General features: G+C 42.5%; 51 protein-coding genes, 3 pseudogenes and 1 other annotated feature. Of the genes and pseudogenes, 9 read left to right on the top strand and 45 right to left on the bottom strand.

The window, feature by feature from the left end:
• The first annotated feature begins 195 nt into the window (after positions 1-195).
• Positions 196-1,605 (top strand): glycoside hydrolase family 1 protein, encoded by a 1,410-nt coding sequence (locus tag I1A59_RS03450; RefSeq protein WP_196091418.1) that lies wholly within the window; start codon positions 196-198, stop codon positions 1,603-1,605.
• Positions 1,606-2,073: 468 nt separating this feature from the next.
• On the opposite strand, the gene I1A59_RS03445 is transcribed toward I1A59_RS03450, so the two are convergent.
• From I1A59_RS03445 to I1A59_RS03430, 4 genes are all read right to left on the bottom strand, one after another.
• Entirely contained in the window at positions 2,074-2,388 is a 315-nt protein-coding gene (locus tag I1A59_RS03445) for a PTS cellobiose transporter subunit IIA (protein ID WP_196091417.1), read from the bottom strand.
• A gap of 11 nt (positions 2,389-2,399) precedes the next feature.
• Positions 2,400-2,717, bottom strand: coding sequence for a PTS cellobiose transporter subunit IIB (locus tag I1A59_RS03440; protein WP_196091416.1), 318 nt, complete (start codon positions 2,715-2,717; stop codon positions 2,400-2,402).
• A 349-nt stretch (positions 2,718-3,066) separates the two neighbouring features.
• On the bottom strand, positions 3,067-3,363 hold the full coding sequence (locus I1A59_RS03435) for a MazG-like protein (RefSeq protein ID WP_196091415.1): 297 nt from the start codon (positions 3,361-3,363) through the stop codon (positions 3,067-3,069).
• Between the two features lie 227 nt (positions 3,364-3,590).
• Entirely contained in the window at positions 3,591-3,935 is a 345-nt protein-coding gene (locus I1A59_RS03430) for a helix-turn-helix domain-containing protein (RefSeq protein ID WP_196091414.1), read from the bottom strand.
• Positions 3,936-4,058: 123 nt separating this feature from the next.
• On the opposite strand from I1A59_RS03430, the gene I1A59_RS03425 reads away from it, so the two are divergent.
• Complete coding sequence (locus tag I1A59_RS03425) at positions 4,059-4,448, top strand: nuclear transport factor 2 family protein (RefSeq protein ID WP_196091413.1); 390 nt, start codon at positions 4,059-4,061, stop codon at positions 4,446-4,448.
• Positions 4,449-4,596: 148 nt separating this feature from the next.
• Here the strand turns inward: I1A59_RS03425 and I1A59_RS03420 are convergent, their stop codons facing one another.
• From I1A59_RS03420 to I1A59_RS03400, 5 genes and pseudogenes are all read right to left on the bottom strand, one after another.
• A complete protein-coding gene (locus I1A59_RS03420) occupies positions 4,597-5,124 on the bottom strand; it encodes a YbaK/EbsC family protein (RefSeq protein ID WP_196091412.1) in 528 nt (175 codons plus the stop codon).
• A gap of 11 nt (positions 5,125-5,135) precedes the next feature.
• Complete coding sequence (locus tag I1A59_RS03415) at positions 5,136-5,396, bottom strand: SemiSWEET family transporter (protein ID WP_196091411.1); 261 nt, start codon at positions 5,394-5,396, stop codon at positions 5,136-5,138.
• 91 nt (positions 5,397-5,487) lie between these two features.
• Positions 5,488-6,221 (bottom strand): annotated as a pseudogene (locus I1A59_RS03410) (B3/4 domain-containing protein).
• 226 nt (positions 6,222-6,447) lie between these two features.
• Entirely contained in the window at positions 6,448-7,359 is a 912-nt protein-coding gene (locus tag I1A59_RS03405) for an alpha/beta hydrolase (RefSeq protein ID WP_196091410.1), read from the bottom strand.
• Entirely contained in the window at positions 7,359-7,922 is a 564-nt protein-coding gene (locus I1A59_RS03400) for a sugar O-acetyltransferase (RefSeq protein ID WP_196091409.1), read from the bottom strand. Before I1A59_RS03400 ends, I1A59_RS03405 begins: the two co-directional genes overlap by 1 nt.
• Before the next feature lie 303 nt (positions 7,923-8,225).
• Here I1A59_RS03400 and rhuM point away from each other — a divergent pair, with 303 nt between their 5' ends.
• Complete coding sequence (rhuM, locus tag I1A59_RS03395) at positions 8,226-8,417, top strand: RhuM family protein (protein ID WP_348769620.1); 192 nt, start codon at positions 8,226-8,228, stop codon at positions 8,415-8,417.
• Between the two features lie 131 nt (positions 8,418-8,548).
• On the opposite strand, the gene I1A59_RS03390 is transcribed toward rhuM, so the two are convergent.
• The 3 genes and pseudogenes from I1A59_RS03390 to I1A59_RS03380 form a co-directional block, all read right to left on the bottom strand.
• Positions 8,549-9,571: an aldo/keto reductase gene (locus I1A59_RS03390; protein WP_196091408.1), complete on the bottom strand. Its 1,023-nt coding sequence runs from the start codon at positions 9,569-9,571 to the stop codon at positions 8,549-8,551.
• Between the two features lie 72 nt (positions 9,572-9,643).
• Positions 9,644-10,279 (bottom strand): NAD(P)H-binding protein, encoded by a 636-nt coding sequence (locus I1A59_RS03385; protein WP_196091407.1) that lies wholly within the window; start codon positions 10,277-10,279, stop codon positions 9,644-9,646.
• A gap of 31 nt (positions 10,280-10,310) precedes the next feature.
• Positions 10,311-10,868, bottom strand: a pseudogene (locus I1A59_RS03380) (TMEM175 family protein).
• 134 nt (positions 10,869-11,002) lie between these two features.
• Here I1A59_RS03380 and I1A59_RS03375 point away from each other — a divergent pair.
• On the top strand, positions 11,003-11,815 hold the full coding sequence (locus I1A59_RS03375) for a LysR family transcriptional regulator (RefSeq protein WP_196091406.1): 813 nt from the start codon (positions 11,003-11,005) through the stop codon (positions 11,813-11,815).
• 55 nt (positions 11,816-11,870) lie between these two features.
• Here I1A59_RS03375 and I1A59_RS03370 read toward each other — a convergent pair whose 3' ends face one another.
• The 8 genes from I1A59_RS03370 to I1A59_RS03335 form a co-directional block, all read right to left on the bottom strand.
• Positions 11,871-12,743, bottom strand: a complete 873-nt coding sequence (locus I1A59_RS03370; RefSeq protein ID WP_196091405.1) for an alpha/beta hydrolase — start codon at positions 12,741-12,743, stop codon at positions 11,871-11,873.
• Between the two features lie 104 nt (positions 12,744-12,847).
• Positions 12,848-13,702: an alpha/beta hydrolase-fold protein gene (locus tag I1A59_RS03365; RefSeq protein ID WP_196091404.1), complete on the bottom strand. Its 855-nt coding sequence runs from the start codon at positions 13,700-13,702 to the stop codon at positions 12,848-12,850.
• An 89-nt stretch (positions 13,703-13,791) separates the two neighbouring features.
• Positions 13,792-14,721 (bottom strand): alpha/beta hydrolase-fold protein, encoded by a 930-nt coding sequence (locus tag I1A59_RS03360; protein WP_196091403.1) that lies wholly within the window; start codon positions 14,719-14,721, stop codon positions 13,792-13,794.
• A 10-nt stretch (positions 14,722-14,731) separates the two neighbouring features.
• On the bottom strand, positions 14,732-16,027 hold the full coding sequence (locus tag I1A59_RS03355; protein WP_196091402.1) for an FAD-binding oxidoreductase: 1,296 nt from the start codon (positions 16,025-16,027) through the stop codon (positions 14,732-14,734).
• Positions 16,027-16,716, bottom strand: coding sequence for a flavodoxin (locus I1A59_RS03350; RefSeq protein WP_196091401.1), 690 nt, complete (start codon positions 16,714-16,716; stop codon positions 16,027-16,029). The genes I1A59_RS03355 and I1A59_RS03350 overlap by 1 nt, the downstream gene beginning before the upstream one ends.
• 13 nt (positions 16,717-16,729) lie before the next feature.
• A complete protein-coding gene (locus I1A59_RS03345; protein WP_196091400.1) occupies positions 16,730-17,482 on the bottom strand; it encodes a flavodoxin in 753 nt (250 codons plus the stop codon).
• 27 nt (positions 17,483-17,509) lie between these two features.
• Positions 17,510-18,148, bottom strand: coding sequence for an NAD(P)H-binding protein (locus I1A59_RS03340; RefSeq protein WP_196091399.1), 639 nt, complete (start codon positions 18,146-18,148; stop codon positions 17,510-17,512).
• 15 nt (positions 18,149-18,163) lie between these two features.
• Positions 18,164-19,045 (bottom strand): alpha/beta hydrolase, encoded by an 882-nt coding sequence (locus I1A59_RS03335; protein WP_196091398.1) that lies wholly within the window; start codon positions 19,043-19,045, stop codon positions 18,164-18,166.
• A 126-nt stretch (positions 19,046-19,171) separates the two neighbouring features.
• On the opposite strand from I1A59_RS03335, the gene I1A59_RS03330 reads away from it, so the two are divergent.
• Complete coding sequence (locus tag I1A59_RS03330) at positions 19,172-20,005, top strand: LysR family transcriptional regulator (protein WP_196091397.1); 834 nt, start codon at positions 19,172-19,174, stop codon at positions 20,003-20,005.
• A 126-nt stretch (positions 20,006-20,131) separates the two neighbouring features.
• Here the strand turns inward: I1A59_RS03330 and I1A59_RS09505 are convergent, their stop codons facing one another.
• The 12 genes from I1A59_RS09505 to I1A59_RS03270 form a co-directional block, all read right to left on the bottom strand.
• A complete protein-coding gene (locus tag I1A59_RS09505) occupies positions 20,132-20,659 on the bottom strand; it encodes an alpha/beta hydrolase (protein WP_247644754.1) in 528 nt (175 codons plus the stop codon).
• A 413-nt stretch (positions 20,660-21,072) separates the two neighbouring features.
• Entirely contained in the window at positions 21,073-21,255 is a 183-nt protein-coding gene (locus tag I1A59_RS03320) for a hypothetical protein (RefSeq protein ID WP_196091396.1), read from the bottom strand.
• 9 nt (positions 21,256-21,264) lie between these two features.
• Positions 21,265-21,897, bottom strand: coding sequence for a flavodoxin (locus tag I1A59_RS03315; RefSeq protein ID WP_196091395.1), 633 nt, complete (start codon positions 21,895-21,897; stop codon positions 21,265-21,267).
• Positions 21,898-21,915: 18 nt separating this feature from the next.
• Positions 21,916-22,329, bottom strand: a complete 414-nt coding sequence (locus I1A59_RS03310; protein ID WP_196091394.1) for an NAD(P)H-dependent oxidoreductase — start codon at positions 22,327-22,329, stop codon at positions 21,916-21,918.
• Between the two features lie 179 nt (positions 22,330-22,508).
• On the bottom strand, positions 22,509-22,922 hold the full coding sequence (locus I1A59_RS03305) for a flavodoxin family protein (RefSeq protein ID WP_196091393.1): 414 nt from the start codon (positions 22,920-22,922) through the stop codon (positions 22,509-22,511).
• A 560-nt stretch (positions 22,923-23,482) separates the two neighbouring features.
• Entirely contained in the window at positions 23,483-24,070 is a 588-nt protein-coding gene (locus I1A59_RS03300) for a recombinase family protein (RefSeq protein WP_196091392.1), read from the bottom strand.
• A 180-nt stretch (positions 24,071-24,250) separates the two neighbouring features.
• Positions 24,251-25,105, bottom strand: coding sequence for an aldo/keto reductase (locus tag I1A59_RS03295; RefSeq protein WP_196091391.1), 855 nt, complete (start codon positions 25,103-25,105; stop codon positions 24,251-24,253).
• 106 nt (positions 25,106-25,211) lie between these two features.
• Positions 25,212-25,964 carry an SDR family oxidoreductase gene (locus I1A59_RS03290; RefSeq protein ID WP_196091390.1) on the bottom strand — a complete coding sequence of 251 codons (753 nt, stop codon included), beginning with the start codon at positions 25,962-25,964 and terminating at the stop codon, positions 25,212-25,214.
• A gap of 168 nt (positions 25,965-26,132) precedes the next feature.
• Positions 26,133-26,570, bottom strand: coding sequence for a cupin domain-containing protein (locus I1A59_RS03285; RefSeq protein WP_196091389.1), 438 nt, complete (start codon positions 26,568-26,570; stop codon positions 26,133-26,135).
• Between the two features lies 1 nt (position 26,571).
• Positions 26,572-26,901: a carboxymuconolactone decarboxylase family protein gene (locus I1A59_RS03280; protein WP_196091388.1), complete on the bottom strand. Its 330-nt coding sequence runs from the start codon at positions 26,899-26,901 to the stop codon at positions 26,572-26,574.
• A 374-nt stretch (positions 26,902-27,275) separates the two neighbouring features.
• The gene (locus I1A59_RS03275; RefSeq protein ID WP_196091387.1) at positions 27,276-28,379 is read right to left on the bottom strand and encodes an alpha/beta fold hydrolase; all 1,104 of its coding nucleotides are present in this window, start codon (positions 28,377-28,379) and stop codon (positions 27,276-27,278) included.
• A 704-nt stretch (positions 28,380-29,083) separates the two neighbouring features.
• Positions 29,084-29,338, bottom strand: coding sequence for a Blp family class II bacteriocin (locus tag I1A59_RS03270; RefSeq protein WP_196091386.1), 255 nt, complete (start codon positions 29,336-29,338; stop codon positions 29,084-29,086).
• 382 nt (positions 29,339-29,720) lie between these two features.
• On the opposite strand from I1A59_RS03270, the gene I1A59_RS03265 reads away from it, so the two are divergent.
• Together I1A59_RS03265 and I1A59_RS03260 are read left to right on the top strand one after the other, a co-directional pair.
• Positions 29,721-30,077: a helix-turn-helix domain-containing protein gene (locus I1A59_RS03265; protein WP_196091385.1), complete on the top strand. Its 357-nt coding sequence runs from the start codon at positions 29,721-29,723 to the stop codon at positions 30,075-30,077.
• 601 nt (positions 30,078-30,678) lie between these two features.
• A complete protein-coding gene (locus tag I1A59_RS03260) occupies positions 30,679-31,527 on the top strand; it encodes a VOC family protein (protein ID WP_196091384.1) in 849 nt (282 codons plus the stop codon).
• A gap of 63 nt (positions 31,528-31,590) precedes the next feature.
• On the opposite strand, the gene I1A59_RS03255 is transcribed toward I1A59_RS03260, so the two are convergent.
• The 8 genes and pseudogenes from I1A59_RS03255 to I1A59_RS03220 form a co-directional block, all read right to left on the bottom strand.
• Entirely contained in the window at positions 31,591-32,451 is an 861-nt protein-coding gene (locus I1A59_RS03255) for an aldo/keto reductase (RefSeq protein WP_196091383.1), read from the bottom strand.
• 119 nt (positions 32,452-32,570) lie between these two features.
• The gene (locus tag I1A59_RS03250; RefSeq protein ID WP_196091382.1) at positions 32,571-33,356 is read right to left on the bottom strand and encodes an ABC transporter permease; all 786 of its coding nucleotides are present in this window, start codon (positions 33,354-33,356) and stop codon (positions 32,571-32,573) included.
• A gap of 1 nt (position 33,357) precedes the next feature.
• A complete protein-coding gene (locus tag I1A59_RS03245; protein ID WP_196091381.1) occupies positions 33,358-34,176 on the bottom strand; it encodes an ABC-2 family transporter protein in 819 nt (272 codons plus the stop codon).
• Entirely contained in the window at positions 34,169-35,170 is a 1,002-nt protein-coding gene (locus I1A59_RS03240) for an ATP-binding cassette domain-containing protein (protein WP_196091380.1), read from the bottom strand. The genes I1A59_RS03245 and I1A59_RS03240 overlap by 8 nt, the downstream gene beginning before the upstream one ends.
• 252 nt (positions 35,171-35,422) lie before the next feature.
• Positions 35,423-36,067: an antibiotic biosynthesis monooxygenase gene (locus tag I1A59_RS03235; protein WP_196091379.1), complete on the bottom strand. Its 645-nt coding sequence runs from the start codon at positions 36,065-36,067 to the stop codon at positions 35,423-35,425.
• A gap of 1 nt (position 36,068) precedes the next feature.
• Positions 36,069-36,977, bottom strand: a complete 909-nt coding sequence (locus I1A59_RS03230) for an amidohydrolase family protein (protein WP_196091378.1) — start codon at positions 36,975-36,977, stop codon at positions 36,069-36,071.
• Between the two features lie 18 nt (positions 36,978-36,995).
• Positions 36,996-37,523, bottom strand: a pseudogene (locus tag I1A59_RS03225) (GTP pyrophosphokinase).
• Positions 37,524-37,585: 62 nt separating this feature from the next.
• Entirely contained in the window at positions 37,586-37,948 is a 363-nt protein-coding gene (locus I1A59_RS03220; RefSeq protein WP_196091377.1) for a helix-turn-helix domain-containing protein, read from the bottom strand.
• 936 nt (positions 37,949-38,884) lie between these two features.
• On the opposite strand from I1A59_RS03220, the gene I1A59_RS03215 reads away from it, so the two are divergent.
• Complete coding sequence (locus I1A59_RS03215; protein WP_348769634.1) at positions 38,885-39,871, top strand: TIGR03571 family LLM class oxidoreductase; 987 nt, start codon at positions 38,885-38,887, stop codon at positions 39,869-39,871.
• Between the two features lie 80 nt (positions 39,872-39,951).
• On the opposite strand, the gene rplL is transcribed toward I1A59_RS03215, so the two are convergent.
• The 5 genes from rplL to I1A59_RS03190 form a co-directional block, all read right to left on the bottom strand.
• Complete coding sequence (gene rplL / locus I1A59_RS03210; RefSeq protein ID WP_196091376.1) at positions 39,952-40,320, bottom strand: 50S ribosomal protein L7/L12; 369 nt, start codon at positions 40,318-40,320, stop codon at positions 39,952-39,954.
• Positions 40,321-40,381: 61 nt separating this feature from the next.
• Positions 40,382-40,882 carry a 50S ribosomal protein L10 gene (rplJ, locus tag I1A59_RS03205; RefSeq protein ID WP_196091375.1) on the bottom strand — a complete coding sequence of 167 codons (501 nt, stop codon included), beginning with the start codon at positions 40,880-40,882 and terminating at the stop codon, positions 40,382-40,384.
• Between the two features lie 30 nt (positions 40,883-40,912).
• Positions 40,913-41,085, bottom strand: a sequence feature (ribosomal protein L10 leader region).
• 109 nt (positions 41,086-41,194) lie between these two features.
• Positions 41,195-42,454, bottom strand: coding sequence for a hydroxymethylglutaryl-CoA reductase, degradative (locus I1A59_RS03200; protein ID WP_196091421.1), 1,260 nt, complete (start codon positions 42,452-42,454; stop codon positions 41,195-41,197).
• 48 nt (positions 42,455-42,502) lie between these two features.
• Positions 42,503-43,657, bottom strand: a complete 1,155-nt coding sequence (locus tag I1A59_RS03195; RefSeq protein WP_196091420.1) for a hydroxymethylglutaryl-CoA synthase — start codon at positions 43,655-43,657, stop codon at positions 42,503-42,505.
• 24 nt (positions 43,658-43,681) lie between these two features.
• Positions 43,682-44,866 carry an acetyl-CoA C-acetyltransferase gene (locus I1A59_RS03190; protein WP_196091419.1) on the bottom strand — a complete coding sequence of 395 codons (1,185 nt, stop codon included), beginning with the start codon at positions 44,864-44,866 and terminating at the stop codon, positions 43,682-43,684.
• A 200-nt stretch (positions 44,867-45,066) separates the two neighbouring features.
• On the opposite strand from I1A59_RS03190, the gene I1A59_RS03185 reads away from it, so the two are divergent.
• Positions 45,067-45,333 (top strand): transposase family protein (locus I1A59_RS03185; RefSeq protein ID WP_196091374.1); only part of this gene is annotated, 267 nt, incomplete at its 3' end.

Genomic DNA, 45,333 nt, shown 5'->3' with positions numbered 1-45,333 from the left:
GGTTGGAGGTAAAATGAAGGGCTGGGTAACAGACTTTGTAATGAAGACTGAGCAACAAGGAGGATAAGAAACAACCATGAGTCCTTTCCATAACTCTATTGTTCTGGGAAACATTGCAATAGTCAAGTATTTATACAATCATTGTTCAAACTGGGTTTTAATAACCCTCTAAACTTATATTACGAGGAGACTCTTATGACAAAGTATACATTTCCCAAAAATTTTTGGTGGGGAGCTGCTACTTCTGGCCCCCAAAGTGAAGGACGTTTCCAAAAGAAACACGCCAATATGTTTGACTACTGGTATGAGATTGAGCCTGAGGTTTTTTATAATCAAGTCGGGCCAGATACAGCTTCCAACTTCTACAATAGTTACGAGGAAGACATCGCTTTAATGAAAAAAATCGGCTTGAATAGCGTCCGCACCTCCATTCAATGGTCCCGATTAATTAATGATTTAGAAACCAATACAGTCAACCCGGACGCCGTTGATTTCTACAATAAGGTTATTGATTGTTTCATTGCGAATGGTATTCGTCCTATCATGAACCTCCACCATTTTGACCTCCCCATCGAACTTTACCACAAATATGGAGGTTGGGAATCACGCCATGTCGTTGATCTCTATGTAGGATTTGCGGAACAAGCATTCAAAGCTTTTGGCGATCGCGTCAAAGATTGGACCACCCATAATGAACCCATGGTCGTTGTCGACGGTGGTTACCTCTATCAATTTCATTATCCTAAATTAGTGGATGGAAAAAGAGCCGTTCAAGTGGCCTACCACCTTAATCTAGCTTCAGCCAAAGCCATCGCTAGATTTCGAGAACTAGGACTCCAAGAAAATGGAGGTCGGATTGGAACGGTTCTTAACTTGACACCAACCTATCCTGCCTCAGATGCAAAAGCAGATTTGGACGCTGCCCATTTTGCAGAACTCTGGAACAATAAATTATTCCTGGAACCAGCTATTAAAGGCCACTTCCCAGAAGAATTGGTCCAACGACTAGAAGCCGATAAGGTCCTCTGGCAAAGCGAACCCGGAGATCAGGCTATTTTTGAACAAAATACTGTTGATTTCCTCGGTGTAAATTTCTACCATCCAAACCGTGTAAAAGCTCCAGAAATCGCTCCAAATTCAGTTGGTGATTGGATGCCCAATCGCTATTACGACAACTACGAAATGCCTGGACGACGGATGAATATTGACAAGGGCTGGGAAATCTACCCACAAGCCATCTATGACATTGCTATTAATATCAGAGACAATTACGGAAATATCCCCTGGTTTGTTTCTGAAAACGGCATGGGAGTCTCCCGCGAAGAACGCTTCCTTGATGAAAATGGTCAAATCCAAGACGACTATCGTATCGACTTCATCAAAGAACACCTAGCCTACCTCCATCAGGGAATTGGTGAAGGATCCAATTGCTTTGGTTACCATCTCTGGACTCCAATAGACTGCTGGTCTTGGATGAACGCCTATCGAAACCGCTACGGCTTTATTTCAAACAACATCCACACCCAAGTAAAAACCATCAAGAAATCTGGACATTGGTTTAAAACGGTCGCCCAGGAGAATGGTTTTGAAGACTCATCCTATTAATACAAAAAAGTCGGACTCCTCTTCCGACTTTTTTGTACTATGTAAAAGAATCTAATACTCAATGAAAATCAAAAATTAATACTTAACTAACTTCTAAATCGGAATACTCGAAAAATTTCAAAAAGATGACTAGGAAAGCCGATGATGGTAGAACTAAAGTTCACCGAAGAGGCTTGACAACGTCAGATTTTGAAATTTAATGAGTATAAACTAGGAAGTGAGCCACAGACAACTCAAAACCTCTGGGAGAGGTTTTGAGTTTACCGATAAAACTTTCGTAGAAAGTTTCAAATAAGTACGGCAAAGTTGACAAAAACTTCGTTTTTTAACTAGGATCTCAGACAGTCTACCAGACTGTCTGACCTGACAACAATTAAATTTGATTTTCAAAGAGTATAAACATAAAAAGAGGCTGAGTAACATACCAGCCTCTAAATTATCGTTCATGAAAATACTTGACTCAGTGCTTTATCCGACTTTTTGATAAAGATAAAGCATTTCTGTCGCAACCTCTTTCAAGGTATAGGTTGTCATAAGATGATCTTGAGCGTGTACCATAATAATCTCAATCTTAATTTCAGTACCGCTAGCATATTTTTGCAGCAAGTCCGTTTGGGCATGGTGAGCTTCCAACAACTCCTCATCTGCAGCATCTAATTTTTCTTGAGCTAGCTTATAATCATGTTCACGCATGGCCGCAAAAGCTTCATGAATAGAAGTTCGCGCAGTCCCACTATGAAGTATAATCTCAAAAGCCGCAACCTGTAGTTCTTCAGGACTCATAGTCAGCCTCCTTACGCAAGATTATCCAAGATGAGTTGTGCCATTTTCTCAATTCCCATTGGAATTGGAACATAGGCTTGTGGTGGAACCTTCACTACAGGACGACCAGCTTCTGCACCGACTGCCGCAAATTGATTGTAGTACATACCAGCCTGTGGACTTACGAGATAGACATCATAGGTTGCATCAGCAATCACTTGCTCCCCTTCATTCGATGAAATAGCTTCCACTGTGATATCTTTTCCTTGTGCTTGAAGATATTCCGTTGTTTTAGAAGCCATTAAAGAGGAAGACATTCCTGCAACGCAGATAATTAACGCTTTAGACATAAGATTCTCCTTTAAATTCGGTTCGATGGGTGCGCTTCCAACATCTTGATATAAGTATAACAGATATAAAATAAAATGTCTAGTCTTTTTATTTTTAAAGTCAGTTTTTAAAGGGATGTAGTTGCGGTAAAAGAAAAAAGCTGATTTCCTCAGCCTTTTCAGCTATCTATGATGTAGGCATTCTGATTTTTAGTATACTCTTTTAGTTTATCTTTTATTACTGTGTTAGCTCGTCTTGCCGTACTTCAGTACTGTCTACGACTCGCTGCCTTGTACTAAAAGTAAACCAAAAGACTATATCAATCCGGATTTTAGTTTATCGCCAGTGTTACGTTATCATTTTCATAACCTATTTTAAACCCAACAAGACTTCTTTTTCAGATAAGAATTCTTCCATTTCCGCTTCAACATCAATATCCAATCGATTTGCAAACTCCAAAAGCCACCACATATTTTCTGCCAATTTGGACTCCAAGCGGTATGGAGTTTCATCATAATAGCGACCTTGTTTGGTCATCACCAAACGCTGCAAATTTCCAACATCATTCGACAAAGCCAAAAAATCTTCCTCAATGGACCAACGAGAGCCATGATTGGCCTCCTCTAATTTGTGATAGGCCTCCCGAACGGCAATGCTTCGTTTCATGAGTTTTTTTCATATCTTACTCCTTTGGTAAATTTTCAAAAGCCTCTTCTACACCTCAAGCTCCATTTGACATAACAAGCACTCTTCCAATGCTCTCCGGATGCCGGACAAGAGCAGTCAATACCTTGGCCACGTTGGGAATGGTGTTTTATTTGAAAATAACACAGTAAAAAAGCGTAAATAAACACTATCTGTGTTATTTTCAAATAAAATCTCATATTCTCTTGTTAGGAATTCTCTTCCTGCGCCAATACTTCTATATAATTGAGTCCCCATGTCTCTACTTGATCTAAAACACCTTGAAAACTGCGGCCAATTTCAGTTAGGCTATACTCCACCCTAGGAGGTACTTCTGGGTAAACTTCACGATGGACCAACTTATCCTTTTCGAGTTGTCTTAAATGGCGGGTCAAAATACTTTGAGTCACACCAGGAATGTTTCGTTGTAACTCGTTAAAACGTTTGGTTCCCGTACTCAATTGATACAGAATGACCAAGGCCCACTTCCCTGTCAAGACCTTTTGGGTAGTCGCAAATGGACAAATTCCATACTCACTCACTTTATTCATCATTTTTTTCTCCTTGATTTACACCAATAGTAGCATATTTGCTACTAAGCGTTGTAAAAAAACGTACTTGTGGTTTTATTAGTCTGATTATACAATAGATTTGTAATCAAATAAAGGAGAAAACTAATGTCTAAAAATCTAGAGATTTTCAATCGTTACAATGAAGGTCTTATTGCAGGTGATTTCCCTGCCGTATTTGATACCATGGCAGACGATATCATCTGGCACCAACCTGGAAATCACTCTGTTTCTGGAACAGTTGTTGGTAAAGAAAAACTTGGAGCTCACTTAGCTACATTTGGTGAAAAAACAAATGGGACCTTCAAAGTTCTTACAAACTGGGTATCAGACAATGGTGATTTGGTGGCAGCCAACGTTACCTTCGTAGGAACACGCCCAGATGGAGAAGAATTGAATATGAATGGCATTGACCTTTTCCGTATGGAAAACGGGAAAATCCAAGAAGTCTGGCTCTTCTCATCCGAACAAGCCGTTGAAGATTCATTTTGGGGATAATAGAAAAAGACTTGCGAAAAAATCGTAAGTCTTTTTGTATTATAGTCTTTTAGTTTACTTTTAGTACAAGGCAGCGAGTCGTAGACAGTACTGAAGTACGGCAAGACGATCTAACACAGTAATAAAAGATAAACTAAAAGAGTATATCTTAATCTTTCGCCAGTCCTTCAATCACTTGAACATTGGGAAGTTGTGTTAATAACTTAGTCGGAACTAACAATTTGGACTGTACTAGTCCGCCGCCTACAATAATGCTATCTTGTTCCAGGATTTGCTGATCGATCAGAATCGACCATGTTTCGGGAAGTCCAATCGGAGTAATGGCACCGAATTCCATACCTGTCTGTTCCAGGATAAAGTCTAAGGGAGCAAAGCCGACTTTGGCAACATCTAAGGGGCGCTTAACGGTCGCATTGGTGTTGGCTTTTTTACCGTAAGGGATAAGAAGGGCGGCATATTTTTTCTCGTCCCCACGTTTGCCTTCAAGGACCAGGCAGTTTGCCTCCTGTTCAAAGGGCACCCCGTATTCACGGTTTAGGCTTTCTCCATCCGCAAAATCCGGATTGATTTCCGCAACTTGAATTTCTTGAGTTGCGTTCAGATTCACAATGCTTTCCCAGACCGATGTAGGGAGAAGTTCTTTGCCCTCAGAAGCCTGTTTAAAATCAAGATTCATTTCATTTTCTCCTAAAATAAAGCTGTCAAAGCGGTAATCAGACCAAAGACAATTCCTGGCGCGTTAGCAGCTGCAAGAGGGATGTCTCGTTCTTTTTTAAACAAGCCGTAGTAAACCCAGAGACTGCAGTTGATGGCCGCAACTAGGGGCTGGATAAAATTCCCTTTTTGGCCGGCTAAATTGTTCATGATTTGAGGGATGTAGGAAATGTACATCATGACAGACATAAAAGTCGCAATCCACCCGAGTGTTTTCATTTGTTTTTCAGACATTTTCCTCTCCTTTTCAAACATTTAGCAACTATTCTAACAAAGTAGTGGGAAAAAGACAAGATGAAGAAAGTTCGATAAAGGAAATGAAAGATTAAGCTTCAATAGGAAGACTTGGTGTTTCGCGATCGAGAATGTGTGAAGTTGCTTGACCACCCAAGTAGGTTTGGGATTGTTCAACGATGAATTGGAGCGCAGCTTCTAAGGCCTCCTCCCGGCTTGGATCCAATAATTCGATGACCAAAAAGGCATTCTTTGTGTCTTCTGTAATCATCGTCCGTTGGCCATCCCGCCAGTTAAGGCAGCGACAAACTGCTCCGGCTTCATCCTTGTAACACAGTTCACCTGGTAACGTTGGATTGTTTTCATCGCTTCCAATCAGATAAAAATCATCGCCACCTTCAGTCAGTGTTAATTGCAAATCACCTTGGAAGGTATCCAAATCCTCTGCACCACAAGGAAGAGCGAAACGAAGGCTTGCTGCATGATAGATATCCACAAGTGGCAAAATGGTTCCCACGGGTTTCTCGCTTTTGGCCCTTTTCAAAAGAGCTTCAATACTGGAGCGAGCTCCTTTTTTGGTCATAAATTTTTGAAAGGCTTGTCGATAAACATGAATCACAGGATTTTCTGCGAAAGGTTCTTCTTCCACAAAGGATATGGCTAGCTTATTGCTTTCCTCCAAAAGGCTTTGAAGCTCTGCTGGAGATTCATCTAGCTTTTGATTTACTCTTTCAAAAGCACAACTCCAATTTTTGCATCTAGAAAAAGATTCCAGAAGTACTCATCAACGATATAGTCTTTTAGTTTACTTTTAGTACAAGGCAGAGAGTCGTAGACAGTACTGAAGTACGGCAAGACGAGCTAACACAGTAATAAAAGATAAACTAAAAGAGTATAAAATGTGCCATGCTTGGCTCCTTTCATTGCCAATAGGTAAAAAAGCAGCACTGTAAAAGTATCTTCTAAGACCTAGCGATACTTTCAAGTTCTGCTCACCCGGTGGCGATTCTTATTTATTTTTCTTCAGTGTACCACGAAATACAGGCTTTGTCTATTTTCCTAAAAAGGCTTGGAGAGCTGGTAGGGCCGTCTGATTAAAACTTGGATCAATCCAATGACCTCCGCCTTCCACAGTTACCAATTGAGAATCTGAAAAATTTTTATTGGCATCTAAGGCATAGGAGTAAGGGACCACTTCATCTTCTGTTCCATGGATAATCATGACCGGTGCTTTTACCTTTTTAATTTCCGCATTGATTTCGATTGACATGGCATCGCTTAGATAGATTGCACCCAGTTGAGCATTCCGATGAGTGACAACCACTGGGATATCTTTTTCGGAGTCTACTCCTAATTGGGCATAGGTCTGTTCTACATCGTCAAAAAGAACAAAGGCCGGGAAAATCAAGGCCAATTTGTTAACCTTATCAGGATTTTCTGCTGCATAAAGGGTTGACACAACTCCACCTTGGCTAGCTCCGAGAAGAGTTACTTTCTTATCGTTGATAAAGTTCTCCTGAGTCAGCTGATGAACCACTGCTTCAAGATCTGCTTTTTCAGTTAAGACAGACATATCCAGCATATCTTGACCTCCGCTCTTGGATTGTTGGCTCCCGCCATAGAAATCAAAGCGATAGACCACATAACCAAGACTTGCTAGGTCCTGAGCGTAGGTTTCATAATTTTCTAAAGTATTGTTAAAGCCATGTGCGATGACTAGAAGCGGTCTTTTTTCTTTTTTATAATTGGCATCCGCAGTGATAACTCCGACCAACTCTACATCATCCCGTTTAACAGTATAGTCCTCGTTGACCAGATTGGTAGTTTCGCTCAATTGAACTGGCTCATTTTCTTGACTTTGTACGACTTGGTTAAGCGAATCACGGCTATTGCGCCGGACAAAAAACCAAGTGCAACTAAGGACTAACAAAATAAGACTAAAAACATAAATAGCTTTGCGCATTATTCCTCCTCTTTAGGTTCAATTACCTTAATAACCTTGGCTGGATTACCAGCCAAGACCACATTGTCTCCGAAGGATTTGGTGATCACGGCACCCGCACCTGCCACAACGTTATCTCCAAGGGTCACGCCTGGTAGAACAGTCACACCTCCGCCAGCCCAGAAATTATCTCCAATGGTAATCGGTGCTCCATACTCCAAACCTGAATTCCGTTCGTCAGGATCCAAGGGATGGAGGGGTGTGAGGAACTGGCAATTTGGTCCAATCATGGCATTCTTCCCAATCCGAATCGGACACACATCGAGCATGGTCAAGTTCCAATTGGAATAGAAATTTTCCCCCAAGTGGATATTGACACCGTAATCACAAACAAACCGTGGTTTAACAGACAGATTTTCTCCTGTAGAACCAAACCATTCTTTTAAAATCGCAGCCCCTTTTTGCCGATCGTCTTCCTCGTTAAAAGCCTTTTGATAGGCCCTAGATGCCACAACCAATTCCCTTAACTCAGGATCAGCCGGATTGTAAAATTGGCCCGCTATCATTTTTTCAAATTCAGACATACGTTTCTCCTTCTGTAAATTACTACTACCATTATAGCAAAATCCACACTTCAAGGTTGCGAATTGAAAGTTGGGGGAGTAATCCAGTATGCAGTTATTCCCTTGATTTCGAGGAGTACCATGAAAGAATTACAGTCTCTTATCTACTCATCAGAAGAAGGAACAGAAAAGGCTCAAGTCATCACACGCGGTGAAAGTATCTGGGCAACTTAAAAAGAATTAGCTTGCTTGTTCGGTGTTAATAAATCTACAATCAATAGGCATCTCTGCAACATATTTATCCATGGTAGGCTAGATAAAAAAGTGGTTGTTGCAAAAATTGCAACAACCACTCAACATGGGGCTACTTCAGCAAAAACACAGACTACCGAATCCAATTTCTTCAATCTAGATGCAATTATCTCCGTAGGCTATCGCGTTAACTCACATAAAGCAACTCATTTTAGGCAGTGGGCAACACGAGCCCTACGTGAATACATGATTATACTCTTTTAGTTTATCTTTTGTTACTGTGTTCGCTCATATTGCCGTAGTTCAGTACTCTCTGCGACTCGCTGCCTTGTACTAAAAGCAAACTAAACGACTATAAAACAATTGACCATACAAATCAAATCAAAACTAAGACATCACTTCAATTTCTGGAGATCTTTTTTGGTACCCTTGGCCAAAGCGCCGACGATTTTATGAGGAAGGTATAAGTCATCCAAATAGTCCATATCCTGTGGAGATAGCTCAAAACCAAAGGCACCTAGATAATCATCCAGATAAGCTTCCTTGGTGACCCCAAGAATCGGACTGTGCATCCCCTTTTGCCATAGCCAAGCCAGTGCAATCTGACTACGACTCTTGCCATATTTTTCTGCCAATTCCGCCACACGCGCCACGATTTTCCGATCCTCAAGCTCAGTGCTATCATACTTGGCGCGTGCACTTTGATCAGCCTGACTGCGCGCGGTATCCGCCGTCCAGTCACGCACAATCCGACCCGCCGCCAAGGGACTGTAGGGCACCAGAGCCACTCCCGACTCCTGACAGAAGGGAATCATTTCCCGCTCTTCCTCCCGATAGAGGAGATTGTAATGATGTTGCATGACGGAAAAAGGAGTCCAGCCCCTCTTGTCTGCCACATATTGGGACTGTTGGAATTGCCAAGTATACATACTTGATGCCCCAAGATAAAGGACTTTCCCTGAACGAACCAGGTCATGGAGAGCCTCCATCGTCTCCTCGATTGGCGTCTGATAATCCCAACGATGAATGTAAAGCAGGTCGATGTAGTCTGTCCCTAATCGCTCTAAGCTCTTCTCCACCTGGTGGAAAATAGCCTTTCGCGAGAGCCCAGTGGTGTTGGGACTCGTGCTTTGGCCATCACCATAGAAAACTTTGGTCGCAATCACCACTTCTTCCCTTTTGGCAAAATCCTTCAAAGCCCGACCAAGAATCTCTTCGCTAGAACCATATCCATAAAAATTAGCGGTATCGAAGAAATGAATTCCCATATCCAAAGCCTTCTTGATTATCGGCCGACTAGCAGCTTCATCCAGCACCCACTTGGAATGAAAGCCACGCGCCGGATCGCCAAAACTCATACATCCCAAGCATAGCTTGGAAACCTCCAGACCTGTATCCCCTAATCGTGTGTACTCCATGACAGACCTCACTTTCTTATTGCTCTTAGTATAACAAAACAGCCGTCACTATTCGACAGGCTGTTTCTTCTTTTAATAAAAACTTGGCTTCTCCCATTTAGTTCCAACTTCCCCAAGTCCAACACTTTCACGGTGAAAGTCCTCTTTACCGCTTACCGCATCCACTACAAACTGGGCTACCAGTTGACGGGTTACTTGGGCTTCAGTGAAGGGCTCCCCTTTACGGGTCACATGAAGCTTCTTCCCTTCAGCATTATAAAGCCAGGTAATTCGTAAAATCAGATAATCCAAATCAGAGGCTTCCACTACATCTGCAGCCTTACGAACATGGGAAGTCCACATGATACCTGTATTGGACCGATACCAATCTTGGAACGGACCTTCAATTTCTTGGTAAATATCCGGAACACTGGAAACAATAAAACGAGAAACGCCTGCTTTTTCAACCAAAGGAAGGAGGTGGCCCACAAGTTGATCATCTCCAACAAAAGCTAAGAAAGCGACATCAGCCCCTGCTAAAGCCAGTGACACCTGGGCAGTATCCGCAAAATCTCCATCTACAAGAGTTACACGTGGAGAAACAAATTCTTGCAACCGAGCTTGCGCATTTCGTGCAAAAAGCACCAATTCAACCTCTGTCTGTTCCAAAAAATAACGAGTTGCCAATTTGGCAATTTGACCAGCAGCACCTAAAATCGTAACTTTCATCACCCATACTCCAATCTATTTCCTTGATTCACTAAATCGACCTCGGGATGATAATCACAACGGCTGTTACCAGAACAGCCCACATCATAGCTTCTGGTAAAATCGTTAGCGTCAACAGTAATCCCACTAATTTGATCACGATATCCAACAACCGCGCTCTAACTACATCGGTAAGGGATTCACCCTGATAGCTATCCTCTTGCAGTTTCCGTAATTCCCTATACATCAAAATATTCATGGCCGTCACCAGTAGGGTAACAATTCCATACAAAGCTTGTCAAACTGGATTATGAAATTCTGCTGAAACCAAGGAAGTTGTATAGGGGAAAAAGGAAGAAAAGAAGAGTAGTAACATCGAAATCCATACCACGGTATTATTAATTTGTTTAACTCCATCCCAAACCCGGTGCATATTGACCCACATGGTTCCTAGCCAGAAAAAGGAGATGGTATAAGCCAGATAGTTCATCCGTAAATCCCACACGGCTGACCAGCTAATATGCTCCGGTCTTTCCAATTCGAGAACCAGTACGGTCATAATAATCGCCAAGACGGCATCCGTAAAAGCTACTAATCGTTCTTTCGCCATCATCTATTCAACATCCTCACTTTTTAAGTAATCTGTATCATTTTATCAAAGGTACACTCCCTATTCAACACCCTCGACGCTATTTACAGAGCCGCCTTCAAATAGTAGAATATCAAGCAAGAAAGGAGAACAACATGGTTCAGATTCAATTACTCGAACAATTTCTTGCTTTTGCGGATTTTGGGACTTTATCCGAAGCTGCCCAGCATCTCCATCTATCACAACCTAGCTTAACTCGAAATATGAAACAGCTAGAAGATGAATTAGGGACTGCCCTATTCCACAGAAGCCGCAACAAACTCACCTTAACAAAAACCGGAGAGTTCACCGTCACACAGGCGAGGAAATTAGTAAAACAACACCAAACTTTTCTCAACAAAGTTCAGGATTATTCTCAGTTATCCGTGCAACACATTGGAGGAATCTCTGGACCAGGCGCCGAGTGGCATTTTTTATCTCACAAACCTAAATTTAATTATCAATTGGTACTCCTTTCAACCCAAGAACTTTTTCCAGTTCTACAAGAGGAGCACTTTGATTTTATCATCACTGAGAAAACTTCTGAGCATCCCGGATTTATCAGTCAAGAATTGTTTAAGGAACAACTTCATCTATCCCTTCCTGCTTCTCACCCGCTCACAGCAAAAGAAGAAATCAGCGAAAAAGACTTGGCTGGTTTAAGTATGCTACTTTGGGCAGATTTAGGGGTTTGGCAGGACTACGTTGAGGGACTAACAAAAACAAAATTCATCCTCCAAAACAACTGGGAATCCTTTGAGGAACTCATTGCCATATCAGATATCCCTCACTTCTCCACGAATCTCACTCAACCACATACTGACAAGGATCGTAATCGAGTCCACCTTCCCATCACGGATCCAAAGGCAACCAAGACCTTTTATATCACGGTTCTTGATAAAAATAGGCACCTACTTCAGCTTGTATAACAATCTACAATCGTTTGAAAACACTGCTTCCTGATGAACGAAGCAGTGTTATTTTTTATAAGTTTTTTTCAAAGAAAGGAAGAATCGCGTCAAAGGCTACATCCACAAACGGGAAGAGGTCGTACATATCAAAATGGCTCGCCTCTGGAACCACAACCCACTCTTTGACAGCACTTTTGGCAGCATCAAAGATTTCACGAGAAGCAGGCTGGCTCCAGGCATTTTCAGCAGTAACCACCAAGTAAGGTTTGGTCATGTCTTCCATAATATTTTTCACGTTGTAGGTCAAAAGCTCCAATTGGCTCCAAGCTACAACTTGATTGCTCCAACCTGGACGATTTCCACGTGAGCTATAGTAATACTGAGCTCCTTCTTCAAAGGCGCGTGGTTGGAAGTTGAGGTGGATCAATTCACCCGTTCCATTTTCAAACGCTTCCTTGGCCGCTTTAACCTCCTCTTCAGGCATAAAGAAGTTGGTCATTGGAGAAGTTGAAATATCTGAAATTGCTGGTACAACAGCAGTGATGGCTTTCAAGCGAGGTTCTTTTACACCTGCAACAGACATGTAAGATCCAGAGCCACACATACCAAGTCCACCGATACGGTTCGAATCAACGTAAGGTAGGCTTTCAAGGAAATCAATAGCTCCTTCGATATCAGACTGTTTCACGTCAGGAAGTTCTTGTTGCCGTGGGAATCCTTGACTTTCACCAAAATAAGCCCCATCAAAAGTCAAAGTTACATAGCCTGCTTCTGTCAATTTTTGTGCATAAACGCTTTGCGCTTGCTCTTTCAAGGAAAGCATCGGTCCAGTTACAACGATAGCTGGATAATCATTATTTAAATCAAATTCAGCTGGAAGATGAAGATTTCCTGCCAAACGTAGGTCTAACTCTTTATTTTTAAATACAACTTTTTGAATTTCCAAGATTCAAACCGTCCTTCTACTTTTTATAAATTCAGTATAACGGAAAGGACCCCCCCTGTAAAATACAGACTTTCTATAGCAGTATGCACTAGATCAATAGCGGCCTATACCTTCCCAAAATACCGCAGGGCATTATAGGTATAATCACAAACCGCCGCATAATCATGCTGGGCACCTACTCGTTCACGGTATACCACGATCTCCTCCTCGCGGAAGACATCCGGTGCCTCTTGTAATAGATTCATGATTTGTCTGCGAAAAGCTTGATAGGCAAAGTCATGTGTTCCTGACGCAGCCCAGATGAAAAAGGGCTGGTTCTTTTCCCGGACCAAGTTAGCGTGCGTTTGAGCTGGAGTATTGACATTCCCACTCATGGGATTGAAAAAGTAAAAATACTCCAAGGCATTTTCAAAAGTCCGCCAAGTATTGACAGAACCCATGGAAAATCCGCTAAATCCGCGATAGCGCCTGCTAGCTTTCAAATCTTCCGAACTAGTAGATTGGGCATAACTACTATACCTTGATTCCACAGCTGGGATCAAATCATGAACCAACTCTTGATTATATCGTTGAGTTAACTGAATCGCTAAGCCAAAATCACGACTATCTTGAGGACTAGTATTGTTGTAAGTTAGATTGACAATAATCGTTGGTTCTACCTCCCCATTCGCTATGGCATGATCCACAATATGTTTAAAAGTTGCTGGACGCCCAGGCCTCCCCATGGTCGTGGTCTCATTGGACCAACCTCCATGGCTTAAATACAAGACAGGATACAGCTTATTGGGGTCATAACCATAAGGTAGATAAACCACCGCTTGCTTTTTCAACAAGATTGGGCTTGTAGTTTGGTAACTAAAAGACTCATACGTCTGATAGTCCAATACTTCCAAGGTTCCTGGCTGTTTGGAAGGCCTAAAGTAATCACTTGGAATCCTTTTTAATTTATGTATATTCAATTTCTCTACCTCAATTTTACTGAAAAGGAAGGCCACCGCCTTCCATTAATGCCGAATGATTGTTCTGAACTAGAGTTGAATCTAGGTTCTCATTTTGCTTGGAACAGATATGGAACTCCGTGTTGAACTTCTGCTTCTAAGGAAGCTTGATCATGTCCGCCATTAGCATTTTCCCAATAAATCAAGTTGCGATTATTAAAGAGACGAGTATTCACCCGCAGCGCCTCTATTTGGGGAATCATACTGTATTTAGTTCCGTCATTCTCCCCAACCATGGCAATAATGGTCACATCCTCTGGGCCATAGTTGTTGGCTTCCAAGCCTGACACTAAGGTCTGGGCAATGGCCTCATCCCCACTGCGTCCAGTCACACGATCAATCCAGGAATCCCCAGCCATGGGCATATAATCATGGAAATAGCGGCTATTTTCCACCAGGACATCCCATGTAGTGATGCCACCCATCGAGTAACCGCCAAAGGCCCGATGATTTCGACTAACTTCCAAATCCGCTGCACTTGTGGAAGCTGCATGGGTGCTGAAACGACCTTCCACTAGTTGTAGTACTTGAGTGACTTCATCCGTCGCAAAGAAGTGATTCAAAGGATAGTCCTGACTATAGTTGGAAACGACAAAAGAGCGATCGGGATAATAGGTTGGAAAAACGACTAACATGGGTTCCATTTCTCCAGCTGCAATCCATTGATCAAAAAGTGGCTGCATGGTTTCTGCGAAACTGACATTGTCCATTCCCGAACCATGCATCAAATAAAAGACATTCATGAGTTGTCCTTCTTGATAGGAGTCAGGTTGATAGACCACCACCTGCTTTTCATAGCTTTGTCCCTCATAGTCTGTTTCATAGGACAGGGTTTCCAGTCGGCTATTGATACTTGCGCTGCTGGTTCGCACCGAATCTGTAGACTGGCTTGGATTGAGCCAGGGTTGTGTCCACCAGAGTCCCAAGCCAAGCAACAGTAAAACCACTGGTCCAACACTCATAAGAATTCGTTTTGTCATTGCACACTCCTTACATGGTTAGGCGCTCATCATGCAAACGTCCACGCGCCACGCCTAATCCCTTCAAGGTCTCCTCAACCATCAACAGTGCAGGGGCTGAACCAACAATAAAGAAAAGCCCTCTTGCAATCTCTTCTGGACTGAGAATGGTTACCAATTCTTCCTCAGTAAAGCGATGGGCCTTGCCATCATAACGCACCTCTGGATTCCATTGACTTAATTCCCTAAAGTCCTGATCAAAGTAGCGCTCCTCCTCCGACTTGGCACTCCAAATAATATGAAGATTCCGCTTCCCAACTAATTCTTCGGATAAACTTTTAAGGGGTGCAATCCCCGACCCAAGCCCGTAAAGAATAATGGGGGCGTCTGTCTGGTCCTCGGCGATAATAGGAGCAAATCGACCAAAGGGCCCTTCCAGCTCCACACGGGTTCCAACTGGCAGTTGCGGTACCGCCTTTGTAAAATCCCCTAACCCTTGAATAATAAAGGTTACCGTGGATCCATCCTTTGAAGGGGCTGAGGCAACCGAAAAGGGGTGCATATCTTGGCTAATAGCGGCATCTGGAAAGCGTAGGAAGTAAAAATCACCTGCCTGATACACGTGGTCATCGGGCACTTGGATTTTTAATTCTTGAACAGTCGGGGAAAGAGCACTCGTCCCTATCAATTTTCCTTGAATCAGTTCCTCGGTCTCCACCACGTATTTATAGTAAACATAGGTTCCGACGAAGTAAATGGTATAAAGATCAAAGAGCATCATAAAGGGGCTGAGAATGGCAATCCGATTGATGAAATGTACATGGAGCCAAATAAGGAAAATCATGACAAAGTTGAGGCGGTGAATCCAAAGGGATAATTCATGTTTGAAAAAGACCTGCAAGCGATTTTTCAGACGCCGTGCCACTGGCAAGCGGTCGACAAACCAACCAGACATGAAGAAGCTGGCATAGGCGGTCCCGAAGATGGCTAAATACCAGGCCCACTGACCAGTAATTGAAATTTCCCAATGCATGGAAAAGAGAAATTGTTGATGGACAAAAGCCCCAATAAGGGCTAGAACCCCTAACATCCCATGTACAAAATACATAGCTGGAAGTCCAATCAAGCGATCCAACCATTGGGGGCGCGTGGAGAGATAAACGATGGCAAGCCACCAAACATAAGCCATGATTCCGATATCGTATAAGAGAAGATTGACTGTTGTATCCACTAAGCTAGTGTTTAGTAGGAAAATCAAAGGAAAAGGCAGGGCCAAGAGAATGACCAACCAGGTTACATAAAGGGCTCTTGGATGATTTTTGAACATTAGTTGTTGACTCCAATTCTTGTTAACCACGCCCGAACATCGGACTCCGCACCATTGACTGCACCATCTTCACCCCGTACAGAGAAGCCGTCTAGAACCGTCGCTTGGGGAAATTGACTTTCTAATTGACGTTGGCTTGCACCAAGACCTGAACCCAAGTGAGTTGTAAAAGGCACCAAGGTCTTATTAGCTAGTTGATCTGCTTCCCCATCCAAGAAAGTACGGACAATCATCGGATACTCACTCCACCAGACAGGAGCACCAATAAAGATGGTTTCATATTCAGACAAATCTGGTAACGGATTGGCGATAGCTGGACGGGCATCATCCGCCTGTTCCTGACGAGCCTGTTCTGCTGTTGCTTCATAATCATCTGGATAGGCAACAGCCGGCACAATCTCATACTGATCCGCATTGGTTGCTTCTGTAATATAGTCGGCCAATACCTTCGTGTGCCCGACTTCAAGAGGACCATCCCAAACTCCAGAAGTCCGTGAGAAATAGACTACGAGAACATCGTTATCCCCCGATAAATCTCGATTGGTTTGTGTGGTGCGCTCTACAGTCTGACCACCTGTATTCGATCCAGTTTGGCTAGTCCCTCGACTGCCACGTACAAAATTCCATGAGAAGAGGGCCACCAAGATAACCGCCACTCCTACTCCAAACACCCATTTTCTATTGTTCATCTGTCACTCCTTTTTATAATATTTCGAACCAAGACTGCAAATCTCGATCTGCTTTGTCCACTTTATTGCCTTCAACTGCGAAAGCATCCCGCATTCTAACCTGACTCCCCGCATCTTGCAAGACCGTTTCAATAGAATCTACACTCCTTCCTAAGCCATAGCCCCCATTTGTGGAAAAAGGCACTAGCTCCTTACCATCCAACTGCTCCGCATAAGCCTCCACAAAGCTTGCAACAGGTTCTGCGAGAGTCATCCCCCAAATAGGATAGCCCAAATAAATAAGCTTGTATTGGCTAAGGTCTGGAAGATTTCCTACCAGCTCGGGGACATTCTCTCGACCACGCTCTGAATTAGCCCGCTCAACCGCCTCTCCATAATCACTAGGATAGGGATCTGTAGCGACCAATTCAAAGACATCTGCACCGGATAAGGCTTGGATCTTGCTAGCTAGGAGTTCAGTCGAACCCGAACGAGAGAAATAGATGATGATACTGTCTGCATCTTGAGTCAAAATCCGTGTTGGCTCCTGATTGGCATTGGTATCCTGCCCATCCGAAACGGTCCCTCTACTATTGTCCCACTCTTCATCTGACAAGCCTAGCTGAGGAGCCACAATTTGACGAGGGTCCATACTTCCCGTTGGGAATTGAGAGCTGTCGGAGTAACCCCTCCTAATAGATTCAGTCCCAGTTTCTGAACTGGCTGATATGTCAGCCGCTTGATTTCCACAGGCAGTAAGTAAAGCCATACTCACTGCAATGAACATTAAAGATTTTCCTTTCATTGATTTCCCCTAATAAAAACTTGGTTTATCCAGATCTTCACTTCCAGGCTCCACAATCCCAAGACTGACTCCTAAATCACGACTAGGATCTGCCAACAGATCCAGCACATATTGGGCTACGGCTTGACGGGTAACCTGGGCTCCACGATAGGGTTGGCCTTGTGGAATCAGACGGTAATTTCGGTTTCCTTCTTGATAATAAAGCCAGGTCATTCGCATATAAGTGTAATCCAGACCCGATTCATCGACCATCCGAGCTGCGACAACACGTTCTTTGTCAGGGGAATAGGCACCAACCATACGGGCATTCCAACGTCCAAACTCACCGACAACCTCATCGTAAACCCCTAGCACACCTGCTACAATCAAACGACGAAGTCCTAATTCCTTCATGACTGCAATAACTGGCGTCAAGAGTTTCACGGAGCCCTCATTTACATAGACCACATCGGCACCTGTAAGAGCTCTACGCACATTCTCAATCTGACTCATATCGCCTTCCACATAGGTCACACGTGGATTCTCAATCCCGACCCTTGCCGCGACATTTCGACCGGCCAAAATCAGGTGATCTTCCCGTTCCTCTAGAATACGGGGGATTAGCAAGCGGGGGATTTGTCCCGCTGCTCCAATAATAGCCATTTTCATCTTTCAGTTTCCTTCCTATCCCTGTTTCATTTGATTTTCCCAAAAATGAATAGCGTCTTTAGTCCACCCCCTAGCTTTGGTGTGTAAACCGATCCCAAAGCCATGCCTGAGGGCTGGATAAACGTGAAATTCACTCGGAATTCCGAGACGCTTCAGGCGTTTACTCCTTTCTTCCATGACACGCCAGTTGGCGATGCCGTCATTGGTTCCACAATTGGAATAAGTTGGAGCATCAGCCGGTGATACATTGGAATAGCCCGTATACTGACTAATGACGGCTGCTGCTGGTTCAAGGTTTCGACTATAGCGAGTCAAGGACTGACGATTCCCAAGGGTAATGGCCATCCGAGCCCCTGCAGATCCTCCCCAAAGTGAATAGTCTGTTGGTTTTAAATCCAGATCCTTGGCCAATCCCTGAATCACTTCCAATGTCCGTCCCAAATCTTGGTAGGCCAGATGGGGTCTGTAAATCAAGGCAAAAGCATGGTAGCCAGCTTGACTAATTTCCAAAGCTTGTGGAAAACTATCGTGTAGAGCTGCAACATAGTGAAAACCTCCACCTGCATTGACAATTGCAAATTCCGCTTGCGGCTGACCTTTAAAGTAGAAGAGACCTGTATCGGCCCTTGATGGATCCTTAGCGATTTCATCCAGAGTATAGATCGGATAGAAAATCCGCTGCCCCTTTTCTCGTTCTTCCGCAAAATAATTCAGAACGGCCAAACTCGATTCCACTTGCAGATTGGAATACCAAATAAAATGCTGGCTATCGGTGATGTCTCCAATCGTTTCCTGGGGATCAAAGAACCGGTCCACCGGAAATAAGAGGTGGCCATAATCCTCAAAGATAGGATTGGTTATCAAATCTTGAATGCTTGTATCTTTTGTAATCTTCATCCTCTTCCTCCATTTCCAATCGTTCCTAATCAACATCTGGCTCTATTTTACAATCCTGGCTTAAAATAGTACAATAGCAAAGAGGTAGACTAGTATACACAAAATACATACTGAAAAGGAGATCACATGCTTCATTTGCAACATTTGGAACAACTGATTGCCTTTGCGGACCAAGGCACCCTATCAAAAGCCGCAGAAGTCCTTCTGATTTCACAGCCATCCCTGACTCGCAATATGCAACAACTAGAAGAGGAACTTGGGGTGGTGCTCTTTGAACGCAGCAAAAACAAACTGCAGTTAACAGAAACAGGTGAGTATACGGTTGGCCTGGCTCGGCAATTACTAGCAGACAGCGACACCTTTCTAGAACGGGTTCACCGCTTCTCCCTCCAAGCCACCACTCTTTTCGCCGGTATTTCGGCACCTGGAGTAGAATGGGAAATTCAAAATCGCTTGGCCGAAGCGGAATCTGAACAAATCATCCACTTTGATTTAAAAGAAAAAGAGAGACTCGTTCAGGGACTCCTTGCAGAAGACTACCAATTCATTGTGACAGATAGCCCTGTCCAAGAACCCAACATTCTTTCTAGCTCCTACTTTAGGGAACAACTCTATCTATCCGTTCCAGAAAGCCACCCCTTCGCCAGCAAGGAGAGCATTCAGTTAGCCGACCTAGCTAGTCTAACCATGCTCCTTCGAAGTGACTTGGGTATCTGGCAGGACCTGATTGATTCTCTAACCGAAACCAAATTTATCGTTCAGAAAGACTGGGAGGCCTTCACAGAACTGATTTCAGCCTCTACTCTCCCAAGTTTTTCAACCAATATCACCCAAATGATTTCAGAAGGCAACGGTCAACGAGTCGATATCCCCATTGATGACCCGGAAGCAACCAAAACCTTCTACCTCTCCGCTCTTGAAAAAAACGAGCGTATTTACAAACAAATGCAGTCCTTATAGCAAAAGGAGACCGGATTCCCGATCTCCTTTTTTACTTTGTCTAATTTTGGAAAAATTGTTTCTCCAGCCAAGCTGCATAGTCAGGGATCCGATCCCCATCTCCACCAAATCCGTGTGGCCAGTTATTCAAATGCGGCCAGTCTCTAATCCCATGTTTTCTAGCACTTCATATTGTTCCTGAAATTGATCGTAAAAAGGATCATTGGTGCCGTAAACATAATAGGTTGGTGGCAAGTTCCCCTCAGCTAACCACTCTGGATCCATATTACCGACACTCAAACGACCATAGAAGGAATACATCATTCCCGCTGCCGAAGCATGAGCTGGAATCCGTTCCAAATCATCCCGTCGATAAGAGGAATCCAATAGATCCGGAGTCACATCCTCATCGTAATGCATCAGAAATTCTCCCGCCTGCATTCCGCCTGCCGAAAAGCCCATCACTGCAATGTCATCCGGATCAATACCATAATCCTCCGCATGCTGCCGAATAAATCGTACAGCGCGAGCCACATCCAAGGCTCCTTCTTCTTGGGTATAAGGTCGTAGACGATCGTCTACGACAAAAGTTTGAAATCCCTGTTCTCGATGGGCTGCAGCAGTCGGAAGCGCATCTCCATAGTTCCCTCGGAATTGGAAAGCTCCTCCTGCCATCAAGAAGAACGCCCCCCCTGAGCAAGTGGAAGTGCGGTGATAAATGGCCGAAAATCAGATTCATCAAAATAGCCTGTCACACCGGATGAAAAATCCGTCTGACTTGGCATTCACCCTTCCTCCCACAGGTAGAGGGTCTGAATACGATTCGGTGTAACCTCCGTATTTGTGACGGTTTGGTTCCCTTCTGGTATCGGCATTTTTCGCATCATCAGGTCTCTGGTGAGATCATCCACACGTCCACTTCCGTAATCATAGCAGCTGGAAAATCATTGGTAGTTGCCTCCGTTTGGCTAAACTACCTTCACGCAAATCTCTGGTATAGTCTTTTAGTTTGCTTTTAGGACAAGGCAGTGAGTCGCAGACAGTACTGAAGTACGGCAAGACGAGCTAACACAGTAATAAAAGATAAACTAAAAGAGCATATCACTCACTTCACGCCCCTCACTGCTTTGACGAACTGCTTCCTCTATAGCTGAAAGTCCCGATTCGAGTCCCGCATTCCTAGTAGCATCTCTTGACGCATCTTCTGCACAAGCAGTCAAGACCAGTAAGACAATCATGAAGAGTCCTATTATCTTCGTCCGAATTTCCATTTTCCCCACCTAATACCCAAGCTCGCGAACCCAATCCATCACGGCTTGATTGTTGCCAGATGAGGAGAAACGACGACCTTCTTGCCAGTCTCCACCATTGCCAAGAGCAGCCAGATTCTGACCACTATCTCCCATTTCACTACTCATAGAAGTGGCGAATGGGATGACTGTTTTACCTTCAAAATTGTTCTGACGAATAAAGGACTGTAATGGCCAGGCGGCTTGTTGCCACCACATTGGATAGCCAATGAAGACTGTATCATAATCAGCCCAATTGTCCGGTGTGCTGACTTGTAATTCTGAACTGCGTTCACTTTCATTTTCATATTCACGTACAATCCGGCTCTCTCGATCATTCCAGTTGAGATCTTCATCTGTAAACGGATTTGCCAACTCAACTCTAAACAAATCTCCACCGGTCTCAGATGCAATTGTCTCAGCTACTTCTTGGGTATTTCCAGATTCTGAATAATAAGCCACTAAGACGCGATCATTTCCAGCGTTAGCAATTTTTGCAACTGATGCTGAAGTAGCACCCGTAGAAGAGCTGTCCGAACTCACTGTCTGACTGGAATTTCGACCACATGCTACTACAATACCAGCTGCTAAAACGGTTACCAAGATTAATCCTAATTTTTTCATTCTACTACCCCCTCTTCTTTACTCTGTCACCATACCACGATAATGCATCCCATACAAACCCGCATAGCGTGTCATGGTATACTCGGCCATGTCCAGTATTTGTTGGGTTGGTGCCGCCCCTTGAAACAAAAAGGTCAACTCTTTCCCCATCAGCTGATCCTCCACTACTTCGTATTGACGATCCAAGAAATTACGAATCATACCCGACATACTGTGCCAGTAAACCGGTGATCCGATGACTACATGATCGGCCTGAAAAACTTTTTCAACCACTTCTTGAAACTGATCGTCTGGGAACTCTTGACCATAATCGTATATCTTATAATCAACGAGATGAAGGGATTCATAGCCTTCGTCTCCAAGAACTTTTTTCGCTAACTTGACAGTATTTCCATTTTTATTAGGAGAACCATTAATAAAAAGTGTTGTCATACCAATCCCTCTTTCTATGCAATTGAACCTAAAATTTTCATGTGCTAACTTTCCTTCCTTTAGGTTCTCAAGTGTTTTTACGATTTATAGTATAAGACCTTTGGACAAACTTGTGAAATACCTTTTTTTAAAACTAGTATTCTCTTTATTGATAGTGAAATTCTAAGACACTCTTGAAATTATTGGCTAAACATACCCTGATACTCCATCCCATAAACCGCAGCATAGCGTATCATAATGTACTCACCCATCTCTAAGACTTTTTGAGTCGGTGCTGCACCTTGAAGTAGAAAAATCAATTGCTTTCCAATCAATTGATCCTCTACGATTCCATATTGTCTTTCTAAAAAATTACGAACTAGACCATTGAGACTGTGCCAATAGACTGGGGAACCAATGACAATAGTATCTGCCTGATAAACCCTTTCCATCACCTGGTCAAATTCATCATCAGGATATGACTGTCCAAATGCGTAGATTTTATAGTCAACAAGGTGGAGAGTTTCGTAATCCTGATTCTCCAATACCCGACTCGCTAATTGAACGGTGTTGCCATCCTTATTAGGACTCCCATTAATAAATAGTACTGCCATAATCGGCTCCTTTCATGACGACAAAAACCTGTTTCTGGTTGTACAGTTATAAAATAGTCAACAACATCATAGGAAACGATCAGACTGCATGTTCCAGTCTGACGAATCAGCTGCTAGTCCTCTCATAGAAAGTGCAACCGTGACTCACGGTTTTATCAAAAAGCATGATTTTTGAAAAGTATAGGTTGGGACAATAGTCTTAATTCTCTTATTTTGTGTAGTGAAATCACTTTGACGCAGTGGTTGATTCGGTCAAACAGCTAAAGGGCTGTTTGAGATAACAGATAGGATTTGCGAAGCAAATAACTATTGTTCGCTTTTATTGAGAGAACATTTTATGTTCTCTTATCCAGAAACTCAAAGAGTCAATTCCTGACTCTTCGACCTCCGAAAAAACCTAATCAACTGTGCAGAGGTGAGACAACAAACGATTTTCACAAATATACTCTTTTAGTTTTTCTTTTATTACTGTGTTAGCTCGTCTTGCCGTACTTCAGTACTGTCTACGACTCGCTGCCTTGTACTAAAAGTAAACTAAAAGACTATAAAATCATTCTGTCTCACTCAGCTCTCACCCACCGAGAAAAAGTGGACGTTGAAATCCCTAGCAAATCTGCAGCCTCAGAAGTCGATAATTGGCTTTTTTTCCACTGCTCTTTCACACTTTGATAATTTGGTGGCTTTGGAATTTTAGGGCGTCCAAAACGGACGCCTCTTTTTCTTGCAGAATCAATGCCTTCTCGTTGGCGTTGACGGATATTTTCACGCTCAATCTGAGAAACATAAGACAAGATTTGCAAGACCAGATCCGCAATAAATTGACCTGTTAGGCCTCTATTTTGAACCCGAGTATTCAGAAGAGGTAAATCGAGAACCTGGATATCTACTTGTTTGACCTTGGTCAAGACATGCCATTCTTCAAGAATATCCCTATAATTACGTCCAAGCCGATCGATCGACGAGACAATTAATAAGTCCCTGGGTTTTAACTTTTTGACCAATTTTTGGTAGGCTGGCCTGTTAAAGTCTTTTCCACTGACATAATCAACATAGATGTTTTTCTTTCTTACCCCATTGTTTTCAAGAGCTCGCAACTGTCGGTCGATATTCTGATCCCGGCTTGAAACCCGGGCATAGCCATAATTCATACGTCATCCTCCTTAGTTTTTGATATACAACTAGTCTTCTAAGGTTGATTCCTTCATTAGTTTAGCAAAAATTAGGATGCTTCTACTCTTCAAAAAACTCTTGAATCCTTGAAGGTAATAGAAAACGGTTGAAGGAACTCGCTAGAGTTTCTTCAAACCGTCTGATGATTCTATATTCTTTTAGAAGGACTTACCGACAAAGCTAGCAAGTAATTCAAAGGTTTTAGGATCATGATGATCCGCAAAGACCGTTGTATTGGAATCCAAGGTTGCAATTTCTTGCATATCTTCTTCACTCAAGACAAAGTCAAAAATGTCAAAGTTTTGACGCACACGCTCCGGATTTGCGGATTTAGACAGAGAAACAATTCCTCTCTGCAACTGCCAACGCAACATAACTTGAGCAGTAGACTTTCCATATTTTTCAGCAATTTTCACCAAAATAGGATTGGTAAAGACATCAAATTGACCTTCCGCAAAAGCACCCCAACTTTCCATTTGAACGCCCTTGGAATTCATATACTCCTCTTCATCTTCTTTCTGGTTGAAGACATGGACCTCCACTTGATTTACGGCTGGTGTTACCTCATTAAAGGCAGCTAAATTGGCCAATTGGTCTGGTTTAAAATTAGAGACACCGATGGCACGGATTTTCCCTTCTTTGTACAACTCTTCCAAAGCACGCCATGCTCCAAAGATATCACCTACAGGTTGGTGTAGAAGGTAGAGGTCAACATAGTCCAAACCAAGTTTGTCTAACGACTCTTGGAAGGCCTTTTTGGCACCCTCATAAGAGAAATCTGAAATCCACAATTTAGTGGTGATGAAAAGTTCTTTGCGTGGCACACCCGATGTCTTGATAGCTTTTCCCACCGCTTCTTCATTTCCGTAAGACTGGGCTGTATCAATCAAGCGGTAACCCGTTTTAATAGCTTCTTCGACGACTGTTTGCGTTGTTTTGGCATCCCGAATTTGGAAAACGCCAAATCCAACCATAGGCATTTGAACTCCGTTATTGAGTGTTGTATATTCCATTTGAAAACCTCTTTCCTTTGCTAATTCTAGTATAGGACATTGTATAATCCTTGTACAATCCTAAAAAATGATACCTTCATTCAAATTTGAATAGTGGCCTGACCGACTAAGCGCCTTGACCACCATCCACACCGTAGATTGCTCCTGTAATGAAGGAAGCCTTGTCAGATCCGAGGAAGACAGCAAGGTTCGCAATATCTTCCGGCTGTCCAAAACGACCCATCGGAATCAAACTAGTGATGGCTTCAGCATGAGCCTTCGCCGCCTCATCCGATAAATCTGTTTGATTCCAAATATCGGTGGCAATCGCTCCCGGCGCAATGGCATTCACGCGCACCCCATCTTGAGCCAGCTCCATCGCCCAAACACGAGTGAAGATTTCTACAGCAGCTTTAGCGCCAAGATACATTGACATATTAGGACCAGGATGCTGTGCGCCGACTGTTGAAATGTTGATAATATTCCCTTTGGAGGCAAGGATAAACGGCAAGGTCGCAAGGGTAACTTCCACAAGACCACGAACATCCAGAGAAAATGCCTCATCATAATCTTTCATGCTTAACTCTTTCAATGGAGTTACCGGTGCCCAACCAGCGTTATTGACTAAGATATCCAATTGGCCATTGTAGTCGTTTTCAATGGCTGCCGCAATTTTTGCGATATCATCTGAACTGGTCACATCTGCCACAACATAGGAAATCCCCTCATTGGCATCCACCACTTCTTTTAAAACGGATTCACGACGACCTGCAATAATAACCTTTGCCCCTTCCTTAGCATAACTTTCTGCAATCGCACGCCCAATACCGCTTCCACCTCCTGTGACCAAAGCAACTTTATTTTCGTATAATTGACTCATCTTGAAACTCCTTAAGCTAAATGATGAGTACATTATAAGCCTTCATGAACTTTTTGAAAAATAGAAAAAAAGTAGACTGGTATGCAAAATATGAATAGAACAGATTCAAAAAAGGCTGGTCAATGACCAACCCTATAAACGTTGTTACTACTAATTGTTCTTGAAAGACTAAGCTTCAAGGGCATCATAGTCCGCATCTGAAACCGCTTCATGCCACTCAGTCTCCGTATTCTCTCCAGGAACTTCAAAGGCAATGTGAGAAAACCAACTATCTTTTTTTGCACCATGCCAATGCTTGACATTCGCTGGAATGGAAACCACGGTTCCTTCTTTCAGTTCTTGGGCTGGTTTCCCTTCTTCCTGATACCAACCTTCGCCAGCTGTACAGATTAAAATTTGCCCACCACCTTGAGTAGCCTTATGAACATGCCAATTATTCCGACAACCTGGTTCGAAGGACACATTGAAAATACCTAAACCTGTTTCAGGATTGGTCAAAGCTTGAAGAAAACTTTGTCCTGAAAAATACTGGGCATAGGCTTGGTTGGCATCCCCAAAACCAAAGCTATTTGCTGATATAAATGCTTCTTTTTCTGCGTATTTCATCCTATTCCTCTTTTCCTTCATAGACTTCCTTGGCTTGCATTAAAGCAGACCAAGCCTTTGGCCAACCCACATAGAAAGAAAGATGGGTTAGAATTTCAACAATTTCCTCCTGGGTAATACCGTTAGCTTTTCCCAACTGAAGATGATGAATCAATTGTTCAAAATTCCCGCCGGACATAAGAGCTGCGATCGTAATCATACTACGAAGTTTTGGAGACAGCTCTTCCTCACGGGACCAAACTTGCCCGAATAAAACATCATCATTCAAAGCTGCAAATTGAGGGGCAAAACCTCCTAGCCGATCGCGCCCAGCTGTTTGTTTTTGTGCCATCGCTTCCACTTCCTTTTCTATTCTATATCTAGGATTAGACTCTTTAGTTTATCTTTTATGACTGTATTAGCTCGTCTTGCCGTACTTATTTGAAACTTTCTTCGAAAGTTGTATCAGCAATCTCAAAATCTCCCCGAGAGATTTTGACCTGTGCGACTTGCTGCCTTGTACTAAAAGTAAACTAAAAGACTATAATTGGAGATTATCCAAATGTTTCCTACTTTTTGATTGTACTACCCATCCATCCAATTGTCAATTCAAAAAGTAATTCTTTATCCCAACACCTCTACTTAAGAATTAGGAATCAACGACCTGATTTTTAACATTTCCAACTAACAGAAAAGCTGGAAGAGCAACCTCCAGCTATTCTATTTCTAGTTAATATCGTTCTCCTTGATCCAGTCTTCAATGTGAGCAGCGATTTCATCACTGTTTTTTTCCTGGAACATGAAGTGACTATTCCCTTCAATCCCCTCTTTTGGAAGGTCTACTAGGGTCGCATTTCCCCCATTGTCATTCAAGGCATCTACAAATGTCTGTGCAGCTGCCCGCATTTGTTTCCATTGACCTGTTGCTGGAATGTTCTCATCGCCATTATCAATGTAATCACCGAAGTAGAAGGTTACAGGGATTTTCTGTTCTTCGATCGCTTTGTAATCCTCACTGTCGGTCGCTGGTGCTCCTCCAGGTTCGATGGCTACAATAGCCCCAATATTTTCTGTATAACGAGCCGCGGTCCAACCAGGACCTCCACCTTGTGAATGGGTAACCACAATCGGTTTCTTACCTGTCCGTTCAAAAACCTCATCAATGGTTTCAGCCAAGGCACGTGCTACAACCTCATTATCAAAGTCAGCCCCCATATCCGAACGCATACCTGTATCTGGCGTCATTTGACGGAAAAATTGATTGAGTGACTCTTCATCATTGGGGAATTGTGAATTTTCTGGAACTTGTGACTTCCCATTTTCCCAACGACCAATCCGGAACTGGGTGTACCACCGTTGATCAAATGGTGTCGTTGAAATTTCACCTGCAACAGAAGTTTGTCCAGCTTCCCCGCGACGAGGTTGGTCTACCAACCAGACACTGTGACCCTGACGAAGGAAGTAATCAGGCCAGCCATCCCGGCCATCGATAGTGGTTTGCCAACCCATTCGAGATTGTCCATAGCCATGTAAGAAGATCATCGGAGCTTCAGTATCGTTCTCCGGGATTTGGAACAAAACATTGGCATGGTCTACGTGCGAAGTCTGACCCGCCCCACTTTCTTCCCATTGATTCACAGGGTCAAAGGTCCCTTCATTACGGGTTACGGTTCCTCCTGCAGAAAACAAACCTTGATCCGCAATCCGCAATACCTGACTATCCTCTTTTGAAGTGCTACTCGAGCTGGATTCATTATTTGTTGTTGAACAAGCTGCTAACAAGATTGATGCAATTGCAGCCGTTGTGGCTAATTTCCATTTATTTGACATAACTGATTCCTCTACTTTTTTCTTTGTCTCAAAGACAAATCTATTCTAAAGCACAAAAGCGTTAGAGTAAAATAGTCTTTTTTCATACCAGTATGTCAAAAATGAATACATAAGCGAGACCATAGATATCCTGAATAACTAGATCTGAAACGCTGACAGTTTGCCAGTGGAGAGAGAGCGGCTTTGTTATCTTCATGCTTCAATCATTAACTTGATAAGTACGAAAGTAACAAATAATTGATAAAAAAATCTGAACAAAGAATGACTTTCACATCACTTTTTGCTCAGATTTAAATTCTATGTAAACTAGTCCCAGCGCACGACACATAAATACTCAAATAGACGATTCCATTATAGTTTCATCTTCCATTTCGCTTTTTCTCTATGTAAAGATATAAAATGGCAAAAAAACTCCCGATTGCAACCGGTAAAACCAATAAATCGATTAATAAATCCATACAATCTCCTTTCAATGTATTTAAATCTTACATACAAAAGTGAAAACTAGCTCTTCGTAGAAGAAGAGCCAGATTCCACATAATCGATTCTTTACTTCAATTTTTATCTTTACAATTTTTGGATTTCTGAGTTAACTTCTCTGGATGTGCTAAAAACCAGATAAAAACCGTAAATGTTCCAACAAATGCATAGAATCCATGTTCAAATAACCATTTTAGAGTTTCCATTTGTAACTACCTTCCTACTTAACCCCACCAGCAAGTAGCCCCATAACCAGCAGCTGCACCGATGCCACCTAAAACACCTCCGGCAACTGCACCTGGGACTGCTCCCACAACAGGTAGGGTCACACTTCCACCAGTCGCGCCACCAATTGCACCACCAACGGCACCACTAACAGCGGCACTTCCTGCTCCACCCCAAGAGCATCCACCTCCAAGAATGTCCATCATGACATCTGAAGAAAGAGTTTGAGCTTCGTTGTAAGTAAAAGTAGTCATGGCAATGACCTCCTAAAAATTTTATTTATCAGGTGCCAACCTGACCCCTAGAGTTTAACACGATTCCAGTACTTTCTAACCACAATGTTCTAAAATGTCATGAAAAAGTCCTGAATGACATTTTTTTGAATTTCTTTACACAATATAAAATAGCCTGTTTTTCAAAGCGCAAACCTAATCGCCAATCACATTCTTTTGTGAGATATACTCTTTTAGTTTATCTTTTATTACTGTGTTAGCTCGTCTTGCCGTACTTTAGTACTGCCTGCAACTCGCTGCCTTGTACTAAAAGCAAACTAAAAAACTATAATGGTTTGACACATAAAAACTAGAATTAACAATTACTTCAACCCTAATCGTTTTAAATTCAGGAGTTTCAACTATGCCCAACTACCATACTGAAAATATCTACACCTGTCCCTATCTGGCTACTCAAAGCGTCTTATCAGGAAAATGGAATATCCTACTGCTGCTTCATATCGAGGAGGGCCCTATCCGTTTTAATGAATTGCATCGCCGCTTAGAAGGAATTTCTCAAGCAACTTTGACCAAACAACTGCGTCAACTAGAAACCGACGGCCTCATCCTGCGAAAAGTCTATGCCCAGGTTCCTCCCAAAGTGGAGTATGAATTGAGCGATATTGGTCGTGAATTCAAACAAGTCTTAGTACAAATCGAAATTTTTGGGGAAAAATACATCGATTTTATCAAAACAAGAAAGACTGAAGAGGAAAGTTAGGCTCAAGACCGTTCCAGTTTTCTAAAAAGAGACTGGAACGGTCTTTTGTCACCTAAATTTGAAAAAGGAAGATAAAATATCAACGAGAATAGAAGTCAGCGTGAGAATCCATAGGACACGACATACATCCTTTTCTTCCTTTGTTTTACAAAGCAATGATGTCTTCCTGATTAGAAAATGACCTAGGGCTGTTACGACTAAAAGAGGTAGGTATTTCATTCAATTTCCTCCAAATAACGAATTGTCAGCTGAGAATCTGACATCTAGAGTTTAGCACGACTCAATATCTTTCTAACTCAAATGTTCTGAAATGTCGTGAAAACGTCCTGAATGGGAATCCATTTCCTGAACGGTCATCGAAACTTCCTGAACGGTCATTGAAACTGCCTGAATGACAAACCCATTTCCAGAACGGTCATTGAAACGTCCCGGACGGCAAACTCATTTCCTAAACGGTCATCGAAACGTCCTGAACGGTATGCGTCCACGTACAAGTCCAATACTTCACTAAAAGAGAGTATCTTTAGTAAAAAATCGTACTTGTATTTTCGTTGGTATAGGATAAAATGATAGATATAGGAAAATGTTACAGGAGAAGTCTATGTACAATTCACAATTTGAACTAGGGGCGGTTGCCCTTAATGTGCGGAACCTTGAACTTCAGAGCCTCTTTTACCAACAAGTCCTTGGTCTCAAGGTTTTAACCGAAAGGGCTCAGCAGGTTGAATTGGGAGCTGGCGATAGAGTCCTCATTCGTCTGTTGAAAACGGAACAGGAGGGAGAGGTTGCGGATAGCTACGGTCTTTACCATTTAGCCATTGTTCTTCCAAGTCGTGAGGATTTGGGAACCATTCTGCGTCATTTTATTGACAATCGGATTCCACTCCAAGGAGCTAGTGATCATGGCTATAGTGAAGCCATTTATTTAGCGGATACTGAAGGAAACGGAATTGAAATTTATCGTGATCTTCCGCAAGCAGAATGGGATATTCGCGAAGACGGTCGCATTATCGGAGTGACGGAGCCTATGGATGCGGATACCATTTATAGCCTAGGTCCGACAAGCGAGAATGGTTATCAGATGCCAACCGGTAGCCGGATGGGACATGTGCATTTGTCCGTTAAGGAAAGTGAGGCCTCTAGCCGTTTCTACCAAGAGGTGCTGGCCGTTGAAGAAAAATTCTCTATGCCTTCCGCATCTTGGCTAGCTTCTGGCTCCTATCACCATCACCTTGCTGTCAATGAGTGGGGTGGTAAAAATCTGAACCTGCGTACCGATGGTCTGCCTGGTCTAGCTTATTACACCGTTGTCTACAGCCAACCCGAACACTATCAAGCCACCATCGCACGCGCCCAAGCCGCTAATCTCAATCTCGAGCAAGTCGCTAACACCGCAACCTTTGTGGATGTGGACGGGATTAAGACCTTGCTGATTTTAGATGAAGTATAAAACAAGATGAAAAGACCTCCAAATAATGGTTACCACACCATTATTTGGAGGTCTTTTGCATGATTAGTCATTTGCATGAATGTCGTAAGCGCTTAAGAGATAGTCGCCAACACCCGGTGCATCCGGGTCGTGTGAGCCTTTGCCCTTGTCTAATGCGCGAATTTCTGCCATTTCTTCAGCTGTTAGTTCAAAGTCAAAAATGTCCTTGTTAGAAGCCATCCGAGCTTTCTTGGTCGATTTTGGTAAGGCCACAATTCCTTCTTGATTCTCAAATCGTAGGATAATTTGACCAAGGTCTTTTCCATACTTCTGGGCCAGCGTCGCAATCACCGGTTCCTCAAAAAGAGATTGGTTCCCTTGGCCAAGGGGTGCCCAAGCTTCAATCACAACTTGATCCTTGGCCAATAAGGCGCGCAGTTCTTGTTGTTGGAAATAGGGATTAAACTCTACTTGGTTCACGGCTGGAACTGTTGCAAAATGAGGGACGAACTGATTCCAAAATTTTGGGGTAAAGTTGGAAACACCAATAGATTTGATTTTTCCCTCCGCTTTAGCTTCTTCCAAAGCCTTCCAAGCTTCCTCAACCTGACCGTAGGGTTGGTGCAAGAGGTACAAATCCAAATAATCCAAGCCCATTTTTTCAAGAGTAGTGTCAATCGTAGCTTTGGCTGTCTCATAGGCAAAGTCCTGAATCCAGAGTTTACTTGTCACAAAGATCTCTTCTCGTGGAATTCCAGAGTCTTTGATGGCTTGACCGACTTCTGCTTCATTAAAATACGCTTGAGCCGTATCGATATGACGATAGCCGACTTCCAAAGCCTCTTTCACGGCTGTATAGGTAGAACCATCTGCAGGAATTTGGAACACCCCGAAGCCAATGGCTGGGATTGTGTTTCCGTCGTTTAATGATACTGTTTGTGTCATGTTCTATACCTCTTTCACTTGATGTATCTATTATATCCTGTTTCCAAGCCATGTATAATACAAATTCCGCAAGGCACTATCCACTTTTTGCATACCCGTGGCCATGAACCAGCGCTTTCTTAAGACCCCGCACTCTCATAAGCATCTAGGCCCTTCTTCCAAATTTTTAACGATAGGAAAAAGAAGAATAAAGAAATCAAAAGGAGGCCGCCTATGTTAAACCAAACATGGGTCCCATTTAAAAAATAGCTAGCGGGATAATAGGCGGTGAAGGCAAAGGGAACCACGAAGGAGATGAACCAGCGGAAAAGCGAGTTATAGATAGCCAGCGGGTATTTGGCAAAATCATTAAACATATAAAAGATATAAATAACGGCCCCTGATTGCTTTGTCCAGAAAGAAATCGAAGCGGTCGCAATTTTCAAGGATGTATAAATTAAGGTTGAAAAAGGAATGCTGAGAACAAAGAGAAACATCTTGGTTCCAGTCCACGAAATACTTGGTACCGTTGTTGACAACAATAAGATTCCGACTAACAATTCTCCCAAGGCATCCACTTGGAATTTCTCAACTAGAATATGGAATAGAGGATTGAGAGGTCGAGTTAAATACTTATCAAATTCACCCCTACGAACCATCCGTACTCCCAAATTCCACAAATTATCAAAAAACAGATGATCAATCCCCTTGGGAATCAAAGAAAAACCATAGATAAAGGCTACTTGCGGGAAAGTCCAGCCCTCAAGAGCAGGAATAAACTGAAATAAAACCTGAAGAAAGAAGATGTTTAGGCCTTGTGTTAAAAACACTCCTAGAATACCAATCAAAAAATCTGCCTTGTATTCCATCATTTGCTTGAGATACTGCCTGATAAAAATCAAATGCATACGCTGATATTTCCTCATCCTAACCTCCTTGGATCGTAATATGAGATTGGATGCGTTTCCAAATCAATTGAGAACAAGCAACCATGACCAAGAGCCAAAAGACCTGCAAGGCGCAAGCTATAAGTATTTGTTCCAGTGTATATTTACCAAGTAGAATCATCACAGGAGTGTAAACCAAGGATGAAAATGGTAGGATTTGGAGCACATCTGCTAAAAGGGGAGGTAAAAAAGCCAATGGAAGCAGCCCGCCTGACAAAAAAGCTACCAAAGAATCCTTCAAAAGATTAGTTCCCCAGAGATTCTTTAAAACAAAGGCTGAAAAACCAAAACACAGATTAAAGTAAAAATGAATCAGAAAGGCCAAAGTCAGGCTGAACAGGTAAACAAAACTGACCAGTAAAACCTGAAAGAAAGGCATTCCGGCTAACAGTTTGGTCACAGCCACCAAAGCCATGAAAGGAAAGCCAATCGTCATCAAGAGAATCCACTTGCTTCCAAGTTCCGTAAAAAGAAAGGAGGTCGCAAAGTGAACAGGCCGAAGCAAACGCATCACAATCGAGCCTTCTCGCACTTCTTCCCCAATCATAAAATAAGAATCGGATTTGATGAGGAGGGTGGTCACAAAACTCATCAGAATATAGAAGGTCATATCGGTTCGATCAAAACCTCGTATCAGAGCCTGTGAGGATGAATCAAAGACAGCCTTCCACAAATAATAAGCGACAAAGGCTCCCATCACATCCCCAATACGCCAGAGGAAAAAATGAAGCCGATAGGTAATCATCTCCTGCATGCCCGCACTGATAAAGGGTTTATAGCGTCTCCACAATTTAGTCATGCTGGAGCTCCTTTCGATAGAAGCGACGAACAATTTCTTCAATGCCCGTGTCCGCCATTTTCAAGTCTCGAACTGCAAAATCAGAGAAGGTAGCTTGAATCAAATCTGCTGTTTGGTAACGCGAACTGTCATACTGTATATTCAAGACCAAATCCGCTCGGTCAACCTGAATATCTGGAAGTCCTACAAACCTCGATTGCTTTTCGGCTTGTCCTGGGGAGAGTTCGAAGGTCAAGTTCTTAATCTTTCCAAACTTCTCCTTGAGTTGATGGACTGTCCCATCAAAAATTTCCTCCCCCTTATCAATCATAAAAATACGGTCACACAGTTGCTCAATATCACTCAAATCGTGGGTTGTTAAGAGAATGGTGGTCCCTTCTTCTTGATTAATTTGAGTGATGGCCTGGCGAATATTGTCTTTGACAGAGACATCCAAGCCAATGGTCGGTTCATCCAAAAAAAGCACTTGCGGGTTGTGCAGTAAGGAAGCCGCAATATCCGCCCGCATCCGTTGACCTAAGGATAGGGTCCGAACCGGATCCTTGATAAATTCTTTTAAGTCTAGGACTTCATTTAAGAAATCCATCCGTTTATGAAAGGCTGCATCCGGTACGTCATAGATTTCCTTTAATACCGTATAGGTTTCCTGCAGGGCCAAGTCCCACCAGAGCTGCGTCCGCTGACCAAAGACAACCCCAATGTCCCTCACATACTCTTGTCGATCATCTTGAGGGATTCTACCATTGATGCGGCAATAACCAGATGTCGGTTTTAAAATCCCCGTTAGCATTTTAATGGTCGTGGATTTCCCTGCACCATTAGCTCCAATAAAGCCAAAAATTTGCCCCTTGGGTACCTCAAAAGTTAGACCCTTAACCGCCTCAAACACCTCTTTTTCGGGTTTTACCAAGGAACGAATCGCACCTTTTAGTCCAGGTTCTTTGATCGTCTTGACAAACTCTTTTCGCAAGTCCACTACTTCTATCATGGTCATAGCACACCTCCCTTAAACGCAAATCAAATACTCCAAAAATCAATCTTTAACGAGGAAATGAGTCGCAGACAGTTCTGAGAGTGGTTTTGAGCTTACTGAAGTGGCTGAGATAAAAGTCCCACCCCCGACCTGACAACCGTTAAAGAGATTTTTGAAGAATCTATTTTATGAAAACGTTTCCTCAGCTTCCAGTATACCCCTTTTATCACGAAAAATACACTAGAATGACAAAGTTTCTAGTGTATCCTTTCCTTATTTTAGTTTTCCTTGACTCATGCTGGCGTCATTGATCAGGTCTATGAGCTGTTTATCGACCACCAAGTCTTGGGTCTCTGCCAAATAGGTTTGAAAATGCTCAGTCTGACGATGTGCTTGATAGGCTTCAGGACTGGCATAGACTTCAAAGAAATACCAAACTTGTGGCTGCTCACGATCCTTGACCGCATACATAGCTAGGACTCCCTCCTCCTCTTGCAAGGAGGTTTTCATGTTTTTCAAGACACTTTTTTCAAAAGCGGAAGCCCCTGCCTCTGTCACTTCAACCTGGGCAAACTTCAACTCCAAATGTCCAGCACCAATCCAAATTTCAGAAGGTAGTTTTTCCCTCAAAAAGATTGGTTCTACAGGAATAGCTCTACGCTCTGTCAAATAAGGCCCAGCTTCCTGGCTATAGCGCATAAACTGTTCGGAGGCACGATGGATTTCATAATGATCACTATCCTGGTACACCTCGCAGACCACATATGAACCCGGTTGCTCCTTGCGCTCTGCTACAAACATGGCCAGAGTCCCAGGCTCGACACGGTGAGAGGTCTCTAAGTTGTAAACACCCACTTCATGCAAGAGCGCTTGATGTTCCTGATCTGTAGCAATACTAAATAAGTTTACTCGAACCATGTTATCCTCCTATTAATTTCTTGAAATTTTCAGCAAAAATAGCATCCTTATCCTGGTCGGAAATCGGCAACTGGTTGATGGCCTCCACAATCACTTCTGTCGCCCCAGCCGGTGCGATGCCAAGAGGGGCGTCCGTACCAAAGAGGATCTGGTCTGCACCAAAGTACTCCAGCGTCAACTCAAGGGCCTTGGGATTACCCAGAATGGCCGTATCGACATAGAACTTGTGGAAATCTGCAGCTTGCTCCGGCGGTAAAATATGCTGAATCCGCTCGCCAAAGAAAGGCACCATCGCTCCCGCATGATGGACAATCACTTTCAAATCAGGAAAATCCTGGAAGATGCCAGCTTGGACCAGCTGCAGCATGGCCTGAGTCAATTCGTATTCCCAAGAAAAGACGATATTGTTATCCGGCTTGCGCTCATCAAAAATCGGATGCAGCCAAATGGGCAAGCCCAAGCGATGACAGGTTTCAAAGACAATCCGATAAGAAGAATCTGCAATAGACTTGCCCAAGGCGCGTGTGAACAACTGAATTCCTACCAGTTGCTCAGACTCCGCAACCTCCTCCAGTATCTTCACAGCCTCCTCGAGATTGTTCATCGGAACCATGGCCACACCTGCCGGATACAGGTCAGACTGACTGACCACAAGATCTGCCAATTCCGCATTGGCTTCCCGACAGAGGGCTGCCGCCTGATTCGGATCGACATAGTCTTCCGGATTAACATTGACATAAGAAATGACTTGCTGGGTTTCCCCATCCCACAACTGCCGTCGCTGCTCCAAATCTATTAACAAAGGATGTTGGATAAATGGGAAGAGTTCCGGTAATTTCGGATTAATCTCCAACATTTTCTGATAAAAATTGGGCAATAAAACATGGGCAAATACATCAATTTTAGACATCACGTACTCCTAATCCTATTATTTTACAATATGACGTTTGAACAATTGGTGACTCTTAATATTTCCTAAAGCATCCTTCTCACCCCAAATCTGTAACTCCCAAGGATAGTAAAAACGACTCTTATTTTTGAAGTAGATGTGAATTCCTACATAGCCATCAACATCCCTTAAGTACCAATTTTTTAAGCCAAATTCTTCTTTCCAAGAATCTAATCGTTCTAAAACCTTCTGAATTTGTTCAGAATTTAAAACGATTCTAGCACCAAATATATCATTTAGAATATTGTTAACAGGATATTGAGTCTGGAGAGCTTGTTATCACTCAATTTTATCCAGGATAGACTCAGCCGTTTTTACCCTGTAATAATAATTGATATCTTTTAGATTTGCAAAATACAAATAATCATTAATGGATTCGTGTAAATTCAAGCGATAGGATAGAATAGGTGCAATAGGAACCTTTGAAAACGTCTGGGATAAATTTACTTTTTCAACTTTTCCCGTCTCAAAATAGTCTTGAGAATACTCCAAGTGAATCCGATTCATTTCATCAATCAAACGTTGGACCTTTTTCAGTGGGGCTTTTTCATCAATTGGAAACTCTATTATTAAGGTTGTTTTTTCATATGCTCTTGTCCCCATACGAAGAGTGCCTCTAGCGTAAAGACCAGATTCAGTCCTAGTTCAGTAAGGTGATAACTAACTGATGGAGGAATTGTTCCGTAGTCCTTTCTTGTCAAAAGTCCAGCTTCCTCTAATTCACGTAAACTTTTTGTCAACATCGTATTGGTTATATTACCAACTTTTCGCTTAAGTTGATTATAATGAAGGCCGTCTTCCAGCATTAATTGCCAAAGAATTGGTACCTTCCATTTGCTTCCTATAATTTTCATTGAATAAAGAATGGGACATTCCCCGGTGAAACTAACATTCAATTGGCTGATTTTCTCTTGCGCAGTCTTTAAATCCATATTATTACCTCACAATAGTTTTAGGGAAGAAAAAAATGCGTACTTGTTTTTCTCTTTTCACATTGCTATTCTATAATTATTAAAAAAAATGTCAACTATTTGATTAAAAAAGGGGGATAACTATGAACAATTATACATTCAGCGAGTTGCTTCACGTGACTTTATTAATAAAAAGTTAGTCAAAGTATCTTAAACGAAATTATACAAGAAACACAGTTAACTCCTTCTTGGGAAAATTCACACCCCTGGAAAGTATCTATTGCAACATGTAAAAGTTTAAATTGTATTAAACAACTACATGAGAAAAAAGTTCTTAGTATTGCAAAAAGTTTGGACGATATTCTACCACCACAAAGCTAGTCAATCCATACTAAAGAAAACATTAATAACCGGAAACAAGACTAGGCGATGAAAATCAGGAATAGTTTAGACAGCATAGTCTAAACTATTCATTACACCTGCAATCGATTACGTCACAATGCCAAAGGTTACGAGTCAGTTTTTCCATATATGAGATAGCTGCTCTTGAATATCGTATCTTTTTAGCTGCGATAGATTTTGATTTATCAACCATCCCTGCCTATGAATTTATCCACTTCCCATAGGAAATTCGTGAAGTATTCCAAATCTTAGAACAAGAGAATATTTTTATAGAAATCGGAATTGGTTAATTGCTTATTCAAGCAACAGCGAGCTAAATACAATAAAGACTACGGGAAACCACATCTTTTAACATATATAAGTAAGCAATATACTTCAGAGATTGATTTCAGTCCTGCACCATTTGAAACTGACCTCCATGGTTTTTAACGTCGATTTCAGTTTATCGCTACAATTTTCTATTAAAGACAGAGGAAAAAAATATGGTACAAGAGAATAATAAAATACATTTACCCAAATTTTCAATTTTAAACAAGGATACTTCTTCCTTTGTAAATTCTACTAGAAGCAAAAAAAAGCAAAGATTCGACCAGTCGAGAACTCATACATCCTGCTTTTAACAAAGTCTTTCAACAAGAAAAACTAACATTCGGGCTTATAGCTCCTTTTAAAGGGTATCCAGATACACCAATACCCGACATAACAGATCTAGGAAACCTAGCTAATTTAGCTGAGCAAGCGGGATTTTCGATACTATGGCTCCGAGATGTACCTCTATACGACCCTAACTTCGGTGACGTAGGACAAGGATTAGATCCTATTACACTTCTCGGCTACCTTACAGCTAAGACACAGTCAATTAACCTCGGAACTGCTGGATTAATATCTACACTTCGTCATCCTATTCATCTAGCCAAGAGTGCTGCCACAACTGCACTTCTATCTGGAGACCGGTTTATACTCGGTCTATCTGCTGGAGATCGCCCAAGTGAATACCCAATTTTTCAACAGAATTTTACAGATAGAGCAGAACGCTTCAGGGAAGCATGGGACTTGATTCGTACATTGACACGTAAAAATATAAGTTTTCCGAAATTTGAAGGTCAATTTTACAATTCTCTCAATGGAGGAGTGGATTTTATTCCTAAAGTCAATCAAGATTTACCGATGGTTTCTATCGGACGTTCAGGACAAAACATCAGTTGGTTGGCTAATGAAGCAGATGCTTGGATTTGGCATGGGGTTGATCCACACACCACTCAAGATATCATTAACTTGGTGAAAGAGAAAAACCATGATGGCCGTTGGCATCCTTTTGGCTACGCTAACTTTGTAGAACTTTTAGAAGATCCAAATGCACCTGTAGAGCTTTTTCATAATATCTATCTACGTGGTGGTTCCAATTCCCTTGCCAACTTTTGGCAAGAACAAAAAGAACTTGGCCTCTCACATATCACAATAAATCTTAAACCTAGCAAGCGTCCTGCTAACGAAATCCTGCAAGAAATCGCTGAAAACATCATCTCAAAAGTTAACAACTGATTTCAACTTTTAGATAAACTCAAAAATGAAAACCCCACGACTCTAGGAATCGTGGGGCTTTTTATCAATTGGAAACTCTATTATTTAAGAGTTACAGAAGCACCAGCTTCTTCCAATTTAGCTTTGATTTCTTCAGCTTCTGCAGTTGCAACGCCTTCTTTAACCATTGCTGGAGCTCCGTCTACAAGCTCTTTAGCTTCTTTAAGACCAAGACCAGTGATTTCACGAACAACTTTGATTACACCGACTTTTTTGTCGCCAGCTGCAGTCAATTCAACGTCGAATGAATCTTTAGCAGCACCTGCATCAGCAGCACCTGCTGCAGCAACAGCTACAGGAGCAGCTGCAGTTACACCAAATTCTTCTTCGATAGCTTTTACAAGATCATTAAGCTCAAGGATTGAAGCTTCTTTAATTTCAGCAATAATGTTTTCAATGTTCAATGCCATTGTGATTTCCTCCAAAAAATATTTTTAATAATTGTGTGTCTAATAGACTAGGCAACTTGGATTAAGCTGCACCTTCTTTGTCGTCTGCAACCGCTTTGACTGCAAGAGCAACGTTGCGAACTGGCGCTTGAAGTACGGAAAGGAGCATTGAAAGAAGTCCTTCGCGGTTTGGCAATGTAGCCAAGGCCATGATTTCTTCTTTGCTTGCGACAGCGCCTTCGATAGCACCACCTTTGATTTCAAGTACTTCAGCTTCTTTAGAAAAGTCATTCAAGATTTTTGCTGGTGCAACAACATCTTCATTTGAAAATGCAACTGCAGATGGTCCAACAAAGACATCTTCCATTCCTTCAAGACCAGCTTTAACAGCTGCACGACGAAGAATAGAGTTCTTGATTACTTTGTACTCGACTTCGCTTCCGCGTAGGTTACGACGAAGAACTGTATCTTGTTCTACTGTCAAACCACGAGCGTCCACAACGACGATAGATGCAGCAGCTTTCATTTTCTCAGCAACAACATCTACTAATTCGGCTTTCTTAGCAATACTTGCTTCACTCATTGTATGTTTACCTCCGTTTTTATTTTGCTTGGGACAAATAAAAAATTCGCACCCAAACCTAGACACGAAAGTACAAATCGTTATGTCAATTCGAAAAACACACATAGCAGCGATTTTTCTGAATGTCCTCTTACGTTTTGTCCTCGGTAGGATTTTTATGAGTTGAACTCCCCTACTGTCTTAGGCAGTTTTTTCAAACCGTAAATAATCATAACATAGCCCTGTACGAATTGCAAGGGAAAAAGTTGATTTTTTTGGAAAAATTTCGGTTTGAAAAGGTTTGGGTACCAATCACTTGTTCCAGCTTCCAACTTACTGGTTTCGCATGTCTTTTAGAACTTCCTTAGCCAGTTGCAAATTGGGATGAGAACTTTTTCGCAATACGGTGACTAATTCAGCAACTTCCTCCACTCGGGCACCTGCATGCAAGGCCAACGATTGCAGCTGCAATTTCATATGCCCTGATTGGATGCCCGTTGTCACGAGCGCCTTTAAGGCCGCAAAATTTTGACAAAGACCTACAGAGGCAATGATCGCAGCTAATTCTTTAGCGGTCACTTCCCCGAGGAGATTAAAGGAAGCTGCAACTTTGGGATTTAGACCAATGGACCCACCTACAGTCGCAACGGGTAAGGGGAGGGTCATCTCTCCAACAAGATTGTCTCCGTCAATCGTCCAAGTAGATAAACCTCTATAAACTCCGTCTCGGCTAGCATAGGCATGGGCACCGGCTTCTATGGCACGCCAATCATTTCCTGTTGCAACCACAACTGCGTCAATCCCGTTAAAAATTCCTTTATTGTGGGTTGCTGCCCGATAAGGATCTACCTGGGCCAACAAACTAGCCAAGGCTATTTTGTCTGCTATTTGAACAGCTTCCGCTTTTTTCATTGATAGTTTGGCAATAGGAATTTGACAACGGCTTGTTACCAAGGAGTCCGTCGCATAATTAGACAGAATTCCCATCAAGGCCTGTCCTTGACTAATAGATTCCAGAGACTCTTTCAATGCCTCCAGCATGGTGTTTAAAATATTAGCTCCCATAGCCTCTTGAACATCTACATGAAGATAGACAATCAAAAAAGGCTCCTTCACCTCAACCGTCAGCTGACGGGCACCTCCACCTCTTTTGACAATGGAAGAATAGGCTTGATTGGCCATCTGAAGCAGTTTTTCTTCTTCATTCTGGATTGCTTCTTTGGCTTTTTCCACATTCTCCACTTCAAAAAGTGCCACTTGTCCAATCATCTGGCGCTTGTGGCTAGAGGTTTCAAAACCACCTGAACGGCTAATGATTTTTGCTCCGAAAGACGCTGCTGCCACAACGGATGGTTCTTCCGTCACCATAGGGACTGTATAGTTATGCCCATTCACAAGAATCTCTGGCAATACCGCATAAGGTAGAGAAAAAGTTCCTAAATGGTTTTCCACCATCTTTCCTGCAATCGCCTCAGGCAGGTTGGCGTCTTCCACTAAAGTAGCTATATTCTCCTCTGTCAGAGACCTTTCTTTGTGGAGGAGGGCAATCCGGTCCTGTCGTGATTGTTTATAAAAACCTGAAAACATTGAAATCATTTCCTTTTCTAAAAGGGGGCTGAAAATACCTTCCGCCCCCCTTTTTTAATGATGATACATGCGTTTGAACTCACTTATTTTCTCTAAAGCGAAAGGAGTGTCATCTGAAGTCAAATTGTTAGAATTACCAGCCTCATCCAAAACAATCTCCTCAAAGAAGATTTTTTCGTACTCCTCAACTGAAAGCTTTGTCCGTTGGTTTAAATGGTCCATGCGATTTTCTTGAAGAGAGGCACTATATCCTTCTACCAAGTAACCACTGAAAATTTCACAAACAGCCCCACTTCCATAGCTATAGAATAAGATCTCATCCCCAGCTGTAAGTGCCTGAGAATTTTCTAGCAAAGATAAAAATGATAGGAAAATGGATCCTGTATAAATGTTTCCAACCACTTGATTGTAGACAATGGCTTCGTGGAAACGCTCTGTCAGACGATCCAAGGTCTCTCCCTCATTCGCAATGGCGCGCAACCCTTTCAAGCCCTGTTTTGGGAAAGGAATGTGTAAACACATGGCCGCAAAATCTTCGAGGTCCTTGCCTGTCTTTTTCTTGTAATAATCAAAGGTCGTTGTCAAACAATCTGTATACTGCTCAGTTGAGTATTTACCGTCCACTCGTGGATATTTATCATCATTGGGTCTCCAAAAGTCATAAATGTCCCGTGTTTGGCAAACATTATCTGAGTTTAGAACCAAAATACTTGGATCTGCTGTTACAAGCATGGCTACCGCACCTGCTCCCTGGGTAGGCTCTCCACCTGATGCAATTCCATATTTGGCAATATCACTCGCGATGACTAAAACTTTTGAGTTCGGATTCTGAGCAATATGCGTTTTGGCAAGGCTTAGACCAGCCGTTGCACCATAACAGGCTTCTTTCATTTCGATAGAACGGGCAAAGGGCTGAATCCCAAGTAGTCCGTGAATCACCACAGCTGCCGCTTTACTCTGATCCACACTCGACTCAGTCCCCACAATAACCATATCTATGGCCTGCTTGTCTTCTTCTGTCAAAATCGCTGCCGCAGCCTGTGCCCCTAAGCTAATAATGTCTTGGGTCACTGGAGCAACAGCCATCTCTGATTGAAGTAATCCAATCTTAAATTTATTGGGATCAACATTCCGAGCTGCAGCTAAATCAGCTAAATCCAAGACAAATTCTGGAACGGCAAAACCAATCTTATCAATTCCGATTTTCATCATGTTCTCTGTTTTGACTCTTCATTAATAAGCTTGTGCATTGGAAATAATCAAAGAAATTCCTTGACCGCCTCCAATACAAAGCGAGCAGAGTCCTAACTCCTTTTCTTGTTTCAACAATTCATGAATGAGGGTCACCAAAATGCGACTGCCACTAGCACCAATTGGATGTCCTAGCGCCAGAGCCCCGCCATTCACATTTACAATTTTTGGATCTAAATTAAGTTCGGAAATGACTGGTATCGATTGAGCTGCAAAAGCCTCATTCAACTCAACCAAGTCTAAATCCTCTGTCGTTAAGTCTATCTTCTCTAGAGCTTTCCGAGTTGCTGAAATCGGACCCAAGCCCATATAAGCAGGGTCTAAGCCACTTGTTGCATAGGACTCGATATAGGCTAGAACGTCTACACCAAGTTCACGCGCCTTTTCCTCCGACATGAGTAGGACTACAGCACAGCCATCATTGATTCCAGAAGCATTAGCGGCAGTGACAGTTCCATTCGGCTTAAAAGCTGGGCGTAAGGTCGCCAGTTTCTCAATTGGAGTTAAGCGAGGGTATTCATCCTCTTGAAAAACACGCTCTCCCTTTCTCTCCTGAATGGTGATGGGAACAATTTCATCCACAAATCGTCCACTGGCAATGGCCTTAGCTGCTTTTTCTTGACTTAAATACGCAAACTGATCTTGTTCTTCGCGACTAATCTTAAATTTTTCGGCAACATTTTCGGCGGTGATTCCCATATGAATGTCTTGAAAGGCATCTGTTAAACCGTCTGTTAGCACGGAGTCTTCCAAGGTCATGTTCCCCAACTTATTTCCAAAACGACTGGCTTTGGATAGGTAGGGAGCCTGGCTCATGATCTCAATACCACCTGCAACAACAACTTGATTGTCCCCAAGTAAAATGGATTGTGCTGCTAGAAGGACAGACTTGAGGCCAGAACCACAAACCTTATTCACAGTATAGGCAGAGGTCATTTCTGGAATTTCAGCACGAATAGCTATTTGGCGAGCAATATTTTGACCATGCCCAGCAGAGAGAACATTTCCAAAAATGACCTCATCCACCACCGCAGCAGGTATGTGTTTTTTCTCCAAAGCAGTTCGCAAGACCTGCGCTCCTAAATCGGCTATCTCAATATCTTTTAGACTGCCCCCAAAACTACCGATGGCAGAGCGGTAGGCAGCTACGATAGCTACTTTATTCATCATAACACCTCAATCAGATGATTTTGAACCCAAAGTTCAACCCTACTATTATACCACTAATTTTCAGAGATAGAATCATTCTCTAGACCTAGACCACGACAAACGCATGAAGAAAACTCCCTATTGAAAATTTTCAGTAACCGATAAATATTCGTAAAAACGCCCTCTTAAGCCTATAATTAGCTTAGGAGGGCGTTTTTATGGATGTTATGATTTCATATTTAAAGTCTATTGAAGATAAGAGAGATAGTTGGAAAATTCGTCATACTCTCGTTGATATCGTTCTTCTTATTTTCTTTGCTCGCCTATCTGGAGCTGAGTATTGGGAGGATATTGAAGCTTTTGGGAAATGTTACGAACACAGTCTTCGTACGGTTTTATCCTTAGAAAACGGGATTCCATCACATGATACCATGCAGCGTGTCCTAGCGACTATAAATCCTAATGTTTTGATTAATCTCTCTATA

It is taken from the genome of Streptococcus sp. NLN76, from assembly GCF_015686645.1.
In the GTDB taxonomy this organism is placed as follows: Bacteria; Bacillota; Bacilli; order Lactobacillales; family Streptococcaceae; genus Streptococcus.
The sequence above is the reverse complement of the archived record's forward strand: the minus strand, read 5'-3'. Positions and strand labels throughout refer to the sequence as shown.

Coding starts and splice junctions, on each gene's coding strand:
- I1A59_RS03425 (WP_196091413.1), top strand. CDS start 4,059: ATGTCTAAAAATCTAGAGATTTTCAATCGTTACAATGAAGGTCTTATT.
- I1A59_RS03240 (WP_196091380.1), bottom strand. CDS start 35,170: ATGACCATGATAGAAGTAGTGGACTTGCGAAAAGAGTTTGTCAAGACG.
- I1A59_RS03195 (WP_196091420.1), bottom strand. CDS start 43,657: ATGAAAATCGGAATTGATAAGATTGGTTTTGCCGTTCCAGAATTTGTC.
- I1A59_RS03230 (WP_196091378.1), bottom strand. CDS start 36,977: ATGTCTAAAATTGATGTATTTGCCCATGTTTTATTGCCCAATTTTTAT.
- I1A59_RS03315 (WP_196091395.1), bottom strand. CDS start 21,897: ATGAAAAAATTAGGATTAATCTTGGTAACCGTTTTAGCAGCTGGTATT.
- I1A59_RS03430 (WP_196091414.1), bottom strand. CDS start 3,935: ATGATGAATAAAGTGAGTGAGTATGGAATTTGTCCATTTGCGACTACC.
- I1A59_RS03390 (WP_196091408.1), bottom strand. CDS start 9,571: ATGGAGTACACACGATTAGGGGATACAGGTCTGGAGGTTTCCAAGCTA.
- I1A59_RS03340 (WP_196091399.1), bottom strand. CDS start 18,148: ATGAAAATGGCTATTATTGGAGCAGCGGGACAAATCCCCCGCTTGCTA.
- I1A59_RS03405 (WP_196091410.1), bottom strand. CDS start 7,359: ATGCGCAAAGCTATTTATGTTTTTAGTCTTATTTTGTTAGTCCTTAGT.
- I1A59_RS03275 (WP_196091387.1), bottom strand. CDS start 28,379: ATGTCAAATAAATGGAAATTAGCCACAACGGCTGCAATTGCATCAATC.
- I1A59_RS03190 (WP_196091419.1), bottom strand. CDS start 44,866: ATGAATAAAGTAGCTATCGTAGCTGCCTACCGCTCTGCCATCGGTAGT.
- I1A59_RS03235 (WP_196091379.1), bottom strand. CDS start 36,067: ATGGTTCGAGTAAACTTATTTAGTATTGCTACAGATCAGGAACATCAA.
- I1A59_RS03250 (WP_196091382.1), bottom strand. CDS start 33,356: ATGAGGAAATATCAGCGTATGCATTTGATTTTTATCAGGCAGTATCTC.
- I1A59_RS03415 (WP_196091411.1), bottom strand. CDS start 5,396: ATGTCTGAAAAACAAATGAAAACACTCGGGTGGATTGCGACTTTTATG.
- I1A59_RS03285 (WP_196091389.1), bottom strand. CDS start 26,570: ATGAAATACGCAGAAAAAGAAGCATTTATATCAGCAAATAGCTTTGGT.
- rplJ (WP_196091375.1), bottom strand. CDS start 40,882: ATGAGTGAAGCAAGTATTGCTAAGAAAGCCGAATTAGTAGATGTTGTT.
- I1A59_RS03245 (WP_196091381.1), bottom strand. CDS start 34,176: ATGACTAAATTGTGGAGACGCTATAAACCCTTTATCAGTGCGGGCATG.
- I1A59_RS03310 (WP_196091394.1), bottom strand. CDS start 22,329: ATGACAACACTTTTTATTAATGGTTCTCCTAATAAAAATGGAAATACT.
- I1A59_RS03280 (WP_196091388.1), bottom strand. CDS start 26,901: ATGGCACAAAAACAAACAGCTGGGCGCGATCGGCTAGGAGGTTTTGCC.
- I1A59_RS03355 (WP_196091402.1), bottom strand. CDS start 16,027: ATGTTCAAAAATCATCCAAGAGCCCTTTATGTAACCTGGTTGGTCATT.
- I1A59_RS03420 (WP_196091412.1), bottom strand. CDS start 5,124: ATGAATCTTGATTTTAAACAGGCTTCTGAGGGCAAAGAACTTCTCCCT.
- I1A59_RS03320 (WP_196091396.1), bottom strand. CDS start 21,255: ATGGAAATTCGGACGAAGATAATAGGACTCTTCATGATTGTCTTACTG.
- I1A59_RS03265 (WP_196091385.1), top strand. CDS start 29,721: ATGCCCAACTACCATACTGAAAATATCTACACCTGTCCCTATCTGGCT.
- I1A59_RS03270 (WP_196091386.1), bottom strand. CDS start 29,338: ATGACTACTTTTACTTACAACGAAGCTCAAACTCTTTCTTCAGATGTC.
- I1A59_RS03360 (WP_196091403.1), bottom strand. CDS start 14,721: ATGACAAAACGAATTCTTATGAGTGTTGGACCAGTGGTTTTACTGTTG.
- I1A59_RS03385 (WP_196091407.1), bottom strand. CDS start 10,279: ATGAAAGTTACGATTTTAGGTGCTGCTGGTCAAATTGCCAAATTGGCA.
- I1A59_RS03445 (WP_196091417.1), bottom strand. CDS start 2,388: ATGAGTCCTGAAGAACTACAGGTTGCGGCTTTTGAGATTATACTTCAT.
- I1A59_RS03335 (WP_196091398.1), bottom strand. CDS start 19,045: ATGAAGATTACAAAAGATACAAGCATTCAAGATTTGATAACCAATCCT.
- I1A59_RS03435 (WP_196091415.1), bottom strand. CDS start 3,363: ATGAAACGAAGCATTGCCGTTCGGGAGGCCTATCACAAATTAGAGGAG.
- I1A59_RS03290 (WP_196091390.1), bottom strand. CDS start 25,964: ATGAGTCAATTATACGAAAATAAAGTTGCTTTGGTCACAGGAGGTGGA.
- I1A59_RS03440 (WP_196091416.1), bottom strand. CDS start 2,717: ATGTCTAAAGCGTTAATTATCTGCGTTGCAGGAATGTCTTCCTCTTTA.
- I1A59_RS03400 (WP_196091409.1), bottom strand. CDS start 7,922: ATGTCTGAATTTGAAAAAATGATAGCGGGCCAATTTTACAATCCGGCT.
- I1A59_RS03305 (WP_196091393.1), bottom strand. CDS start 22,922: ATGGCAGTACTATTTATTAATGGGAGTCCTAATAAGGATGGCAACACC.
- I1A59_RS03330 (WP_196091397.1), top strand. CDS start 19,172: ATGCTTCATTTGCAACATTTGGAACAACTGATTGCCTTTGCGGACCAA.
- I1A59_RS03255 (WP_196091383.1), bottom strand. CDS start 32,451: ATGACACAAACAGTATCATTAAACGACGGAAACACAATCCCAGCCATT.
- I1A59_RS03295 (WP_196091391.1), bottom strand. CDS start 25,105: ATGGAATATACAACACTCAATAACGGAGTTCAAATGCCTATGGTTGGA.
- I1A59_RS03300 (WP_196091392.1), bottom strand. CDS start 24,070: ATGAATTATGGCTATGCCCGGGTTTCAAGCCGGGATCAGAATATCGAC.
- I1A59_RS03220 (WP_196091377.1), bottom strand. CDS start 37,948: ATGGATTTAAAGACTGCGCAAGAGAAAATCAGCCAATTGAATGTTAGT.
- I1A59_RS03450 (WP_196091418.1), top strand. CDS start 196: ATGACAAAGTATACATTTCCCAAAAATTTTTGGTGGGGAGCTGCTACT.
- I1A59_RS09505 (WP_247644754.1), bottom strand. CDS start 20,659: ATGGCAGGAGGAGCTTTCCAATTCCGAGGGAACTATGGAGATGCGCTT.
- I1A59_RS03375 (WP_196091406.1), top strand. CDS start 11,003: ATGGTTCAGATTCAATTACTCGAACAATTTCTTGCTTTTGCGGATTTT.
- I1A59_RS03350 (WP_196091401.1), bottom strand. CDS start 16,716: ATGAACAATAGAAAATGGGTGTTTGGAGTAGGAGTGGCGGTTATCTTG.
- rplL (WP_196091376.1), bottom strand. CDS start 40,320: ATGGCATTGAACATTGAAAACATTATTGCTGAAATTAAAGAAGCTTCA.
- I1A59_RS03345 (WP_196091400.1), bottom strand. CDS start 17,482: ATGTTCATTGCAGTGAGTATGGCTTTACTTACTGCCTGTGGAAATCAA.
- I1A59_RS03260 (WP_196091384.1), top strand. CDS start 30,679: ATGTACAATTCACAATTTGAACTAGGGGCGGTTGCCCTTAATGTGCGG.